This window comes from Halomonas sp. A3H3, assembly GCF_000982975.1.
GTDB classification, from domain to species: Bacteria; Pseudomonadota; Gammaproteobacteria; order Pseudomonadales; family Halomonadaceae; genus Vreelandella; species Vreelandella titanicae.
The window spans coordinates 4,746,468-4,802,616 of the sequence record NZ_HG423343.1; the positions used below are offsets into that span (position 1 = coordinate 4,746,468).

Annotated in this window: 53 protein-coding genes, 1 tRNA gene and 1 pseudogene; 40 read left to right on the forward strand and 15 right to left on the reverse strand. The window is 54.2% G+C overall.

Annotation, left to right across the window (positions count from 1 at the left end; translation table 11 throughout):
* Nucleotides 1-471 (reverse strand): DNA gyrase subunit A (locus HALA3H3_RS26380; protein WP_272946854.1); only part of this gene is annotated, 471 nt, incomplete at its 3' end.
* Between the two features lie 152 nt (nt 472-623).
* Nucleotides 624-1,073, reverse strand: a complete 450-nt coding sequence (locus HALA3H3_RS21585) for an acyl-CoA thioesterase (protein ID WP_022523637.1) — start codon at nt 1,071-1,073, stop codon at nt 624-626.
* 141 nt (nt 1,074-1,214) lie between these two features.
* Between HALA3H3_RS21585 and HALA3H3_RS21590 the strand changes: the two genes are divergently transcribed.
* The 11 genes from HALA3H3_RS21590 to nth all read left to right on the forward strand — a co-directional run bounded on the left by HALA3H3_RS21590 (nt 1,215) and on the right by nth (nt 12,094).
* A complete protein-coding gene (locus HALA3H3_RS21590) occupies nt 1,215-2,144 on the forward strand; it encodes a recombination-associated protein RdgC (RefSeq protein ID WP_022523638.1) in 930 nt (309 codons plus the stop codon).
* A 93-nt stretch (nt 2,145-2,237) separates the two neighbouring features.
* On the forward strand, nt 2,238-3,419 hold the full coding sequence (locus HALA3H3_RS21595) for a 1-acyl-sn-glycerol-3-phosphate acyltransferase (RefSeq protein ID WP_009286584.1): 1,182 nt from the start codon (nt 2,238-2,240) through the stop codon (nt 3,417-3,419).
* 127 nt (nt 3,420-3,546) lie between these two features.
* Nucleotides 3,547-3,828: a hypothetical protein gene (locus HALA3H3_RS21600; protein WP_022523639.1), complete on the forward strand. Its 282-nt coding sequence runs from the start codon at nt 3,547-3,549 to the stop codon at nt 3,826-3,828.
* Between the two features lie 104 nt (nt 3,829-3,932).
* Nucleotides 3,933-5,969, forward strand: a complete 2,037-nt coding sequence (metG, locus tag HALA3H3_RS21605) for a methionine--tRNA ligase (RefSeq protein ID WP_022523640.1) — start codon at nt 3,933-3,935, stop codon at nt 5,967-5,969.
* Between the two features lie 176 nt (nt 5,970-6,145).
* Entirely contained in the window at nt 6,146-6,727 is a 582-nt protein-coding gene (gene rsxA / locus HALA3H3_RS21610; RefSeq protein ID WP_022523641.1) for an electron transport complex subunit RsxA, read from the forward strand.
* Nucleotides 6,728-6,739: 12 nt separating this feature from the next.
* Entirely contained in the window at nt 6,740-7,327 is a 588-nt protein-coding gene (gene rsxB, locus HALA3H3_RS21615) for an electron transport complex subunit RsxB (RefSeq protein WP_022523642.1), read from the forward strand.
* A complete protein-coding gene (gene rsxC, locus HALA3H3_RS21620; RefSeq protein WP_053857062.1) occupies nt 7,327-8,982 on the forward strand; it encodes an electron transport complex subunit RsxC in 1,656 nt (551 codons plus the stop codon). The genes rsxB and rsxC overlap by 1 nt, the downstream gene beginning before the upstream one ends.
* Nucleotides 8,979-10,028 (forward strand): RnfABCDGE type electron transport complex subunit D, encoded by a 1,050-nt coding sequence (locus HALA3H3_RS21625; protein ID WP_009286581.1) that lies wholly within the window; start codon nt 8,979-8,981, stop codon nt 10,026-10,028. The genes rsxC and HALA3H3_RS21625 overlap by 4 nt, the downstream gene beginning before the upstream one ends.
* On the forward strand, nt 10,025-10,684 hold the full coding sequence (gene rsxG / locus HALA3H3_RS21630) for an electron transport complex subunit RsxG (RefSeq protein WP_009286580.1): 660 nt from the start codon (nt 10,025-10,027) through the stop codon (nt 10,682-10,684). The genes HALA3H3_RS21625 and rsxG overlap by 4 nt, the downstream gene beginning before the upstream one ends.
* Nucleotides 10,681-11,382 carry an electron transport complex subunit E gene (locus HALA3H3_RS21635; protein ID WP_009286579.1) on the forward strand — a complete coding sequence of 234 codons (702 nt, stop codon included), beginning with the start codon at nt 10,681-10,683 and terminating at the stop codon, nt 11,380-11,382. The genes rsxG and HALA3H3_RS21635 overlap by 4 nt, the downstream gene beginning before the upstream one ends.
* Nucleotides 11,383-11,455: 73 nt before the next feature.
* The gene (gene nth / locus HALA3H3_RS21640) at nt 11,456-12,094 is read left to right on the forward strand and encodes an endonuclease III (RefSeq protein WP_009286578.1); all 639 of its coding nucleotides are present in this window, start codon (nt 11,456-11,458) and stop codon (nt 12,092-12,094) included.
* Between the two features lie 175 nt (nt 12,095-12,269).
* On the opposite strand, the gene HALA3H3_RS28020 is transcribed toward nth, so the two are convergent.
* Nucleotides 12,270-13,418, reverse strand: coding sequence for a tRNA-queuosine alpha-mannosyltransferase domain-containing protein (locus HALA3H3_RS28020; RefSeq protein WP_022523644.1), 1,149 nt, complete (start codon nt 13,416-13,418; stop codon nt 12,270-12,272).
* Between the two features lie 384 nt (nt 13,419-13,802).
* Between HALA3H3_RS28020 and HALA3H3_RS21650 the strand changes: the two genes are divergently transcribed.
* The 5 genes from HALA3H3_RS21650 to HALA3H3_RS21670 all read left to right on the forward strand — a co-directional run bounded on the left by HALA3H3_RS21650 (nt 13,803) and on the right by HALA3H3_RS21670 (nt 20,514).
* Entirely contained in the window at nt 13,803-14,177 is a 375-nt protein-coding gene (locus HALA3H3_RS21650; RefSeq protein WP_022523646.1) for a response regulator transcription factor, read from the forward strand.
* Complete coding sequence (locus HALA3H3_RS21655; protein WP_022523647.1) at nt 14,174-16,234, forward strand: 3'-5' exonuclease; 2,061 nt, start codon at nt 14,174-14,176, stop codon at nt 16,232-16,234. The genes HALA3H3_RS21650 and HALA3H3_RS21655 overlap by 4 nt, the downstream gene beginning before the upstream one ends.
* Nucleotides 16,234-16,443, forward strand: coding sequence for a hypothetical protein (locus HALA3H3_RS21660; RefSeq protein ID WP_022523648.1), 210 nt, complete (start codon nt 16,234-16,236; stop codon nt 16,441-16,443). Before HALA3H3_RS21655 ends, HALA3H3_RS21660 begins: the two co-directional genes overlap by 1 nt.
* A gap of 2 nt (nt 16,444-16,445) precedes the next feature.
* Nucleotides 16,446-19,190 (forward strand): ATP-binding protein, encoded by a 2,745-nt coding sequence (locus HALA3H3_RS21665; protein WP_022523649.1) that lies wholly within the window; start codon nt 16,446-16,448, stop codon nt 19,188-19,190.
* 97 nt (nt 19,191-19,287) lie between these two features.
* Complete coding sequence (locus HALA3H3_RS21670; protein ID WP_238326100.1) at nt 19,288-20,514, forward strand: EAL and HDOD domain-containing protein; 1,227 nt, start codon at nt 19,288-19,290, stop codon at nt 20,512-20,514.
* Nucleotides 20,515-20,520: 6 nt separating this feature from the next.
* Here the strand turns inward: HALA3H3_RS21670 and HALA3H3_RS21675 are convergent, their stop codons facing one another.
* From HALA3H3_RS21675 to HALA3H3_RS21685, 3 genes are all read right to left on the reverse strand, one after another.
* Nucleotides 20,521-21,663: a DUF294 nucleotidyltransferase-like domain-containing protein gene (locus HALA3H3_RS21675; protein ID WP_022523651.1), complete on the reverse strand. Its 1,143-nt coding sequence runs from the start codon at nt 21,661-21,663 to the stop codon at nt 20,521-20,523.
* A gap of 39 nt (nt 21,664-21,702) precedes the next feature.
* Nucleotides 21,703-22,032, reverse strand: a complete 330-nt coding sequence (locus tag HALA3H3_RS21680; protein WP_022523652.1) for an HlyU family transcriptional regulator — start codon at nt 22,030-22,032, stop codon at nt 21,703-21,705.
* A gap of 75 nt (nt 22,033-22,107) precedes the next feature.
* Nucleotides 22,108-23,328: an argininosuccinate synthase gene (locus HALA3H3_RS21685; protein WP_022523653.1), complete on the reverse strand. Its 1,221-nt coding sequence runs from the start codon at nt 23,326-23,328 to the stop codon at nt 22,108-22,110.
* A gap of 271 nt (nt 23,329-23,599) precedes the next feature.
* Between HALA3H3_RS21685 and rnt the strand changes: the two genes are divergently transcribed.
* Both rnt and HALA3H3_RS21695 read left to right on the forward strand, forming a co-directional pair.
* The gene (gene rnt, locus HALA3H3_RS21690; protein ID WP_009286574.1) at nt 23,600-24,268 is read left to right on the forward strand and encodes a ribonuclease T; all 669 of its coding nucleotides are present in this window, start codon (nt 23,600-23,602) and stop codon (nt 24,266-24,268) included.
* 184 nt (nt 24,269-24,452) lie between these two features.
* Nucleotides 24,453-25,712, forward strand: coding sequence for a 6-phosphofructokinase (locus HALA3H3_RS21695; RefSeq protein WP_022523654.1), 1,260 nt, complete (start codon nt 24,453-24,455; stop codon nt 25,710-25,712).
* A 186-nt stretch (nt 25,713-25,898) separates the two neighbouring features.
* On the opposite strand, the gene HALA3H3_RS21700 is transcribed toward HALA3H3_RS21695, so the two are convergent.
* Entirely contained in the window at nt 25,899-27,614 is a 1,716-nt protein-coding gene (locus HALA3H3_RS21700) for a bifunctional protein-serine/threonine kinase/phosphatase (protein WP_009286572.1), read from the reverse strand.
* Nucleotides 27,615-27,897: 283 nt separating this feature from the next.
* Here HALA3H3_RS21700 and ppa point away from each other — a divergent pair, with 283 nt between their 5' ends.
* From ppa to purH, 8 genes are all read left to right on the forward strand, one after another.
* Entirely contained in the window at nt 27,898-28,428 is a 531-nt protein-coding gene (gene ppa / locus HALA3H3_RS21705) for an inorganic diphosphatase (RefSeq protein WP_022523655.1), read from the forward strand.
* A 189-nt stretch (nt 28,429-28,617) separates the two neighbouring features.
* Nucleotides 28,618-30,492 carry a protein-disulfide reductase DsbD gene (gene dsbD / locus HALA3H3_RS21710; RefSeq protein WP_022523656.1) on the forward strand — a complete coding sequence of 625 codons (1,875 nt, stop codon included), beginning with the start codon at nt 28,618-28,620 and terminating at the stop codon, nt 30,490-30,492.
* Nucleotides 30,493-30,826: 334 nt separating this feature from the next.
* Nucleotides 30,827-31,303, forward strand: coding sequence for an acetyl-CoA carboxylase biotin carboxyl carrier protein (accB, locus tag HALA3H3_RS21715; protein ID WP_022523657.1), 477 nt, complete (start codon nt 30,827-30,829; stop codon nt 31,301-31,303).
* Between the two features lie 31 nt (nt 31,304-31,334).
* Nucleotides 31,335-32,675 carry an acetyl-CoA carboxylase biotin carboxylase subunit gene (accC, locus tag HALA3H3_RS21720; protein ID WP_022523658.1) on the forward strand — a complete coding sequence of 447 codons (1,341 nt, stop codon included), beginning with the start codon at nt 31,335-31,337 and terminating at the stop codon, nt 32,673-32,675.
* A gap of 128 nt (nt 32,676-32,803) precedes the next feature.
* The gene (prmA, locus tag HALA3H3_RS21725) at nt 32,804-33,718 is read left to right on the forward strand and encodes a 50S ribosomal protein L11 methyltransferase (protein WP_022523659.1); all 915 of its coding nucleotides are present in this window, start codon (nt 32,804-32,806) and stop codon (nt 33,716-33,718) included.
* 113 nt (nt 33,719-33,831) lie between these two features.
* Nucleotides 33,832-34,869 (forward strand): tRNA dihydrouridine synthase DusB, encoded by a 1,038-nt coding sequence (dusB, locus tag HALA3H3_RS21730; RefSeq protein WP_022523660.1) that lies wholly within the window; start codon nt 33,832-33,834, stop codon nt 34,867-34,869.
* Complete coding sequence (fis, locus tag HALA3H3_RS21735) at nt 34,866-35,234, forward strand: DNA-binding transcriptional regulator Fis (RefSeq protein WP_022523661.1); 369 nt, start codon at nt 34,866-34,868, stop codon at nt 35,232-35,234. The genes dusB and fis overlap by 4 nt, the downstream gene beginning before the upstream one ends.
* A 50-nt stretch (nt 35,235-35,284) precedes the next feature.
* Nucleotides 35,285-36,901 carry a bifunctional phosphoribosylaminoimidazolecarboxamide formyltransferase/IMP cyclohydrolase gene (gene purH / locus HALA3H3_RS21740; protein WP_022523662.1) on the forward strand — a complete coding sequence of 539 codons (1,617 nt, stop codon included), beginning with the start codon at nt 35,285-35,287 and terminating at the stop codon, nt 36,899-36,901.
* Nucleotides 36,902-37,053: 152 nt separating this feature from the next.
* Here purH and HALA3H3_RS21745 read toward each other — a convergent pair whose 3' ends face one another.
* A complete protein-coding gene (locus HALA3H3_RS21745) occupies nt 37,054-38,511 on the reverse strand; it encodes an NAD-dependent succinate-semialdehyde dehydrogenase (protein WP_022523663.1) in 1,458 nt (485 codons plus the stop codon).
* A gap of 120 nt (nt 38,512-38,631) precedes the next feature.
* Nucleotides 38,632-39,183 carry a GTP cyclohydrolase I FolE gene (folE, locus tag HALA3H3_RS21750; protein WP_022523664.1) on the reverse strand — a complete coding sequence of 184 codons (552 nt, stop codon included), beginning with the start codon at nt 39,181-39,183 and terminating at the stop codon, nt 38,632-38,634.
* 392 nt (nt 39,184-39,575) lie between these two features.
* Between folE and HALA3H3_RS21755 the strand changes: the two genes are divergently transcribed.
* Nucleotides 39,576-40,136, forward strand: coding sequence for a hypothetical protein (locus HALA3H3_RS21755; protein WP_009286567.1), 561 nt, complete (start codon nt 39,576-39,578; stop codon nt 40,134-40,136).
* A 49-nt stretch (nt 40,137-40,185) separates the two neighbouring features.
* On the opposite strand, the gene HALA3H3_RS21760 is transcribed toward HALA3H3_RS21755, so the two are convergent.
* Both HALA3H3_RS21760 and HALA3H3_RS21765 read right to left on the reverse strand, forming a co-directional pair.
* Nucleotides 40,186-41,160, reverse strand: a complete 975-nt coding sequence (locus tag HALA3H3_RS21760) for a serine/threonine protein kinase (RefSeq protein ID WP_009286566.1) — start codon at nt 41,158-41,160, stop codon at nt 40,186-40,188.
* A gap of 54 nt (nt 41,161-41,214) precedes the next feature.
* On the reverse strand, nt 41,215-41,919 hold the full coding sequence (locus tag HALA3H3_RS21765) for a ComF family protein (RefSeq protein WP_022523665.1): 705 nt from the start codon (nt 41,917-41,919) through the stop codon (nt 41,215-41,217).
* Nucleotides 41,920-42,002: 83 nt separating this feature from the next.
* Here HALA3H3_RS21765 and HALA3H3_RS21770 point away from each other — a divergent pair.
* The 3 genes from HALA3H3_RS21770 to HALA3H3_RS21780 all read left to right on the forward strand — a co-directional run bounded on the left by HALA3H3_RS21770 (nt 42,003) and on the right by HALA3H3_RS21780 (nt 44,093).
* A tRNA-Leu gene (locus tag HALA3H3_RS21770) sits at nt 42,003-42,087 on the forward strand.
* A 310-nt stretch (nt 42,088-42,397) separates the two neighbouring features.
* Complete coding sequence (locus tag HALA3H3_RS21775) at nt 42,398-43,057, forward strand: hypothetical protein (protein WP_022523667.1); 660 nt, start codon at nt 42,398-42,400, stop codon at nt 43,055-43,057.
* A gap of 49 nt (nt 43,058-43,106) precedes the next feature.
* Entirely contained in the window at nt 43,107-44,093 is a 987-nt protein-coding gene (locus HALA3H3_RS21780) for a hypothetical protein (protein WP_022523668.1), read from the forward strand.
* Between the two features lie 111 nt (nt 44,094-44,204).
* Here HALA3H3_RS21780 and HALA3H3_RS21785 read toward each other — a convergent pair whose 3' ends face one another.
* Nucleotides 44,205-44,966: an SDR family oxidoreductase gene (locus HALA3H3_RS21785; RefSeq protein WP_022523669.1), complete on the reverse strand. Its 762-nt coding sequence runs from the start codon at nt 44,964-44,966 to the stop codon at nt 44,205-44,207.
* A gap of 182 nt (nt 44,967-45,148) precedes the next feature.
* Here HALA3H3_RS21785 and HALA3H3_RS21790 point away from each other — a divergent pair, with 182 nt between their 5' ends.
* The 4 genes from HALA3H3_RS21790 (at nt 45,149) to HALA3H3_RS21805 (ending at nt 48,824) form a co-directional block, all read left to right on the forward strand.
* Entirely contained in the window at nt 45,149-45,634 is a 486-nt protein-coding gene (locus HALA3H3_RS21790; RefSeq protein ID WP_022523670.1) for an FxsA family protein, read from the forward strand.
* Between the two features lie 235 nt (nt 45,635-45,869).
* Complete coding sequence (locus HALA3H3_RS21795) at nt 45,870-46,163, forward strand: co-chaperone GroES (RefSeq protein ID WP_022523671.1); 294 nt, start codon at nt 45,870-45,872, stop codon at nt 46,161-46,163.
* Between the two features lie 85 nt (nt 46,164-46,248).
* The gene (gene groL, locus HALA3H3_RS21800; RefSeq protein ID WP_022523672.1) at nt 46,249-47,892 is read left to right on the forward strand and encodes a chaperonin GroEL; all 1,644 of its coding nucleotides are present in this window, start codon (nt 46,249-46,251) and stop codon (nt 47,890-47,892) included.
* Nucleotides 47,893-48,092: 200 nt separating this feature from the next.
* Nucleotides 48,093-48,824: an RNA methyltransferase gene (locus HALA3H3_RS21805; protein WP_022523673.1), complete on the forward strand. Its 732-nt coding sequence runs from the start codon at nt 48,093-48,095 to the stop codon at nt 48,822-48,824.
* Nucleotides 48,825-48,890: 66 nt separating this feature from the next.
* Here HALA3H3_RS21805 and HALA3H3_RS21810 read toward each other — a convergent pair whose 3' ends face one another.
* Entirely contained in the window at nt 48,891-50,240 is a 1,350-nt protein-coding gene (locus HALA3H3_RS21810; RefSeq protein ID WP_022523674.1) for a Na+/H+ antiporter family protein, read from the reverse strand.
* A gap of 166 nt (nt 50,241-50,406) precedes the next feature.
* Here HALA3H3_RS21810 and HALA3H3_RS21815 point away from each other — a divergent pair, with 166 nt between their 5' ends.
* The 5 genes and pseudogenes from HALA3H3_RS21815 to HALA3H3_RS27915 all read left to right on the forward strand — a co-directional run bounded on the left by HALA3H3_RS21815 (nt 50,407) and on the right by HALA3H3_RS27915 (nt 53,786).
* Nucleotides 50,407-51,615 (forward strand): MFS transporter, encoded by a 1,209-nt coding sequence (locus HALA3H3_RS21815; RefSeq protein WP_022523675.1) that lies wholly within the window; start codon nt 50,407-50,409, stop codon nt 51,613-51,615.
* On the forward strand, nt 51,612-51,737 hold the full coding sequence (locus tag HALA3H3_RS27715; protein ID WP_258955957.1) for a hypothetical protein: 126 nt from the start codon (nt 51,612-51,614) through the stop codon (nt 51,735-51,737). Before HALA3H3_RS21815 ends, HALA3H3_RS27715 begins: the two co-directional genes overlap by 4 nt.
* A 59-nt stretch (nt 51,738-51,796) precedes the next feature.
* Complete coding sequence (locus HALA3H3_RS21820) at nt 51,797-52,213, forward strand: ion channel (RefSeq protein WP_238326101.1); 417 nt, start codon at nt 51,797-51,799, stop codon at nt 52,211-52,213.
* A gap of 31 nt (nt 52,214-52,244) precedes the next feature.
* Nucleotides 52,245-53,252 (forward strand): annotated as a pseudogene (locus HALA3H3_RS21825) (cation:proton antiporter domain-containing protein); the annotation flags it as partial.
* Between the two features lie 138 nt (nt 53,253-53,390).
* Entirely contained in the window at nt 53,391-53,786 is a 396-nt protein-coding gene (locus HALA3H3_RS27915) for an NAD-binding protein (protein ID WP_370657682.1), read from the forward strand.
* A gap of 174 nt (nt 53,787-53,960) precedes the next feature.
* On the opposite strand, the gene HALA3H3_RS27760 is transcribed toward HALA3H3_RS27915, so the two are convergent.
* On the reverse strand, nt 53,961-54,167 hold the full coding sequence (locus tag HALA3H3_RS27760) for a metal ABC transporter permease (protein ID WP_022523678.1): 207 nt from the start codon (nt 54,165-54,167) through the stop codon (nt 53,961-53,963).
* A 201-nt stretch (nt 54,168-54,368) separates the two neighbouring features.
* Between HALA3H3_RS27760 and mntR the strand changes: the two genes are divergently transcribed.
* Nucleotides 54,369-54,848 (forward strand): manganese-binding transcriptional regulator MntR, encoded by a 480-nt coding sequence (mntR, locus tag HALA3H3_RS21835; protein WP_022523680.1) that lies wholly within the window; start codon nt 54,369-54,371, stop codon nt 54,846-54,848.
* Between the two features lie 180 nt (nt 54,849-55,028).
* On the opposite strand, the gene HALA3H3_RS21840 is transcribed toward mntR, so the two are convergent.
* A complete protein-coding gene (locus tag HALA3H3_RS21840; RefSeq protein WP_022523682.1) occupies nt 55,029-55,787 on the reverse strand; it encodes a DUF3750 domain-containing protein in 759 nt (252 codons plus the stop codon).
* Nucleotides 55,788-56,149: the final 362 nt, after the last annotated feature.

The window sequence follows — 56,149 nt, forward strand, 5'->3', positions numbered from 1 at the left end:
GGCGGGGATACGCTCGGTACCGTCGTAGTTATCCACCCAATCGACGGTATCTTTCTCAAGGTCAGCAAGCAGTTCGTGGGCAAGGCGCGACATACGCACCTCGGTATAACGCATGGCGGCCGCGTTATCCCCATCAATAGAACCGAAGTTGCCCTGACCGTCGACCAGGACATGGCGCATCGAGAAGTGCTGCGCCATACGTACGATAGTGTCGTATACCGCGCTATCACCGTGCGGATGGTATTTACCGATGACATCGCCGACGACACGCGCCGACTTCTTGTACGGTTTATTCCAATCATTACCCAGTTCATGCATGGCAAACAGCACACGCCGGTGAACCGGTTTAAGGCCATCCCGCACATCTGGAAGCGCGCGGCCGATAATGACGCTCATCGCATAGTCGAGATACGACTGTTTAAGCTCGTCTTCAATATTGACGGGCAAGATTTCTCTGGCGATGTCACCCATGAAAGTCAGATCCTTTGCACTGCATTGGCACTGCGAGAGTTGAAAGCGCTGGTAAACACCGCTCTGAAATTACCATAGAGCGGCGCGCAAATACTGCGACATCATACCACCGCAAAAGCAGCAAGGGCAGCCAGGGAGCTCACCAAAGCCGTTTAGACGCTAAATGCCTCTTTCCCCAAGGTTAATGCAGCCAACGCTTCACGCACCTCGCCCTCGATTGCAGCGGCCTTATTGGCGCGCATATCGAGTAGCACGAAGGTTAAATCCGCACGGGCGATGACGGTGCCATCCTTACGCCCACCGTTTTTACGAACAATACGATGGTGGCAAAGCCCGCTGCGCTCACCAACGTCGATGATCCCGGTCATCACTTCCAAATCATCCCCTTGGCGGGCAGCGGCCAGATAATCAATGTTCAAATTGACGACGACGAATGCCCGCCCGGCCTGATGGAGCTCTTTGATCATCTCTGGGTGTTGATCAAAGAAGTCCCAGCGCCCTTCTTCCATAAACTCAAGATAGCGAGCGTTATTGACATGCCCATAGCCATCCAGATGATAGCCTCTAACGCGTAAATGAACTCGCGACAGCGATGCACTCATATCGACTCCTCTATAGTGATTGGCAACGATTCAATCAAACACAAGTTTGAAACACGTGCAACAGAGACGATTGGTGACAGCCGCTGGTAGGAATGCCCCGCTTTCGCCATAATGTGCCACCTTTTAAACAGGATTGGCTCCATGTGGTTTAAGCACTTGCATTTATACCGCCTGCACGACGCGCCCGAATTATCCAGCGATGAGCTCGCTAGCGCTTTACAAGAGCATGCCGCCAAACCACTCGGCAACGCCGACGCACGCCGCCTGGGCTGGACTGCACCTGCTGGACGTTTGGGCGCAGGGCAGCTTGTTCACGAAATTCAATCACATCGGCTGCTTTCAGCGCTGCGTCAAGAGCGCCTACTGCCCGCCTCTGTTGTAAAAGAGGAAGTCGATGAGCAGGTGGCGGATATTGAGGCCAGCGAAGGCCGCAAAGTGACCCGCAAAGAGAAGACCGCGTTAAAAGAGCAGGTAACCGAGAATTTATTGCCCCGCGCTTTTGTGCGTAGTCAGAAAATTGATCTTTGGTGGGACATTCGCGGCCAGATGATAGGCATCAATGCCAGTTCACGCACCCGCGCCGAAGATATTCTGGATTTGCTTCGCGAAACCCTGGGCAGCCTAAAAGTCACCCCACTGAGTTCACAGACGCTGCCTATTCGCGCCATGACCACTTGGCTAGGTGACGCGGCCAGTCGCCCGGCCGATCTTCAGCTTGGTGACCAGGTTGAACTCAAAGCTAAAGGTGATGACGGTGTACTGCGCGCTCGTCAGGTCGATTTAGACAGCGATGAAATTCAGCAACTGCTTGAGACCGGCCGCCAAGCCAGTAAACTCGCGATTAGCCTGGAAGGACGGCTAAGTTGTGTGTTACACGATGATTTGGCGCTGAAATCGTTGCGCTTTGGCGATGCCTTGATTGAAGAAGCCGATCACGCTGACGACGGAGACGACGCGCTTGCCCGTCTGGAAACAGACTTTATTCTAATGGCGCAGGCGCTATCTACCGATATTCCACGCTTGATAGAGTGGCTTGGCGGCGAGACACAGCGGGAACCCGCGACGCAGTAAGGGCTCTATAGTCATTCAAGACTGTTATCCGAAGTCGTCTTTTCGCCTCGATGTTATTAATCGATATTTACTATTTATCATCCAACGGTTCGCATGACTCATCACAACAACGCTACCAACGCCTCTACCGAGACAGACCCGTGGGCCGATATTCGGCCCTTTATGGATCATGAAGTGGCCGATGTGCTGGCCAGACTCTCACGGGACAACGAGCTGCTGGATGCACTGACCCGCTTTCGGCTGCCGCGCATGGCGCGCTGGGCACCATCCCTGGCGCGTGTTTTTGCCAGCCGTGCCGTACGTCGTGAAGTCAAAGACGTAACGACGGTTTATGAGTTTCAAATGCGTATTGCCCATTACATGGAGCGCATGATTCGCACCACCACGGATGCCTTTGAAGTTACCGGCCTCGACAAACTCGACGCCAACGGCGCTTACCTGTTCATAGGTAACCACCGCGATATCTCGCTGGATCCCGCGTTCGTCAACTATGCGCTGTATCAAGCAAACCGCGACACCGTGCGTATCGCGATCGGTGACAATCTGCTTAAAAAGCCCTATGTCACAGATCTAATGCGGCTTAATAAAAGCTTTATCGTGCCACGCAGCGCCCGAGGTAAGCGGGCTATGCTGGCAGCATACCAGCAACTTTCCGCTTATATTCGCCATACCATTACCGAAGACCAGCACTCAATCTGGATGGCACAGCGGGAAGGGCGGGCCAAGAACGGCATCGATCACACTGAGCCCGCCATTATCAAAATGTTGATCATGGCCAGGCGAGCCGCAGAACGAGACATGGTATTTGGCGAGGCAATTGCTGAGTTAAAGCTGGTGCCGGTATCGATTAGCTATGAATACGACCCCTGCGATGTCCAAAAAGCCCAGGAGCTGCACGATATCGACACACTGGGTAGCTACGCTAAAAGTGAGTTTGAAGATATTCGCTCCATTGTAGCCGGCATTACCGGCTCCAAAGGGCGTGTACGGCTGCACTTTGGCACACCGGTAGGTTCTGATATGGCCACGCCCGACGAAGTCGCTGCTGAGATTGACCGCCAGGTGATTGGTGGCTATCGACTGTTCCCCAGTCACTATTTGGCTTTAGAGGCGCTGGGCGAAGCACCGGAGCTGGTGGCACGCAAAGCCATCACTCGACAAGACCGTGAACGCTTTAATGCCCGGCTTGCCGAAGTGCCGGAGCCTCTGCGCCCCTACTGGCTTGCCCAGTACGCGAACCCTGTTAAACACAAGGCAGGGCGACTGACGCTCTAAATCAGCGTTTTAAGCTGCCATTTTAATAACGGGCAATTCATGCCCGTTGGCGGAAAAAATGCTATGGTCGATGCATTGATTGGTTTCGCATGGCGCTGTCGTCAATTGCGATCCTAAGGAGACCCCCATGTCCGGTTCAGAAATTCAGAAAACACGTATCATCAACGAGCTACGTGGCTTTATTCGTAAGCTGCTGCAAGACCCAAAGATCCTTGAGCAATCACTGGCGATTGCCAGAGAACAACTGACCGAAGGCAATAGCCCTGCGGTGATGGCGCGGATTGCCAACGAAATTTCCGATACCACCAGCGTGCATATACCGGAAGATCCGGCTGAACACTCTGAGGCTGATAAGCTCTTTTTAGAACTGCTGCGTGAAGTCGTTCAAGAAGAGCAAGCGCTTTATTAATCGTTGCTAGGACGTAACGGTATCGGCGAAGCGTTTAGCGACTTCGCCGTCTTTTTTACCATCGCCTGACCGGCACCCTTATTCACTCGGAATTAACCTTCACCATGTCTACTACCGCCACGCGCAACATTTTGGTGACTAGCGCGCTCCCTTACGCCAACGGAGCCATTCACCTCGGTCACTTACTTGAGTATATCCAGACTGATATCTGGGTACGTTTCCAGAAAAGCCGTGGCCAGCAGTGCTACTACGTATGTGCCGATGACGCCCATGGCACCGCCATTATGCTGCGTGCCGAGCAGGAAGGTATTACCTCTGAAGCCCTGATTGAGCGGGTTTCCAACGATCACCAAACAGACTTTGCCCGTTTTGGCGTTGGGTTCGACAATTACCACTCGACCCACTCCGCTGAAAACCGCCACTTCAGCGAAATGATTTATAAGCGCTTACGGGATAAAGGCCATATTGCCACCCGTGATATCGAGCAGATGTTTGACCCCCAGAAAGGCCTGTTTCTGGCTGACCGTTTTATTAAAGGCACCTGCCCTAAATGTGGCGCTGAAGACCAGTATGGCGATAACTGCGAAAAGTGCGGCGCTACCTATACTCCCGCCGACTTGATCAACCCCGTTTCAGCCATTTCAGGCGCAACGCCCGAAGTACGTACATCGACCCACTACTTCTTTAAACTGCCTGACTTTGCCGACTTCCTGCAGGGCTGGATTGACGACGGCCATGTGCAGCCGCAAATCCGCAATAAGCTGATGGAGTGGTTTGAGTCTGGCTTTAACGAGTGGGATATTTCCCGGGATGCGCCCTACTTCGGCTTCGAAATTCCCGATGCCCCGGGCAAATACTTTTATGTCTGGCTGGATGCGCCAATTGGCTATTTGGCCAGCTTCAAGAACTTGTGTGACCGCGAAGGTATCGACTTCGACAGCTACTGGAACAAAGGCTCTGATGCCGAGGTATATCACTTTATCGGCAAAGATATCGTCTACTTCCACGCGCTCTTCTGGCCCGCCATGCTGCATGGCGCGGATCTGCGCACCCCCACCGCCGTCAACTGCCACGGTTTCCTGACGGTAGACGGCGCCAAGATGTCGAAATCCCGCGGCACCTTTATTAAAGCCGCCACCTACGCCGACCATCTCAACCCGGAATACCTGCGCTACTACTTTGCCGCCAAGCTTACTTCCAAAGTTGATGACCTGGATCTGAATTTGGACGATTTTGCCGCGCGGGTAAATTCAGATTTAGTCGGCAAGGTGGTCAACATTGCCAGCCGCTGCGCCGGTTTTGTTAAAAAGCTCGGCAGTGGCAGCCTCTCAAGCCACTGCGCTGAGCCACAGATGGTCGCCCGCTTTATTGCCGCCGGTGATGATATTGCCGAAGACTTTGAAGCCCGGGAATTTAGCCGGGCAATGCGCAAAATTATGGAACTGGCGGATGAAGCCAACACCTATATTGCTGATAAAGAACCCTGGGCGCTGGCCAAGCAGGATGGCCGTGACACAGAGGTGCTTGAGATATGCTCGGTAGGCATTAATCTGTTCCGCCAGTTGATGGTTTATTTGGCTCCTGTGGTACCCGCCATGGCTGAAGAGGCCCGTGTTTTTCTTAACGTTGAGTCGCTGGACTGGCACACTCGTCAAAGCGTACTCACTGATCACCCAATCAATAAATTCAAACCGCTGATGACACGCGTTGAACGCGATAAAATCGATGCCATGATTGAAGCGTCGAAGGAAGATCTCGTGGAAGAGCAAAAATTGAAAGAAGCGCCCAAAGGCCCGCTGGCGGAAGAGCCTATCGCCGAGGAAATCGACTTTGCCGCCTTTGCTAAAGTCGACCTGCGCATTGCGCGTATTGCCAAAGCCGAATACGTAGAAGGCGCCGACAAACTGCTGCAATTGACCCTCGACCTGGGTGGCGAAACCCGCAACGTCTTCTCCGGCATTCGCTCCGCCTACGCCCCGGAAGCCCTGGAAGGCCGCTTAACGGTCATGGTCGCCAACCTGGCTCCGCGCAAAATGCGCTTCGGCGTATCGGAAGGCATGGTGCTGGCCTCTGCTAACGAAGATGGCATCTACCTGCTCTCTCCCGATGCAGGTGCCGAGCCGGGTCAGCGGGTAACCTAACCCGTCGCATAAGCGGTAAGCAGGTTAAAGGGCAGAGACTCAAAAGCGCTCTGCCCTTTGCATTTTTATTATAGCGGCAATTTTATTCAAACTTCCTCCTGCATAGGTTTTTCACACATCAAACTTCCTTGCCTCCCACTAGCCAGCGCCGCCTTTTCTTCGCACAATACGCTGTCATGAGTGAGTTATTTATCATTTTGATCAGCACTGCCCTGGTCAACAACTTCGTACTGGTTCAGTTCTTGGGCCTATGCCCGTTTATGGGCGTCTCCAATAAACTGGAGTCGGCCATGGGCATGTCCCTGGCCACTACCTTTGTGCTGACTCTGGCATCGGCCGCTAGCTTCGTGGTTTATCACGGCCTGCTTGTGCCGCTGGATGTAACCTACCTGCGTACCATTAGTTTTATCGTGGTGATCGCCGCCGTGGTGCAGTTTACCGAAATCATGGTGCGCCAACTGAGTCCGCTGCTGCACCAGGTGCTGGGCATTTTCCTGCCGCTGATCACCACCAACTGCGCGGTATTGGGTGTAGCCCTGCTGTCGTTAAACCGTGAATTAAGCTTTTTCCACACCATCCTTTATGGATTGGGCGCAGCACTGGGCTTCTCGCTTATTTTGGTGCTGTTTGCCGCGATGCGCGAACGTTTAGCGGGGGCGGATATTCCCAAACCCTTCCAAGGCGCCGCGATTGCTATGGTCACCGCCAGCCTTATGTCGTTAGCATTTTTAGGGTTTTCAGGGTTGGTGCAGGGATGAAGGCAGCGCGCAATGAATAGCATCATTGGAATCCTCAGCGCCGTCGCGGTATTAACCGGCTTGGGTATCGGTTTTGGCGCCCTGCTGGGCTTGGTGAGCGAGCGCTTTAAGCGCGAAGATAACCCGCTAGTTGAGCAAATTGATGCGCTACTGCCGCAAACCCAGTGCGGCCAGTGCGGCTACCCAGGCTGCCGCCCTTACGCTGAAGCCATTAACCAGGGTGATGCGCTGAATAAATGCCCTCCGGGTGGCGAAGCGACGATTCACGCCCTTGCCGATCTTCTCGGGCGCGACCCCGAGCCCCTGGATGGCGAAGCGCAAAGCGAAGCCAAGGTGGCATTTATTCGCGAAGCGGAGTGCATTGGCTGCACCAAGTGCATCCAGGCCTGCCCGGTCGATGCGATTATCGGCGCGGCTAAATTAATGCATACCGTGATTGAAGACGAGTGCACCGGCTGCGATCTCTGCCTTGACCCCTGCCCCGTGGACTGTATCGATATGCTGCCACGCTCAGCCCCGCTCACCCAGTGGCAGCCGGTAGTGGCGCACTCATCAAACATGATTGCCAGCGACCGCCAACCCGCTTCAGGGGTGTCTTGATGTCGAACGCCTTTGACTTCCCGGGAGGGATTTACCCCCCCGAACGCAAACAGCGTTCAAACCAATCCGCGCTGATTGAAGCGCCACTGCCCCGCCGGGTCACTCTCCCCCTTCAGCAGCACAGCGGTCAGCCAGCGAAGCCCTGTGTGGCGCAAGGAAATGCGGTAAAAGTGGGCAGCGTGATTGCCAAACGTGAAGGTATGGTCTCTAGTGCCCTGCACGCCAGTATTAGCGGTACGGTGAGCGAGGTTAGCACTACCCAAATCAGCATTGAGGGTGACGGGCAAGATGAGTGGCTTAGACTGCCACCATTGGTGTGGCAAAATGTCGAACCCCACGCGCTGCTTGAGCGTTTAAACGAGAGCGGCATCGTCGGCTTAGGTGGCGCCGGGTTTCCCACCCATATTAAAGCGCGGGTGGTCGAACAACATACGATTCACACCCTGGTGATTAACGCCGCCGAGTGCGAGCCCTATATCACCGCCGATGATCTTACCCTGCGCCACTACGCTAACGAGGTGCTTGAAGGCGCACAGATAATCGCCAAACTGTGTGGCGCGCAGCATATCGTTATTGGCATCGAGGATAACAAACCCGAGGCCATTGACGCGCTGAAGCAAGCCCTAACCAATAGTCAGCCAGTCCCCGTCGAGCTGGCCGTGATCGCCACCCGCTACCCCAGCGGCGGCGAACGACAACTGATTAAAAAACTGCTAGACCTCAACGTACCCAGTGGCGGGCTGCCTGCTGATGTTGGCGTGCTGTGCCACAACCCAGGCACGCTACTGGCGATACTACACGCAGTGCGCGATGGTCAGCCGCTGGTTTCCAGGGTGGTCACGCTGACTGGAGAGGCCATCACCCAGCCCGGCAATCGCTGGGTGCGTCTGGGCACATCGGTTAGAGAGCTGCTGGAGCAGGCAGGGTTAAATACCCCAGAGTTACACCAAGTGATTCAAGGTGGCCCCATGATGGGCGCGCCACTGCTAACGCTCGATACGCCGGTCACTAAGCTTACCAACTGCTTAATCGCGGCCACGCTTGAAGAGTTACCGCCGCCCCCAGCAGAATCGCCCTGCATTCGCTGCGGTGAGTGTGAAAGCGTTTGCCCGGTAGCACTGCTGCCCCAACAGCTGCACTGGTACGCCCGCGCTCAGGATGATGCCAAGCTTGAGCGCTACCACCTATTTGATTGCATTGAGTGCGGTGCCTGCAGCTACGTCTGCCCCAGCCATATTCCGCTCGTGGTGGATTACCGGGAAGCTAAAAGCCGGTTACGCCTGCAGCGAATTGAGACAGCAAAAGCGGAGCACGCCAAGCACCGTTTTGAGTTTCGCCAAGCGCGGCTTGCTCGGGAGGAGGCTGAGAAACAGGCACGCAAGCAAGCCCGCCAGGCGCAGCAGCGGCGCCCTTCTAACACTGCCGCAACCAACAGCGAAAAGGTCGACTTACGCGGTCTGCGCATCGCCCATGCCGCCGCCAAAGCATCGGTCAAAAAGGCTGAAAAAACCCTGGCGCGCGTCGCTCAGGAAGATCCTAAACAATCCCTGGATGACTTAGAAATGCAGCTTGCCACCGCCCAGGAGAACTTGAAAGCAGCCGAGTTGCAGCTTGCCCAGGCGCGCGAACAGCAGTCTAGCGAGGAGTCGCCATGAGCATGATGCACGCCTCAGGCGTTAAAGATGCCATGACGGCAACCGCGGTGCCACCAACGGCAAGCTTAATGCGCTGGGTAATTGCAGCAACCCTGCCAGGCATCGCCACCATGAGCTACTTCTTTGGCCTTGGAGTTATCAGCAATGTACTGTTAGCCGCCGCTTTTGGTATTGCGCTTGAAGCCGCCGTGCTACGGCTACGCAAGCGCCCCATTCGTGTGACGCTGAATGACTCAAGTGCCCTGCTTACCGGCGTTTTGCTGGGCACGTCACTGCCACCCGCTAGCCCCTGGTGGCTTGTCGGCGTGGGTATGATCGCGGCAATTGTAGTCGCCAAGCAGCTATACGGCGGCTTGGGGCATAACCCGTTTAACCCCGCCATGGTGGGCTATGCGCTGCTATTGGTGTCGTTTCCTACCTACATGACGCTATGGGCACCGCCCCAGGAAATGCTACCTAATGATTTATGGGCGCAAATCACCGGAACTCTACCGACCGCCCAACTAGATAGTTTGAGCGGCGCAACACCGCTAGATGCTTTTAAGCACAAAGGGGACGCCGTGCTTGCCAGCGAGTTTTGGGCGGCTAACCCACTGCCGAATGGAACCCTAACTGCCTGGCGATGGGTAGCACTTGCTTGGCTAGTAGGTGGTGTGGTGTTGTTAGCGAAGCGGATTATTAGTTGGCATATTCCGATCGCGATGCTTGGCAGCCTAGTACTACTGGACACGCTGTTTTATCTCAGCGACCCCAGCCACTTTGCTTCACCGCTGTTTCACCTGCTCACCGGGGCAACGCTATTCGGGGCGTTCTTTATTGCCACCGACCCGGTCTCCGCTGCCACCAGCCAACGCGGCAAACTTATTTATGGCGCGGGGATCGGTGCGCTGGTTATCATTATTCGCACCTTTGGCGGCTACCCCGATGCTGTGGCGTTTGCGGTCTTACTGATGAACCTGTGCGTACCATTACTGGATATATATAGCGTGCCGCGGCCCACTGGCCAGCAAAAAGCTTCACCGGGTAAGCCAGGAGAACAGCCATGACGCTGCTCCAGGCCATGCGGCGTGGCGCCTTCGCGCTGGGCACCTTTGCACTGATTACCGCCGGCAGTGTCGCGCTTACCCGCGCGCTAACCGCCGAACGTATAGAGACACATCAGTTGGCTTACCAACACCGCCAGTTGCAGGAAGTACTGCCCCAAGCGCTGGCGAATACCCCCGTCACCCAGGTACTGGAGAGCACCTTTACCCTTCCCAACCCACAAGCGCTAGGGCTGGCGAGTGATAGCCAAGGCTGGTGGGTAAGTGGCAGCGAGAACAATAACCCGAGCCGAAACGGAAGCAGCGCAGTGATCTTGCCGGTGGTAACCCGCCAGGGATATAACGGCAAAATCCACCTACTGATTGGCATTGATGAGCACCAGCGTATCAGCGGCGTGCGCGTTACCCAGCACCAGGAAACGCCTGGGCTAGGCGATGACATTGAGCGCAGCCGCAGCGACTGGATCACCCGGTTTAATGGTTTAAGGTTAGATAGCTTGCCACCAGAAGGCTGGGCGGTAGCTAAAGATGGCGGTCACTTTGATGCGTTCACCGGTGCAACGATTACGCCCCGAGCCGTGGTCAACGCTGTCCATAAAGCGCTTCAGTACGCCGCCGATACACCGCTACCGATGTCATTTGAGGAGCCCACCTTATGAGCCAGTGGCGCGAACTAGCCCAAAGCGGCCTTTGGTCGAATAACCCCGCGCTGGTGCAACTGCTGGGACTTTGCCCGCTGCTAGCCGTGAGTGGAAATGTCGTCAATGCGCTGGGGCTGGCGCTGGCTACGCTACTGGTAATGGTAGGCGCCAGCACGGCGATTTCGCTGATTCGTCACCAGGTGCCCAGCGCGGTGCGCTTGCCCGCTTTCGTAATGGTAATTGCAGCTTTTGTTACCTGCGCTGAACTGCTCATGGCCGCCTACGCCTACCCGCTCTATCAGGTATTGGGGATTTTTATTCCGCTGATCGTGACCAACTGCGCCATTCTTGGCCGAGCCGATGCATTTGCTTCCCGCCAGCCGGTGCTTCCAGCGGCCATTGATGGCTTTATGATGGGGTTGGGTTTTGCTGCGGTACTGGTGTTACTTGGCGCTCTGCGCGAGTTGCTGGGCCAAGGCACGCTGTTTAGCGATATGGCGCTACTGTTTGGGCCGCAAGCGGCCAGTTGGCAGCTGACGATTGCCGACGACTACCAGTTCCTGTTTTTCGTGCTGCCGCCCGGCGCGTTCTTTGTGGCGGGCCTGTTAATCGCGCTGAAAAACGTTATCGATCAACGCAATGCTGCCCGTGCCAAGCCAGTCGCGGCAGCACCCCGAACTGAGCGCCGCGTACGGGTTACCGGCACGATTAAATAGTTGGCAAGATGCCGAAAGTACACATGTAAGCAACTGCTTGTATTTATAACGCGTATTTATTAAGAGACCCGCCATGAATGCCCAAAAGCGTCATGAAATCTTTGCTCGCCTTCAGGCAGAGAACCCGCACCCCACCACCGAGCTTAATTGGAACACGCCCTTTGAGCTGCTGGCTGCCGTACTGCTTTCTGCTCAAGCCACCGATGTAGGCGTCAACAAAGCCACGGCGCGGCTCTACCCGGTCGCTAACACACCCCAAGCGATCATTGATTTAGGTATCGATGAGCTTAAAGCGCATATCAAAACCATCGGCCTGTACAACACCAAAGCCGAAAACCTGATGAAAACCTGCCATATCCTCGTTAATCAGCACGGTGGCGAAGTGCCCGACACCCGCCAAGCGTTGGAAGCCTTACCCGGCGTAGGCCGTAAAACTGCCAATGTGATTCTCAACACGGCATTTGGTCAGCCCACCATGGCGGTGGATACGCATATTTTCCGGGTATCCAATCGCACCGGCATCGCTAAAGGCAAAGATGTCGTTGAGGTGGAGCAAAAACTGCTGCGCCATGTGCCAAAAGGGTTTCTGCACGATGCTCACCACTGGCTAATTCTGCACGGCCGCTACACCTGTATCGCGCGCAAACCCCGCTGTGGTAGCTGCATTATCGAGGATCTGTGCGACTATAAAGACAAAACCGAACTTGCTTAACGGCTAGCAGCCTGTCGGGCTTGACCGATCGTCGCGAGAAGCACGGATTTTGAGCCAAATTTATCGATCGATTGAGGCGAATAGCGCGCTATTTAACGAAATCGATCGAATAAAGTTGGCCAAAATACCGGGATTCGCAGTAGATCAGTGTTAAGTCCGACAGGCTGCTAGGCCATCAAGTCGAACTCATCAGCAACTGGCGGTAAGCCTCACGCCAAGCGGGCCACTCCCAAGCGGTAGTATCAAGTAGTTCAGGGCGAGTCGCTGGATCGTTAAGCCAAGCACTGAGCCGGTCGTAAAGCCCTTCCCGGGTACCGTCATAGCGATAGGCAGGCGGATAAAGCGCCGGGAAGCAGAGCCGATCAGGCACCAGCGGCAACGCCCCGCGCTGGGCCGCCTCCATGATCGCCAACCCCTGAAATTCATGCCAAGTGGTCGAAACCACAATATCCGCGCTATCCAACAACTCACGGTAGGCCTCCTCCGGCTGTGGCTCCCAAGCCACAATATGCTTGGCTAAGCGCTGCTCGGCCTCGGCAAAAATAGCGGGGACTTGGCGGAAACGCTGACCAAGCACCGCCAGTTCAAACGCTACACCGGCTTCGCTTAACGCAAACAACACGGTGAAGAAGTCGTCGGGATTTTTGTCATACTCCCAGCGGTGATTCCAGATAATTCGCTGTGGCACCATTTTTTGAAAAGCCGTTTGCTGGCAAGGTGCTAAGTTTTTAGATGCTAAGTTTTCAAGCTCTACGTTTTCAGGTGCTAAGTTTTCAGGGGCTAAGTTTTCAGGGGCTGTGCTATCAGGAATGGGCACCGGCAATACCATAGCCCGCTCGCGTATCGCTTCTAATGGCTTAGCTGCCGGAAGGTTTTCCGGCATTTTTTTCAAAAAAGCTCGCGCGCCATCAATAAAGGAGTCACGGTTATAGGCGCTGTTAAACACCACGCTATCCGCCGCCAGCGCCGTATAGAGATTGACCATTTTGGCCTCTACTTGTGGCATTTGATCGCTCGACTCAGGATAGGCGAACTGGTTTTCATGAAAGTAGACAACCTTTTTTGCTCGACCCAGATGCGGGAACAGCCCTACCAGCGTTGCCAGATCAACCATCGAAGTGGCTAGCACTACATCAAACGACTGGCTGAGAGTATCGTGCTCTTTGAGCATCCAGCTCAGCGGATTGCCACGAATACGCCAAGCAAAATGTCGTGGCGGCAGGCTCAACTGCGTCCACGACACCTCCTCAAGCTGCGCCATTAAACTTTGTGCCCAGTAGCGATGGCTCACCGCCTCGTAGGCAGATAACAGGAGAACGCGCATTTACAGCCCTAACAGCCAGATCAGTGGAACGCCATAACATGTTAAGCAATGGCACAGAGGTGTGCAGTGTAACAAAGCGCGCTTACTAGGCTTTGTACGAAAACTGCCTGCGCTCGACAATACTGCGTTAAAAATCGCCTCGTGCGCGAGTCCGATCGAAATGCTCATTTACACCCCGTAAACTCCGCTTTCTCGTTGATTTTTGCCTTGTCTAGTCTTCGCTCGCCGACTTTTCGTGCAAACCCTAGCTCTTTTGCAATAGCACCCTGAACTTGCATGCATTCGGCCAAGGTCGTCTTGGCTGACCGGCTAGATATATCTAGACTGCAGCCATACCGCTTTAAAACAGATAAACGTTAAAACAAATAAAAGCAGGAGAGCTCAATGGCCAAAGTGCTCGTCGTCGATGACGAACCCAACATTGTTTTATCGCTAGAGTTCTTGATGGAGCAAGCAGGGTTTGAGGTCGTCACTGCCGAAGATGGTGAACAGGCCCTGGCAAGAGTGAATGATAGCCAGCCTGATCTACTGCTACTTGATATTAGCCTGCCGGGGATTAGCGGTTTTGACGTTTTAGAGCGACTGCGGAGCGAAGCGGCTACCGCCCAGCTCCCCATTATTATGTTGACCGCTCACGGGCGTGACGTTGAGCGGGAAAAAGGCATGGCGCTGGGCGCCGATGATTACATCACCAAGCCCTTCTCTACTCAGTCGCTGGTCGAAAAAGTCAAAGCGCTACTGATTGAGGAGCAGCCATGACCCGAGGCGGGCTGCCCAAGCGTCAGCGCCTGATTGGCCTCTGGTTGCTACTTAGCGGCATCAGCCTGCTGGGTGGAGCCATTTTCGCCGCTTGGCTGGATGCCAAGCTTGCTCCCACAGGCGTAACGCGCATCGCTCTCTGGCTAGGCAGTTTCTCCGGTGGCGCGACGATTTTTTTAGTCGGTTTACTGCTTGAGCGCATGCTGTTTACCCCGCTGCGCCATTTACAGGTGCAGCTGGCACGCCTGGTCGCCAACCCGGACGCCCGAGACGAGCACCCACCCGAAGGTTGGCTAAAAGGGCTGGGGCCCGACCTACGTCGAGTACGCGAAAGTTGGCGATCAGATCGCAGTCGCCTTGCCACCGCTCACGCTGACGGCGCCCGCAGCGCTGCACGTATTCGTCAGGAGCTGGAAACGCTGCTGCAAGTGCTCGAAACACCGCTGCTACTGTGTGATCACCACCGCCGGCTCATGCTGTTCAATCAGGCAGCCGAGGACTTCTTTGAGGGTAATACCGGGTTAGGGCTGGGTAAACGCCTGGAGGCGCTGCTGCCAGTAGCAAGCTTACAACAAATGCTCGGTCAACTGCCTAATGACGGCTCCCCGCGCGAGTTACTCGCTCCCTGTGATGACCGCTGGCTCAAAGTCATTTTACGCCGCGTACCGGGTAGCGATGGCGAAACACTGCTGACTTTTAGTGACGCCACCGCCTCTTGGTCGAGCGAAATGGGCGTTAGAGCGGAACTGGCGGCCATGCTGACCCCGCTTCGCCAGCATACCGCCAGCCTGACCAGCGCTGCTGATGCGCTGATACAGCTGCGCGATCAAAATGACGCCAGTACATCCTCTTTACGCCAGCGTTTTGAGCGGGTAATCCACGAGGAAGGCGTTACGCTTGGCGACAACGTGGCTAAAATCGGCCAGCTACTCGACGACATGCAACACCAGGGCGAGCGCTTGACGCCCATGTGGTCAAACGATTTCTGGCAAGCGTTGGATGAGCGTCTTGATCCGGAGCACCGCCTAATCACCCCGGTGGGCATGCCAGCCTGGTTTAAAGGCGACGCTCCGGCACTCATTGCGCTGTTCGACTCTTTAGTCAAATACCTCAATACCCATCTGCCTGACAGTGGCTTTGAGGGTGAGATGTGCCTGGGCAATAAGCGCGTCTATCTCGACCTTATTTGGCGCGGCAAAGCAATCCCTGAACACGAACTGGCGGAGTGGCGCCAGCAGCCGCTAAACTCCCTGCCATTGACGCCAAGCGTCGCGGATGTGCTGCGCCAACACGCCAGCGACATCTGGAGCCTTGCCGACGATGACGGCGTTCATTCACGTCTGCGACTCCCCCTGCCCGCCATGGAGCGCGTCGGCGCCCCACGAGAAACCGCCCCGCCGCGCCCTGAATTCCATGACTTTGGCATTGCCGACCTGCCTCCACCAGATGAAGCGCTGGCCAGCCGAACACTGCGCAGCCTGGAAATAGTCGCCTTTGATACGGAAACCACCGGGCTTGAGCTACGCCGAGGCGACACCGTCATCAGTCTTGGCGCCTGCCGCGTGGTCAACGCCCGTTTATTGGCAAGCGAGGTCTTCGATCAAAAAGTTGATCCGCAGCGGCCGATCCCGCCGGCTAGCACCGCGATTCACGGCCTTACCGATGCCGATGTGATCGGTGCGCCACCGCTGGATATTGTGCTTACCCGCTTTCGTGATTATGTCGGCGAAGCCGTCTTGCTGGCCCATAATGCCGCCTTTGATCTGCTTGCCATTAGCCACAAAGGGGTCGTTTTTGATATCCCTGTGATCGATACCCTACTGATTTCACGGGCACTGGACGAAGCACTCGATGGGCATGATCTGGATAGCCTTGCCCAGCGCTATGATCTGGCTTTTCCGCCGGGCACCCGCCACACTGCATTAGGCGATGCTCGTGTTACCGCCGAGCTATGGCTAGCTTTGCTGCCACGCCTAGAAGCCCGCGGCGTCGATACCCTTGAGCAGTTGTTAGCGCTGCAAGCCAACGCCTTCGACCGACAGGATGCCAGTGCCTAATGAAACCGTTCGGTGTTAAATCACGCCAAACAGAGCGCCTAATGGCTCTGGTGGCGATTGCCCTGCTACTGTTCTGCCCGCCGCTGATTATCGTGGTGGATCGCCTTCCCGCGTTTAGCGTGGGCTGGCTACCGCTCTATCTATTTATCGCCTGGGCTGGGGTGATCGGCTTAACCGCCTGGCTGATGGAACAGCGTGCAGGCCGCTAACCATGCGTAGTGAGGCGATTATCCTCGGCACCGCTTTTGGCTACTTGGCGCTGCTGTTTGTGGTCGCCGCCTGGGGCGACCGGCGGGCAGAGCAGGGTCGTTCCATCATTGGCTCGCCAACGGTATATGCCCTTTCTATTGCTGTTTACTGCACGGCCTGGACGTTCTACGGCAGCGTAGGGCGCGCCACTGAGTATGGCCCCAGTTTTATGCTCATCTATCTGGGGCCGACGCTGGCGATGCTGTTGGCCCCTTTTGTTATACGCAAGATGGTGCGCATTGCAGCGCGGCAACGGATCACCTCAATTGCCGACTTTATCAGTGCCCGCTACGGCAAAAGCACCAGTTTAGGCGCACTGGTTGCCCTAATGGCGCTGATTAGCATCACCCCCTATATTGCCCTGCAGTTAAAAGCCATCACTGTTAGCCATGCGGTACTGATCAATTATCCCCGCGCGGCCGACACTACGTTGGTGGATGAACACTTCTGGATGGATAAGTCCCTCTGGGTCGCCCTGGTGTTGGCGGTGTTTATTATTCTGTTTGGCACACGCCACCTGGATGCCAGCGAGCGCCATGAAGGCATGGTGGCAGCGATCGCCGTGGAATCTATCGTTAAGCTGGTAGCCTTTATGGCCGTTGGCGTGTTCGTGGTGTTTGTGATGTTTGAAGGCCCCGCCGCGCTGTTTGCCCAGGTAGCGGCCACGCCGGCCCTTGTCGATAGCATGCGGTTGAATAGTGTTCCTGGTGGGGTCACCGGCTGGGTGGGCATGCTGGTGCTGGCCTTTTTGGCCTTCTTAACCTTGCCTCGCCAATTCCAGGTATTGGTGGTGGAGAATGTCGATGAGCAGCACTTAGCCAGAGCAAGCTGGCTATTCCCCCTCTACATGCTGCTGATTAATCTGTTCGTTATTCCCATTGCGCTGGCTGGCCTGCTGTTAGGCGTAAGCGCAGGTGATCCAGACAGCTTCGTACTCACGCTGCCGCTCTCAGCTGGTTTAGAAGGGCTGCCGCTACTGGTCTTTATTGGTGGTCTGTCTGCGGCGACAGGCATGGTGATTGTGGAGACAATCGCGCTTTCCACTATGGTTAGCAATCAGTTGGTGATGCCACTGCTGCTTCGCTCACGGCGCCTGCACCTGAGTACCAAAGGGGAGCTTGCCGGCTGGCTGTTGGGTATTCGGCGCATCGCTATCGTGCTGATTCTACTGCTTGGCTATCTCTATCATGCTCTGATTGGTGACTCCTATAGCCTTGTCACTATTGGCTTGGTCTCCTTCGCTGGGGCCGCGCAGTTTGCTCCAGCGCTTTTGATTGGACTCTATTGGCGTGGCGCTACTCGCCAAGGCGCCACCGTTGGTTTAATCGCCGGGTTCTTAATCTGGTGCTATACCCTGCTGCTACCCGGGTTTGCTCAATCCGGTTGGTTGGATACAGCACTGCTCACCAAGGGGCCATGGGGTATCGGTTGGCTAGTGCCCTACAGCTTATTCGGGCTCGAAAATTGGGATATTTATACCCATTCGCTGCTCTGGAGCATGTTGGCCAACGTGGGGCTATTGGTGGGGGTATCGCTGTTTACCCGCCCTACACCCCTTGAGCAAACTCAGGCGGCACTGTTCACCGAAGCGATGCACCCCAATTTGCAAACCACCTCACTGTCTACATCACTATGGCGCGGGCAAACTACCCAGGGTGCACTCAAAGAACTACTCGTTCGCTATCTTGGCACCCCGACCACCCGCCGCGTATTCAGCCATAGCGGAACCAAAAGCGCTTATGCAGCGGACGAGCCAGCCACCGCGGAGCTGATTACTCGCGCCGAACAGGCACTGGCGGGGGCGTTGGGTAGCTCCTCAGCGCGAGTATTGATCAACTCGGTGGTACGCGGCGAAGCACTGGATATTGAGTCGATTCTGAGCATTCTGGACACGACCTCACAAACTCTGGAGTACAACCGCCGTTTGGAGCAGAAGTCTCAGGAGCTGGTGCAAATTGGCGAAGAACTGCGTAGTGCCAATGAGCGCCTGCGTGAGCTGGATCGCTTGAAAGATGAGTTTGTCGCCATGGTCAGCCACGAGCTACGCACGCCGCTCACCTCGATTCGCGCCTTTGCCGAAATATTGCGCGATAGCAGCCAACTGCCTGATGAAAAACGTCAGCATTTTCTTGGCGTGATCGTCCACGAGAGCCAGCGCCTGTCACGTTTAATTGAAGAAATTCTGGATCTTGCCCGTCTGGAGAGCGGCCGTTTAACGCTTAACCCCGTTCCTCTTGATCTTGCCGCCCTGACTCGGCATAGCATTGATGCTATTGCGCATCTGCATGAGGAGCGCGGCATAGTGCTAGACGTTAGCTTAGAAGCTGACCCTGCGATGGTGGTTGGCGATCATGACCGTTTAGAACAGGTGATTATTAACCTGCTTGATAACGCGGGTAAGTTTGCCGATCGGGAGCAGCCAAAAGTGCGCCTCACGCTTTATCGTCATCGCCGTCATTTCCGTCTGAGCGTAGAGGATAACGGTGCGGGTATTAGCGAAGATGAGCGTGAGCGGGTATTTGAAAAATTCCATCAAATTCAGCAAGGCGATGATATTCCCCGTGGTCGGCCAAGGGGCAGCGGCTTAGGACTACCGATTAGCCGGGGCATTATCGCCCACCTGGGGGGACGGCTTTGGGTCGAGGATGCTAAAACCTTAGGCGGTGCCTGCTTAACGCTAGAACTCCCCGCTGCGCCTCCAACATAAAGCGTTGATTCCTTATTGGTGACAACGGCTAGCCTTGCTCACTAAAACTAAGTTATTCTTTACTCCAGAGTTCTACTTTCGCCTGAAGAAGCATGTCGTGGATGAGCCGATGAAAAATGAGTGTCACCTTCCTCAAAAAGCGAATACAAATGAGTACACTATTGCGATCCAGCCAATAGTGGATGCTCAGCTACGTCATGTCGCCGATGAACTTCTTTATCGGGCTAATGAAACGAATCAGACTGCTAACGTTTTTGATAATGTCCAAGCCACCGCCAGAGCATGTGCTATTGCTGTCTATGAAATTGGCCTGGATAAACTTTGCGGCACACGCCAGCTGTTTATTAATGCTTCTGCAGACTGGCTCACCAATCCAGACCTGACTGGGCTACCTAGTCAACAAATAGTCATTGAGGTTCTCGAGGATACTTCACCTACTAAAGAAGTTATTGATGCCTTGCACTACATTAAAAGCCAAGGGTATAAATTAGCGTTAGATGATTTTATCCTAGATGAACATAACCATGCATTTCTGCCCTTCTGCGACATCGTCAAATTTGACATATCCAACGACTTACCTAAAAAACTAATAAAAAAGCTACACAAAGAAGGGATTACACTTCTGGCTGAACGAGTTGAGACACAGGAAGAGTTCAAGCAGTGTAAAGCGCTAGGTTTTACTCTTTTCCAGGGCTATTTTTATGAGCGCCCCAAAACCCAACTAACTCAAACAGCTCGTCTCTCAACGTCACGCGCCAATCAAATGCAGCTACTCTCCGCACTGTATAGTGACAATGTGCGTCTCTCTGAAATCAGTACGTTAGTGGCTAGGGATCCTTACTTACTGAGCGCAATATTCAAGCGCGCAAACTCCGCGGAGAAGGGCTCACGTCGTCCCACGACGAAACTGATTGATTGTTTACATATTATAGGGCTGAGGGAGCTACGTACCCTAGTTACTATTGTTATGCTCGCTGACAACAGCCCTGTGAGCAAACTTAACCTTATCAAAGGGTTAACCCGGGCATTTGCATGTAAAATGATGGCCGACCAACGTAGACTCGATGAACAGGAAAGCTTTATCGCGGGTTTATTCTCGCTAATGCCTACCATCCTGGGGATTAGTGCCGAACTCATGAAGAATGAAATCAGGCTTGGGCGCTTTATTGAAGATGCTATCAATCAGCGTATAGGCTCATTAGGTAAGTTACTTAATGATGTGGAGGCCGCAGAGAGTCAATTTTCTCCTCTAGATTTTCCATCCGACGTCATGCTCCAAGCGGCTTCTAAAGCGCGCTCGCTTGTTTATACCGACGCTAGCTGATTTATTTTATACGCTGCTTTGAGCGCTAGCACTCAAACGTTTAATCTGCTGTAGATCAAACTTCAGCAGTAATCGCTCGTCTTCGCGCAGGCGCCGCAGGTCAACCCAGCCATCTGCAGCCTGACCGCGAGCTTTGTTATACCGCTGCTGATCCAATAGGCGCTGCTGCAGTCGCTCAAAAGCGGCTACAAGCAACGCCGATTCAGCCGACGTTAGCGCATCCGTTGCATGGCTTAGCGCGATCAATCGCTCGCGGGTGGGTATATCGCGCAGCCCGTACCGCAAGCAGAGTAAGCGTGCAGCGCTAATCAACGGCAACAAGCCTTGATGCTTAAGATTAAGGGCTTGTTCGTGAGGGGCATCCAGGCCCGGGCTTGAGGCAAACCGCCCAAAGCGATCCAGCGCCACCGGCAGCTCATCCAGTAGCGCCGCCATTTCATCCATAAACAGTGGCGCTTTGGGAAGTGTCGAAGCGATGCTCTCACCCAACTGCTTAGCAAGCGCCGGATTACCAGCGACCGGGGCAAAATCGAGTAAGATATTAGTCTGTTGTACGCGCTTTACCCGGCGGTCAGCGCTCCAAATGTCTAGCTGCGCGTGCCACTCACTCAGCCGTTTGCGCCACATCGGCCATCGCGCCATGACATGGCCATTGCAGAGCGGAATACCGGCCTCATCCAGGCGCTGGGTAAACCGCTCGCCCAGCGCTTGAAAGTAGCCGTCGATCTCTACGTGGCGATGGTCAGGATAATCGTCAATAATCAGCGCATTATCCTGGTCGGGGCCTAGCAGGCTCTCAAAACGCGCCGCGGAACCTAGTAGCAGTATGCAGTAGTCGACTGGCGGAGCGCCCCACCCCTGCGCCTGCATTTCGTCCAGGGATTGCGCAATAGCCTGACGATAAAGTAAAGCATTGTGGTCGCTGATGATTTGGCTAATACGCCAGGCGGGTAAATCATAATGCACCAACGTTTCGACCAGCGGCAGTTGCCACGCATAGACGTCAGCTAATGAGGTTTGCGGCGAGGGGAATGTAGAGAAGAGTTTCGAGAAGAGATGATCTAACGGCGCATTAAGCGCCGAGGTATTAAGCGTTCCATCCTCATGGAACAGAGAGCGCCAGGGTGAGGCTTGGTGTACTAAACGCATACGCCTCTCCTTTACTAGAATGATATGATGGCGTTGTTGCTACTCGCCCTCGCCTGCCCTGCGCGGGTCTGGCTCGAACATCGCTTCACCTACTTCATCAATATAGCGCTGCGCTTTGGTGATCATCATGGCATCACAGGCCTCTCGCCCTGGGAGCATATCGGAACGCTCAAAGCGGTGCTCAAGAGTTTCACCACTGGCGTCGGCCTTGCGAATCCAGCCACTGACGCGGTACTGACCGCTCTGATTGTCTGGCTGAGAGACAATCTCGTAACCTTTGTATTCCACCGGCTCAGCAGCTTTGGTGGTAGCACCTGGCTCAGCCTGACGATCACTACCGAAGAGACCGGAAAATAATTTCTTAAGCATAATGGCTCCTTTGCTTGCAGGGCGGCAAGGAGATGGCCACCCTGCAAGATATAAGCTGCTTTTATCAGCGCTTCATTAGCTCTGCTTACGACCCTTGCCTGCGGCAATGCGCAAACGCAGCGCGTTTAACTTAATAAAGCCTTCGGCATCTTTCTGATTGTAAGCGCCAGCATCATCTTCAAAGGTAGCGATTGATTCATCAAACAGCGACTCATCGGATTTGCGTCCCACTACGGTAGCGCTGCCTTTGTAGAGCTTCATACGCACGACACCCGCTACATTCTTTTGGGTCTCGTCAATGGCCGCCTGCAGCATGCGACGCTCAGGGCTCCACCAGTAACCGTTGTAGATCACTTCTGCGTACTTCGGCATCAACTGATCTTTTAGGTGGGCTTCTTCGCGGTCTAGGGTGAGCGACTCAATGGCACGGTGAGCACGCAACATAATGGTGCCCCCTGGCGTTTCATAGCAGCCACGAGATTTCATGCCCACGTAGCGGTTTTCAACAATATCCAAACGACCGATACCGTTGTCGCCACCCAGCTTGTTGAGTTTTTCGAGCACTTCATGGGCTTTCAACAGCTCGCCGTCGATGGCCACGATATCGCCCTTTTCAAACGTCAGTTCAACATAGGTGGGCTGGTCGGGCGCGGCTTCAGGAGAGACACTCCAGCGCCACATATCGTCTTCAGCTTCGGCCCAGGGATCTTCCAAAATGCCGCCCTCATAGGAGATGTGCAGCAGGTTGGCATCCATTGAGTAGGGCGATTTTTTCTTTTTATTAGAAAAATCGACCGGAATTTTATGCTCTTCGCAATACGCCATTAGCTTTTCGCGGGAAGTTAAATCCCACTCCCGCCAAGGGGCGATCACTTTTACGCCGGGCTTCAGGGCATAGCCGCCAAGTTCGAAACGCACCTGGTCGTTGCCTTTACCCGTAGCACCATGGGAAATAGCGTCAGCACCCGTTTCATTGGCAATTTCGATCAACCGCTTGGCAATCAGCGGACGAGCGATAGAGGTACCCAGCAGGTACTCGCCCTCATAGATAGTATTGGCGCGGAACATCGGGTAGACGTAGTCACGCACGAACTCTTCACGCAAGTCTTCGATGTAAATCTCTTTCACGCCAAGCGCTTGCGCTTTAGTTCGCGCCGGTTCGACTTCTTCACCCTGACCGATGTCGGCAGTAAAGGTCACTACCTCGCAGTTGTAGGTTTCTTGCAACCACTTAACGATAACGGATGTGTCCAGGCCGCCTGAATATGCCAGCACAACCTTTTTGACATCGGACATTCTTTGCTCCTCGTTGACCATAAGATGTTCATTCGTAAAAACTACACTTGCCACTAGTGCCTGGCGAATGTGATAGCTCGTATTTGATAGCTCGTTGGAGTAAACCGTTGAGACTAACGTTGAGTATAGCGTTCTCAATGCCCAGCGAATACCGTCAACGACGCCTGGGGGCTAAAGCTGCTAGAATCTCCCCATTCAAAGCGGTGGTTTGCCGCTGATGTTGACTGATGACTCGCTTTACTATTACTCGCTTTAAACCAAGGAGAGCTGCATGAGCGAGGCTATTGCCCGCGAATTAATGGCCCAACGTTTTCGCAGTTACCTGCCTGTGGTCGTTGATTTAGAAACCGGGGGATTTAATGCCCAAGGCGACGCTGTACTCGAGATAGCCGCCGTCACGCTGACCATGGATCCGGAGGGCAACCTGCTTCCTGATGCTACCTATGCCTACCACATTCAGCCCTTTGAAGGGGCGAATGTAGAGCAGTCTGCGCTCGATTTTACCGGTATCAACCTGGACGACCCCCTGCGTCGCCAGGTGGCGCTGAGCGAGTCTGAAGCGCTGGGCGAAATTTTCCGTCCGATTCGTAAATCGATCAAAGCCCACGACTGCACGCGCGCTATTTTAGTCGGCCATAATGCGGCGTTCGACCAGGGCTTCTTGAACGCGGCGGTCAATCGCTGCGGCATTAAGCGCAATCCTTTTCACCCGTTCTCAAGCTTTGATACCGCCACCCTTGCAGGCCTGGTCTATGGTCAAACGGTACTTGCCCGGGCCTGTCGTGCCGCAGGCATTGAGTTTGACAACAAAGCCGCTCACTCCGCTCGTTATGACACCGAGCGCACTGCCGAACTGTTTTGCGCGATGGTTAATCGCTATAAAGACCTGGGTGGCTGGCAACTTGCCCAGCGCGAGCAAGAGATGGATGGTGCGGATTAACACCTCGCCGTCAACAACGTAGCCGCTGATGCAGAGAGCCATTGATGCAGAGAACTGGGCTTTACGCTAAACTTCGCCCCATTACAGCAATCTGGTTTAGCACCGACAATGCCGGGTAGCGGGTATTTGGCGGTGATAAATATATCGATTAAAACTATCCGTTTTTAGGAGATGAGACGTTTCCATGGCCCAGCATAATGCCTTTTACGCCCAATCAGGTGGCGTCACCGCCGTGATCAACGCCAGCGCCTGCGGCGTTATCGAAGCCTGCCGTCAAGCCCCCGATCAAATTGGCAAGGTTTACGCCGGTCATAACGGCATTATCGGTGCCTTAACGGAAGACCTTATCGACGTTACCCAGGAGAGCGATGAGGCAATTGCAGCGCTGCGCCATACGCCGGGCGGCGCTTTTGGCTCCTGCCGCTATAAGCTCAAAGATATTGACACCCACCGTGCCCAGTACGAGCGCTTGATCGAAGTCTTCAAAGCCCACGATATTCGCTATTTTTTCTATAACGGCGGCGGCGATAGCGCCGACACCTGCTTAAAGGTCTCTCAACTTTCCGAGAAGCTGGGCTATCCGCTGACCGCTATCCACGTGCCTAAAACCGTCGATAACGACCTGCCGATTACCGATAACAGCCCGGGCTTTGGCAGCGTGGCCAAGTATATTGCCACCTCAACGCTGGAAGCATCGCTGGATATCGCCTCCATGTGCGCTACCTCCACCAAGGTATTTGTGCTCGAAGTGATGGGCCGCCACGCGGGCTGGATTGCCGCTGCAGGTGGTTTAGCCGGCGAAGCCGAAGGCGAGCCGCCGCATATGATTATCTTCCCGGAAATCCCCTTTAACCGTAAAGCGGCCATGGCACGGGTTGAAGAAAGCGTTAAACAGTATGGCTACTGCGTTATTGTGGTTTCTGAAGGCGCTCGCTACGAAGATGGCACTTTCCTGGCCGATGCAGGTAACACCGATGCGTTCGGCCACCGCCAGCTTGGCGGCGTGGCACCAACACTTGCCGGTATGATCAAGCAGGATTTGGGCTACAAGTATCACTGGGCAGTGGCCGACTATCTGCAGCGCGCGGCGCGTCATCTGGCATCTAAAACCGACGTTGAACAAGCCTATGCGGTGGGTCGCGAAGCAGTAACCTTGGCGCTGGCGGGTAAAAACGCCATGATGCCCGCCATTCGTCGCATCTCTCAGGCGCCCTACCAGTGGGATGTGATCTCTGCCCCGCTCTCCCAGGTGGCCAACCAAGAGAAGTTTATGCCCCGTGACTTTATTAGCGAAAACGGTTTTGCCATTACCCAGGCCTGCCGGGACTACCTCTCACCGCTGATTCAGGGCGAAGACTTCCCACCGTTCGAGAATGGCCTACCCAAAGTCGCCAAACTGAAACTGGCCAAAGCAGAACGCAAGTTGCCCATTTTTACGCTGTAAACGGATCACCGGTCATTGCGAACTGAGATTGCTTCGTCGCTTCACTCCTCGCAATGACCTACCCTTATGTCATTGCGAACGCAGTGAAGCAATCTCGGGGTTGGCTGCCACAATACACTTAGATTCCCGCGTCGCTTCGCTCCTCGCAATGACATAATCTTATTTATCCACCTTTACTACTTGGAGTTAGCGTAGCAACCAGGAAAGCACTAGCAGCAATAACAGAATTCCCGCTACACCCTGCCAGAAACGCCGCGGCTCCTGGCGGCTCTCTTCCCGATTGGGCAGCCGCCCGAGCGGCACCCTAAGCGCATGCAAAAACTCGGACATACGCCTAAACCGCAACGCCCTTTGTGGATCCAAGGCGCGGCGTAGTGCATCGTCTAATTCCTGAGAGATTTCAGGATTGGTGGTTCGCGCGCTGCGATAGGTCAACTCTTCGAGGTCGGTATGGCTGCGCAGCCTGTTGGGAGTCAGTGTATAAGGTAACGCACCGGTCAATAGCCAGTAAGTAGTGGAGGCTAGCGAGTACTGATCACTACGCCGACCGATGCTGTCGCCCAAGGCATACTCAGGTGCGCTGTGTTCGTTAAAGCCAATCTGCCTGAGCAACTCACCTGAGTGGCGATGCCCTTCCCCATCACGCATATGGCAGGCACTAAAATCGGTGAGCACGAGCTTGCCGTGAGGGTCGATCAAAATATTATCGGGATTGATCTGCTGATGAATAATGTCCCGATGATGCAGCGCTTGCACCGCTTTACCCAACTGATTGGCAATGTCCAGGCGCTGGGTCAGGCTGGCTTGAGGATGGCGCTCTGCCCACTGCCGCAGCGTCTCGCCTTCAATATGCTGCATCAGATAATAGAGGTAGCGTCGTGGCCGAGATGGTTCCATCACCTTAACCACAAAGGGGGAGTTAACCCGCTCCACTACCCACTGCTGGAGCAGAAAGTGCTCAAGATAGGCATTGCGCAACGAGAGCTCGGGGCTGGGCGCTTTCATGACCATTTCCCGTTCGCTATGCACATCACGGACACGGTACACCCGCGACTGCGCCGTTCGCGATAGCACGGCGAGAACCTCCAGGCCATCTAAACGCTCACCCGGCGCCAGCTCAGGGGGAATGGGTAGATCACCGTAGAGCTGCCCCGGGTGCTCGGCGACCTCATCGGGTAATTCATCGATACGTACCAGCTGAAAGCAGAACTGATCACCGCCATAGCCACGCTCCTGGGCGCGCTGCTTCGCCTCATCAGCTAGCCGCTCGCAGGCGGCATCCAGATCACTGGCATCCTGGCGAATCAAGCGCACATAGTCGGAAGGTAGCAGCGTGCCGCGCACGCCCTGGGTAGTGAACAGAAACAGATCGCCCTGCTTAAGCGCAATGTGGGTGTAATCGATATCGACGCTGCCATCCAGACCCAGTGCCCGTGAAGGATAACGATAGCCACCTAAATCAGTCACATGGTCGCGGCTTAGCTGTTCAAACTCGGCACCCCGTAAGCGAAAGACCAGCGTATCGCCCATATGGAACAGGTGGGCTTCACGGCCACGAAACACCATCGCCGACATGGATGAAACAAAACTACCCTCTTTCACATGCTGGCTTTGGCTGTAGCACCAGCTATTAAGCGCGCGCAGTACGCGGGTGGCAGAGGTTTTTACGTCCCAGTGATCGGGGGTGGAGAAGTAGTCGGCCAGGAAGCCGCGTACGCTGATATCACCGGCCTGTTTGGCCATGGTATTGCGTGAAATGGAGTCGCTGATCACCGCACAGCCGCCTTTGGCGCGAAGCAGCGGTGCTTCAGGAAAGCGAACTGACATTGAACTGCGATGCAGGCGCCGATCGGGCGCGACAAACGCTTGACCATAACTAATGAGCAACTGGGCGTGCGACAAGTCATCCTCCTAGGCTGCCGACTCGATCGAGGGACATCACTGCCAACCAACACTATTGATAAACTCTGGCTATGATACACGCAGCGGAACAGAAACGATGCCCACCAAACGTCTCTATCGTATTCGTCCAAATGGCAGGACATATGAATGATCACCCACGAGCAACCTATGTCGCATTGGTAATCGTGCAGTCATGTTCGTATAATTCTCCGCCATAAACGACTCTGACACGTTTGCCTAACCACGGCACGACTCTAGCCACAGCACTACCAAGGAATCAACGATGAACTTCGATAATATCCCTGCTGGAAAGGATCTCCCCAACGACGTTTACGTGGTGATCGAAATTCCAGCCAACCACGACCCGATCAAATATGAAATTGATAAGGACATGGGCGCGCTACTCGTTGACCGCTTTATGGCCACTCCCATGTTCTACCCCGCCAATTACGGCTTTATCCCGCATACCCTCGCCGACGATGGCGATGCGCTGGACGCCTTGGTGGTTACCCCGCACCCGGTTCAACCTGGCAGCATTATTCGCGCGCGCCCGGTAGGCATTCTGAACATGACCGACGAAGCCGGTGAAGATGCGAAGTTGATCTGCGTACCCCATGCCAAGCTAAGCTCGCTCTACGACGATGTCCACGAAGTTACCGACCTGCCTGAGCTACTGCGCCAGCAAATTGCTCACTTCTTTGAGAACTACAAAGATCTCGAGAAAGGCAAATGGGTAAAGGTTGAGTCATGGGAAGGTGCTGACGCTGCGCGTAAGGCGATTGAAAAGTCCGTAACCGCCTATCAAAAAGCGTAACAATCTCCTTGCGGTGTATTTTTCTGCCGCCAATGGGATAAAAGGCCGCCTTCAGGCGGTCTTTTTATATGCGTAGGATTAAGGCACTGTTAGGGGCCGCGTCACGTCACCGCAGCGTATACGCCAGGGACTTAAGGTTGCGGTATGCTGTTCGCCTTTCATTGCGATGCCATTGATTAAGGACGCACCGTGTTATCTCTTAAACGCCTGAGCCTGTTTACATTATTGATTTTCTTTCTTGGCTTGCTACCGCTAAGTGCAAACGCCCAATGGTTTTCATCGTCTAGCAACCAAGATGAATTTTTGCCGGTTATGGAAGCCTTTCAGCCGACTGCTTGGCATGATGGCGATACGCTCTATATCGGCATGGATATCGCAGATGAGTACTACCTATATCGCCACCAGTTCGCGGTAGTCAGCCAAACGGAGGATGTCAGTCTCGGCGACCCCATTATCCCCCAAGGCATCTTTACCAACGATGAGTTTATGGGCGATGTGTATGTGTTCCGCGATCAGGTAGTGTTTGAAGTACCGCTGAAAGCACCCTACTCAGGCCCGCTCAATATTGCCCTGACCTTTCAAGGCTGCGCAGATGCCGGGCTCTGCTACCCTCCAGAGCAAACAACCCTAGAGGCCAGCGAAACCCAACCCCCCAGCCAGTTTTCCGATTGGCAAGCCGATAGTACGGCATCCAGTCCAGCAGCCAACACTTCAGCCGCTAACACCTCTGAACAGAATGGTTTCGCCGCCCCCAAAAGCGAAGATAGCCGCTTTAGCGCTTTGATTAGCGATGCTAGCCTACCACTGGCGCTGGGGCTGTTTTTTATTGCTGGCCTGGGGCTTACCTTTACCCCCTGCGTGTTGCCGATGATTCCAATTTTGTCATCGATCGTGGTTGGCCAGAATCCCACACGCCCCCGCGCCTTTGCCCTTTCGTTAAGCTATGTGCTCGGCATGGCGCTGACCTACGCCCTGGTCGGGGTGTTAATGGGACTGTTTGGCGCCGGGCTTAATCTTCAGGCGCGACTGCAGTCAGCACCGGTATTGATCATCTTTGCAGTGCTCTTCACGCTATTTGCCCTGGCCATGTTTGGGGCATTTAACCTCAATCTATCGCCTCGTTTAGCCAACCGTGTTGACGCTTGGCAGGCACGCGCTCAGCGCAGTGGCCCGGGCGGCCTAGCGCTGGCTGGTGCCCTCTCGGTCTTGGTGGTATCGCCCTGTGTAACGGCGCCTTTGGCCGGTACGCTGGTGTTTATCTCTTCAACAGGGGATGCCGCGATGGGCGGCGCGGTGCTGTTTGCGCTGGGCATGGGCATGGGCGTGCCACTGCTTTTGGTCGGTACCTTTGGCGCCACGCTGCTGCCCCGTTCCGGCGCCTGGATGAACGGCGTAAAAATTGCCTTTGGCCTTTTGCTGCTGGGCGTAGCGATTTGGATGATCGAGCGTTTAGTGTCCGCGCCTATTGCGCTGCTGCTATGGGCAGCCCTTGCTATCGGCACGGCACTGGCACTTGGGGCGCTGAATTTCAATCAGCCGCAGGGGTGGCCGCGGGCACGCCAAACGCTGGGGCTTATGCTGCTAGCTTGGGGGATAGTGTTGGTGATTGGCGCCGCTCAGGGGGGCAGTAACCCCTTGCGCCCCCTGGCGGCAACCTCCAGCATTTCCGGCGAACCTCAGGCAGAAGCACTCGACTTCATCGAGGTCAACAGCTTAACTGAGCTTGAAGCGGCTATTGCACAAGCTGAAGACGCCAACCAGCCCGTCTTTGTCCACTTTACCGCCGACTGGTGTATTTCATGCAAGCTGCTGGAGCGGGATGTTTACCCCGACCCGCAGGTCGTCGCAGCGCTTAATGATTACACCTTGATCGCCGCCGACGTCACCCGCACGGACTCTCAAAGCCGTGAGTTGCTCAACCAATATAATCTTTTCGGCCCACCCAGCCTGCTCTTTTTCAGCCAGGGTGAGGAGATTCGCGACGCACGCATTCAAGGCGAAGTGACCGCCGATCAGTTGCGCGAACATCTGGAGTCAGTAAGCCAGTGGCTAGCAAATAGCTAAGCTCAAACCCTATGCTGGCTACTCATTGAGGCACTAAAGCCGCTTTCTGACGCGAACATCGTCAAACAGTTGTTTAATTCTTAACTACATGATGGCTTGGACGTTGGCGTAGGCAGTTGCTGGACATCCTGGCACTTTTTCGGCAAACTCCGCTCCCATATTAGCTAAAAACTTGCTTTTTTAACGGTGAGAACGGGGTAACGTTCGCTAACATGCAGCGTTCTCTTCATTTTTAAATTTGGTTTACTGCGCAACGTACGCGCCATAAAGAGCTTCCTGCACTTATGCTCGCGCGCTTTGTGACTACCTTTTATGACATTGATGGGGCTATGCCATGGATATCCGCAAAGTTAAGAAACTGATTGAGCTACTCGAAGAATCCAATATTAGCGAGATTGAAATTCAGGAAGGCGAAGAGTCAGTCCGCATCAGTCGTCACCCTAATGGCGCTTCGTGGCAGCCACAGCCGATGCCGCAGTATGCGCAGCAACCTGGCTATGCGCCGGCTCCCCCCGCAGCGGGCGCTCCAGCATCAGCACCGGCTGCTGAAGCAGAGCCTCAGGGCGCAAGCTACCGTGGCGAGGCAGTCAACTCTCCCATGGTAGGCACCTTCTACCGCAGCCCAGCGCCGGGCGCCAAATCGTTTGTGGAAGTCGGCGATAGCGTCAAACAAGGTGACACTGTATGCATCATTGAAGCCATGAAAATGATGAACCAGATTGAAGCTGACCGTGACGGTGTAGTGGAAGCCATCCTGGTGGAAGATGGCGAGCCTGTAGAATTCGATCAACCCATGATCGTTATCGCTTAATCTTTCATTTTCAACACGGGTGGACTCTCCCATGCTGGACAAGGTACTTATCGCCAACCGCGGCGAGATTGCCCTCCGTATCCTACGGGCCTGTAAAGAACTCGGCATCAAAACCGTAGCGGTACACTCCAAAGCTGATCGTGAACTGATGCACGTTCGCCTGGCGGATGAAGCCGTGTGTATTGGCCCGGCATCGTCAGCGCAGTCTTACTTAAACATTCCGGCCCTAATCAGTGCAGCCGAAGTCACCGACTCGACCGCCATTCACCCCGGCTATGGCTTTTTGTCTGAAAACGCCAACTTTGCTGAACAGGTTGAGCGCTCAGGCTTTACCTTTATTGGCCCCCGCGCCGAGACGATTCGTCTGATGGGCGACAAAGTCAGCGCCATCCAGTCGATGAAGGAAGCGGGCGTTCCCACGGTGCCAGGCTCAGACGGTCCCTTGGGTGATGATGACGCAACGAATCTCGCCACGGCACGTCGCATTGGCTACCCGGTGATCATTAAGGCTGCCTCTGGCGGTGGCGGTCGTGGTATGCGCGTGGTGCACACTGAAGGCCATCTGCTTTCAGCGATTACCGTTACTCGCACTGAAGCCCACGCCGCCTTCGGTGACGGCACGGTCTACATGGAAAAATTCCTTGAGAAGCCGCGCCACGTGGAAGTACAAGTATTAGCCGACGGCCAGGGTAACGCGATCCATCTTTATGACCGCGACTGCTCGCTGCAACGTCGTCACCAGAAAGTGCTTGAAGAAGCCCCGGCACCAGGCCTTGACCCAGACGCCCGTGCTCAGGTGCTTGAAGCGTGCCGCCAGGCATGTATCAAGATCAACTACCGTGGTGCGGGCACCTTTGAATTCTTGTATGAAGATGGCGAATACTTCTTCATCGAGATGAATACCCGCGTTCAGGTCGAGCACCCGGTCACCGAAATGGTCACTGGCGTGGATATCGTCAAAGAGCAGTTGCGTATTGCCTCAGGCCTGCCGCTGTCGATTCGCCAGGAAGATGTGCAACTCAACGGCCACTCCTTCGAGTGCCGTATTAACGCCGAAGACTCGCGTACCTTTATGCCGTCTCCCGGCAAGGTAACGCTGTTTCACGCACCGGGTGGCCTCGGCGTGCGGATGGATTCCCATCTCTATACCGGCTACACCGTGCCGCCGCACTATGACTCTCTGATCGGCAAACTGATCACCTGGGGCGCGGATCGTGAAATAGCCCTGACACGGATGCGTAACGCCCTCGACGAGCTACTGGTGGAAGGCATTAAAACCAATATCGACTTGCAAAAGGATTTGGTTCGCGACAGCTACTTCCGTCAAGGCGGTGTCAACATTCACTACCTGGAAAAGAAACTCGGCAGCTAATGCAGCAGCCAAGCGCTTTCCAGCGCACTGTGTGATACCCAGCGGGGTGGCCATGTCCACCCCGTCCTTGTCTTTACTCCATGTGTCTGTACTGTATTTATCTTTAATTCGCCTTGCGGAGAACCTCCATGCCCTGGCTTCAACTCAAAGCCCACGTCGCCCCCGAACAGGCAGAGTTCCTAGAAGAACTACTGCTTGACGAAGGCGCAACGGCTATTGGTCTTCAGGATGCCCACGATGATCCGGTATTTGAGCCAGAGCGTGGCACCACACCGCTGTGGGAAGATACCATCCTTACCGGCTTATACGATGACCTGGAGGGGGTCGAGAGCATGCTGGAGCGTATCGAGGCCGCCTGGTCAGAGCAGATGCCTGGTGAGCCCTGCCCGACCATCGAGTATGAGCTGCTAGCTGATCGAGATTGGGAGCGCGAGTGGATGGATGACTTCACGCCGCTGCGCATGGGTCAACGCCTGTGGATTGTACCCAGCTGGCACGAACCACCCGAGGCCGACGCCGTTAACCTGATACTCGACCCGGGCCTCGCCTTTGGTACCGGTACGCACCCCACCACAGCGCTGTGCCTGGAGTGGCTGGACGAGCTCGCCGTGGCTGGCCACTTGGCCCAGCAAACCGTACTGGATGTGGGTTGCGGTTCTGGCATTCTCGCTATCGCCGCGCTCAAACTGGGCGCTAGCCACGCCGACGCCACCGACATTGATCCCCAGGCGCTGCAGGCCAGCCGAGACAACGCCGAACGGAATGGTATTGCCGAGCCGGACCTAAACCTCTACTACCCTGAGCAGTTAAGCGACGGCGGTGACTATCCTATCGTAACCGCCAATATTTTAGCGGGGCCGCTGGTCGAACTAGCGCCAATGATTGCCGGGCACGTGGCGCCAGGTGGGCGCATTGCGCTATCGGGGGTGTTGGCAAACCAGGCCAATGAGGTTTACGAGGCCTATGCAGCGCAAGGCATTGCTATGGATGAACCGGTGATTCGCGAAGGCTGGGTGCGGCTTAGTGGCTTGCGTCCACGTTAAAGCGGCAATTGGCCTTCACCCCACCACCGAGTAGGCGTATCATACGCCTCCTTGAAACGCCTACTCGCCGTTAGCACTGCACCCATAGCTTAAAACCAACAAAGTCTGACGCCATGACGTTAACCACACTACCTGCCAGCATTGGCCCGTTTGCATTACCTAATCGAGTAATGCTTGCGCCCATGGCTGGCGTCACTGACCGACCTTTTCGCCAGCTATGCCGGCGGCTTGGGGCTGGCTGGGTAGTGGGCGAAATGGTCACTTCAGACCCTAGTTTGTGGCATACTCGTAAATCGCAGCTGCGCATGGATCACCGCGGTGAACCTGACCCGCGAGTGGTGCAAATTGCCGGAGGCGACGCTGAAATGCTCGCCCAGGCGGCGCGCTTGAATGCCGAGCTGGGCGCCCAGATTATCGATATCAATATGGGCTGCCCGGCTAAAAAAGTATGTAACAAGGCGGCAGGGTCGGCGCTCCTTCGAGATGAAGCCTTGGTGGCCGAAATTCTCGATGAAGTAGTGGCAGCAGTTGATATACCCGTGACGCTAAAAATACGCACGGGCTGGTGTGCCGAATCCAACAACGCCCTGCGCATTGCCCGGCTCGCCGAGTCAGCCGGCATTCAATCGTTAGCGATACATGGCCGTCATCGCCAGCAGCGCTATACTGGAAAAGCAGAGTACGACACAATTGCCGAGATTAAGTCTCACCTATCGATCCCGGTGATTGCCAACGGCGACATAACAAGTCCGGAAAAAGCCGCCGAGGTACTCGCTTATACCGGCGCTGATGCCGTGATGGTAGGCCGCGCTGCGCAGGGCAACCCATGGATATTTCAACAGATCAGCCACTACCTCCAGCATGGAGAGCGGATGGCACTGCCAAGTCTTTCGGAGCGTCACCAAGTGCTCCACGGGCACGTTGAAGCGCTGCATGAGTTTTATGGCACCACCATGGGTGTACGTATCGCGCGCAAGCATGTCGGCTGGTACCTCAGCGATGACCAACGCTTTACGCCGCCCCAACAGCGCGCGCTTAAGCAGCAGTTCAATGCGTTAGCGTCACCTGAAACGCAATTTGATTGGATCAACGACGCGATGGCCCCCGGCGCCGCCTCGCGTTTGCTAGCCAAAGGAAACCATGCTGCATGACCGAACGCGATCTTCTCTCTAGCGACACCTATTCAAGCGATAGCTATTCCAATGATGTCGGCTCCAGCGATAGTTACTCCCATTTAGCAGGCACGCTAGCGGATCCTGCAGCCAACTCACCGCCGCAGCCGCTTCGGGAGGCAGTGGAAACGGCCATGCGACGCTACTTTGAACATTTAGATGGCAGCCAGGCGACCGATCTATACGCCATGGTGATGGCCGAAGTTGAGGCGCCTTTACTTGCCTGCGTCTTGGAGCACACCGACGGCAATCAGACCCGTGCCGCCGATGCGCTAGGGCTAAACCGTGGCACCCTGCGCAAAAAACTCAAGCTATACGGACTTATCGAAGGTGACGCCCCATAACCAGGGGCGTTGTTGTTTTTAATTCTCGACTCTGCACACGAGCACTCTAAATGGCTGATACCCCTCTCATGGCTGATAATCCTTCCCTGACTGACAGCAACGCCACTCCCGTCCGCCGCGCCCTGCTGAGCGTTTCTGATAAAACCGGCATTGTGGAATTTGCTCGGGGCCTCACTGAGCACGGTGTTGAACTCCTCTCCACTGGTGGCACCTTCCGTCTACTGCAAGAAAATGCTATTGCCGTGAAAGAAGTGTCTGAGCACACAGGCTTCCCCGAAATCATGGATGGCCGCGTTAAAACGCTGCACCCGAAAATTCACGGCGGCATCTTGGCTCGTCGCGGCCAGGATGATGCGGTCATGGCTGAGAACGATATTACGCCGATCGACATGGTGGTGGTCAATCTCTACCCCTTTGCCGCCACGGTAGCCAAGCCCGACTGCACACTTGAAGATGCTATCGAGAATATCGATATCGGCGGCCCCACCATGGTTCGCGCCTGCGCCAAAAATCACGCCTACACCACTATCGTCGTCAATAGCAGTGACTACGCGCGAGTGCTGGGCGAGCTGGCCGCCCAAGATGGTCAGGTCAGTAGCGCTACGCGCTTTGACTTAGCGGTTAAAGCCTTTGAGCACACCGCCGGTTATGACGGCGCGATTGCTGACTACCTAGGCCGTAAGGTCAATGCCGCTGATGAAGCGTTCCCACGCACCTTTAACCTGCAGCTCGAGAAAAAGCAGGATATGCGGTACGGCGAAAACCCGCACCAAAAGGCAGCTTTCTACGTTGACCCCCAGGCAAGCGAACCCAGCGTTGCCACAGCAAAAATGCTTCAGGGCAAACCCCTCTCGTATAACAACGTCGCCGATACCGACGCTGCATTTGAATGCGTAAAAGCGTTTAGCGAGACGGCCTGCGTGATTGTTAAGCATGCCAACCCTTGCGGCGTCGCCATTGGTGCAACCGCCTTAACAGCTTACGACAAAGCCTTTGCCACCGACCCTACCAGCGCGTTTGGCGGCATTATCGCCTTCAATACGCCGCTGGAAGCCGAAACCGCCCAGGCGATTATTGACCGCCAGTTTGTTGAGGTGATTATTGCCCCGGGCGTCAGCGATGAAGCTGCCGCAATCGTGGCTAATAAGCAAAACGTACGCTTACTGGACGTCAGCGCTCACTGGCCCGGCGAGCAACAGCCTGCACTAGACTTTAAGCGCGTCAACGGCGGCTTGCTGGTGCAAGAACGTGACGACGGAATGGTCACCCGCGACGAATTGACCGTGGTCAGTCAGCGCGCTCCCAGCGAGCAGGAACTGCGTGACCTTGCTTTTGCTTGGCGGGTAGCTAAATTCGTTAAGTCCAACGCCATTGTGTATGCCAAAGAGGGCCAAACGGTGGGCGTTGGCGCGGGTCAAATGAGCCGTGTTTATTCGGCTAAAATTGCAGGCATCAAGGCCGCAGACGAAGGCCTTTCGGTTCCCGGCTCGGTGATGGCGTCTGATGCTTTCTTCCCTTTCCGTGACGGCATCGATGCTGCCGCAGCGGCAGGTATTACCGCGGTTATTCAGCCCGGTGGTTCCATGCGTGATCAGGAAGTGATCGACGCCGCCAACGAAGCAGGCATTGCCATGGTATTTACCGGTATGCGCCACTTCCGCCACTAAGTCCGCTAAATAACCCAGATTAGAAACACAAAGCCCCTTAGGCGCTCTTTTGATAGGAGCATGCCTAAGGGGCTTTCTTACTATCATCAATAAACGCTAATCAATCACTGCCTATCGACTCAATATCGAGTTTCTAGCCAATATTGAGCCTTTCAGCCCAGATCAATACACAGATACTTGGTTTCCAGATACTCTTCCAAGCCCTGATGACCACCTTCGCGGCCTAGGCCCGAGGCTTTTACCCCCCCAAAGGGCGCAGCAGCGTTAGAAATGGCGCCAGTATTAATACCCACCATACCGTACTCCAGCGCCTCGGCGACACGCCATACGCGCGCAAGATCACGGGAGTAGAAATAAGACGCCAGGCCATACTGGGTATCGTTGGCCATCTCAATAGCGGTCTCTTCATCATCAAACGGGAAGACAGCAGCTAGCGGGCCAAAGGTCTCTTCGTGGGCCACCTTCATCTTGTCAGTGGCAAAACTGATCAGCGTAGGCGTGAAGAAATTACCGCCCAGCGGGTGCGGATGCCCACCTAACAGCAGCTCAGCGCCATTATCAATGGCGTCCTGCACATGCTCACTGACTTTCTTAACAGCATTTTCATCGATAAGCGGCCCAATATTAATATTGGGCTTGGTGCCATCACCCACATGCAGCTCGCTGTTCATGGCAACAGCCAGCTTTTCACAAAAGGCGTTAATTACACTGGACTGAACCAGGAAGCGATTAGTGCAGACACAGGTTTGCCCGGCGTTACGGAATTTAGCGGCCATGGCGCCTTCCACAGCGGCGTCTAAATCGGCATCCTCAAACACGATAAAGGGCGCATTGCCGCCTAGCTCTAGCGATATTTTTTGGATATGTTCCGCCGCTTGAGCCATCAGCTTGCGCCCCACTTCAGTCGAACCCGTAAAGGTGATCTTGCGCACTTTGGGAGATTGGGTCATCGCTTGGGCAATATCGCTAGCGCTACCTGGCACCACATTAAAGACGCCGCGTGGGATGCCTGCCCGCTCAGCCAACAGCGCCAAGGCTGTTGCGGAAAACGGCGTTTGGCTAGCGGGCTTCACCACTATCGTGCAGCCAGCAGCCAATGCAGCCCCGGCTTTACGGGTAATCATCGCCGCAGGGAAATTCCAGGGCGTGATCGCACCAACAACACCGACTGGCTGCTTGGCAACCACAATGCGTTGATTGGCGTTAGCCGCGGGAATCGTTTCGCCATAAACGCGCCGCGCCTCCTCGGCAAACCAGCGTAAGAAGCTGGCTGCATAGGCAATTTCGCCCGCGGCTTCTTTAAGTGGCTTGCCCTGCTCAAATGTCATCAGCATGGCTAAATCCTGCTGATGCTCCAACATCAGGTCGTGCCACTTCATCAGCAAGTCAGCGCGTTCTTGAGCAGTCAACGCCCGCCAAGCCGGTAGCGCAGCGTCCGCCGCATCAATGGCCCGCTCGGTTTCGGCTTTACCCAAGCGAGGTATATCGCCAATCGCTTCACCGGTGGCCGGATTCAATACCGTGATCTGCTCACCGCTATCTGCCGCGACCCAACTGCCGTCAATATAGGCAAAGGGGCAATATAGCTGTGTTTCTTTAAGCGCTTCCATGACAGGCTCCTGACCAAAAATGATGGCCTTGTAGGCTCATTAACGTCTTCATGCTAAGACGAAACACCCCTTTAAACCAAATTTACGGCGTGCATAATCGGTCAATGACAACCGTACACGTTAGCTAATGAGCATTAAAAATTCTTGCCGGGTTGCTTGGTTTTGACGAAATCCACCCAGCATGACAGACGATGTCATGCTGGAGTTTTGCTTCTCCACGCCACGCATCATCATGCAGAGGTGCCGCGCTTCAATAACCACAGCAACACCCTTTGCCTCGGTCACTTCCTGCACCGCCTCTGCAATCTCGCGGGTTAGGTTCTCCTGAATCTGCATACGGCGAGCATACATATCGACGATTCTGGCAAATTTAGATAGCCCCAACACTTTGCCGTTAGGCAAATAGGCGATATGGCATTTGCCTATGAACGGTAACAGGTGGTGCTCGCACATTGAGTAGAGCTCAATGTCTTTTACCAACACCATCTCATCCGTTTGCGACTCAAACACCGCCCCATTGATAATGTCGTCCAATGACTGAGTGTAGCCCGCATTGAGAAACTGCATGGCCTTGGCCGCACGTTTAGGCGTATCTCGCAGACCTTCCCGGGCGGGGTCTTCGCCAAGTGCTGAGATTATCTGGCGGTAGTGCTCGGCGATATCATCGGACATATTTAGCCTCATCAATAGCTATCTCAAAAACGATGCGCAATCGCTTCCAGGTGGTCACCAAGGTCATCCCCTTTTGCGCATGAAAAAGTAACATCATTATTAGGAGGACATTAATCAGCGTCATCCACCACCTTCATTGTACAAAAGGTATACTTTAAAAAAGCACTGCACAACGAGTATTAAGCAAAGAGTGTATTTTACCGCATCTAGGCTGCCTGTGGCTCCCCAGGCTTTGTACGAAAACTGCTGGCCCTCACTCAGGGGCTTTTTTGCGCAGCCTTGAACTGCGTCAGAGCGCCGCGCCACGCAATTTGTCCCCCCAATGCCTGTGATATAATAAAGCGTTTTTATTTAACTGCCTTTATTGCAGGCGCCAACATTGAGAGCTCGCCATGTCATTCAAGCCAACGCCTTTGTGGTTAACCGCCCTTGCAGCCCCCTTTCTTGCTACACCGCTCTTGGCTACCGCTGCAGACGCTACGCTTTCGCTGCCCAATGAAGCAACCGTCGGCGTAGAGGTTGTGGAAGAGCTTGCGTTTGAATCAAACCAAACGCGCCTTAACGATATTTTGCTACACCCTACTCAGGCTGCTAGCGCCTCACACTCTTTACCGGAATACTGCGTTATCGTAGGCAGGGCGCAACGGGTTGATGAGCGCATTCGCGTTACCACCCAAGAGGCGACCTGTATTGAAACACACGACGCTGACAGCGATATTTTCACTGGCGAATTTAGCGCCAGCGCTTATGGCGAAGATGGCCAATATGGTATCGCCTGCGAAGGTTCACAGTGCGCACTCTCCCCTGGTCAGACATTCCTTCTCACACTGGATCAACCCGTAGAGATTGAAGAACTGGACAATCCGTCTGCAGAGCTTAACGAACAGCGTCGCCAAGCAGACGGAGAAGGTATCGCCAACCCTGTGCCGCGCGACGAAGCCGTGCCTGATTGACCTTGTTCTAATATCGCCATAACAAAGTCAGTGGTGAGCTGAAAGCTCATTACGCCAGCCAGCGTGGGTTCTCTAACTGCAGGCACTGCTGCTCTAATTGGCGGATATGCTGATCCCAGTAGCCACTATCCGCCAGCCAGGGGAACGCCCGAGGAAAAGCGGGATCCTCCCAACGTGATACCAGCCACGCTGAGTGCCTGATCAGCCGATAACTCCTAAGCGGCTCGATAAGCGCCATCTGCTCGCTAGGAAACGGGCACGTCTCTTCATACCCTTCGGTAATTTCACTTAACTGCGATCGCCATCCCTGCGGGTCATCGGTGGGCAGTAGCATCCAAATATCCTGCATGGCGGGCGCCATGGTGCAGTCGTCAAAATCGACCAGGGTAAACTGCTCGTCACGCCCCAGCACATTCCCCAAATGGCAGTCGCCATGGCAGCGAATCATGCTGCTGGCGGGCACATTATGTTTTAGGAGCTGCTGGTGAACCTTTTCGATCACACGGTCATAGGCCCGGCGCTGATGACGGCTCATCCAATTGCTGGCCAGCACGCGCTGCTGAGCATCAAGAATACCGCTCGCCATTTCTAAACGCGGGCGATGCTGAAAGGTTTTTTTAGCTGACACTTGGTGCAACCGCCCCAGCAACTCCCCCATGGCAAATAGGTGCGATGGATTATCAAGCTCTGGCGCCTGGCCGGGGCAATGGGGGAACAGCGTAAACCGAAAGCCCTTAAAATAGTGTAAAGACGCCCCCGCCTTATCACGCCAAGGGGCAACGACCGACACCTGTTGATCTACCAGCTCCTGCAGAAAATCATGCTCTTCCTGAATCGCACTGTCTGACCAACGATCAGGCCGATAAAACTTAACAATCCAGTTCTTGCCATCGTCATCGCGAAATAGCAGTACACGGTTTTCATAGCTATTTAGCGCAAAAGGCTCGCCTGCAGGCCAAATATCCAGCGACTCCACTGCAGACATCACTAAATCAGGCGAAAGAGAGCTAAACGGGTGTGACATAGGCCACTCCTGGGTTGGCGAAAGAGCTAATGAATAAGCGAAAAGACTATTCTATCAATCCTTACCTAACGGTGTCCGTGCGGCCGCCCAAATATCAACACGTTTGGCACCTGCCTCCAGCGCAGCGCGCCCTAATGCGTTGCCTGTGGATCCGGTGGTGACCACATCATCGATTATTAACAAATGCGCCGGGGGCGGTGATTCAAAGACAAAGGCACCCGCCAGGTTGGCAGCCCGTTGGCGGCGGTTCAACGTGCGCTGGGAGGGGGAATCCTTTATCCGTTTGGCCGACACCATGGGAATTCCAAGCTGGCGGCTGAGATGTTCGGCCAACCAGTGCGACTGGTTAAATCCTCGGGTGCACGCATGCGTGGTAGTCATAGGCACTGATAGAAGTGCGTTTCCCAGGTCTATCGGCGGGGTTAAGAGCATCAATTCAGCCAATAGTGTGCCCGCCCGCGGAGAAGCATGAAATTTAAAATCATGCACCAACTGTTTGATCAACCCTTGATACAACAGCCCCGCTTGGGTGGTCGAAAATGCCGGTGGGTCAACTAAGCAGTGCCCACACAAGCTCGTACCATGAGCAACGGGGTCACCGCATTGGCGGCAGGCATGTAGGTTCCACGGCAGCTCGTACAAACAGGTCGCGCACCACCCTTGCCCTGCGGATGCCGGCGCCAAACAAAATGCGCAGTAGCCGGGCATGGCCTGCTTTACCCAATTACTACCCCACTGTAGCCACCTCTTTAATGCCATGCCCTCTCCTGACTGCCATATGCATTAATATCAAATCATTGATTGACTTCCATCACAAAGTTGATAATATACGCCTCGTCTTAGCGGATGTGGTGGAATTGGTAGACACGCTAGATTTAGGTTCTAGTGCCGTAAGGTGTGGGAGTTCGAGTCTCCCCATCCGCACCAATTACTTGTTAGTTTTCAAGAAGTTAGCACAACCCCCTTGTATTTTGAATAGCTTCCAAACAGCTTTTTGGTCAGTATTCTTCGCAAAATACCTTCTCTTCGTTTGAAAAATACCAATGGCTTAATGCCATTTTTTTGGTGTCTGTTATTTGCTCAATACTACCTCTATCAAAGGCCGGTTTGGCTGACTTACCCCCACTTTTCCGCTAGTCTCTATTCCTAAATAATGCTACCCAACCTCCCTCAATGGCTATCATCAAAAGCCCGCGTCAGGGATTAACACCAATAACAATGAGAAGGATCTCATATAATGGAATGGCTCAACGATAATGCTCAGGCAATCTCGGCTGTAGCGAGCATTTGCACACTCTTTGTATGGGTATTTTACGCCCAGCTACTTTATAACGGCTATGTGCGACAGCGTCGCCCCCGCGTGATCATTAATCGCGGCAAGGGTATCGGCGCGGACTCCATCTGCTTAATCAGCAATATGAGCAGCGAAGCGATCTATGTTCAACACCTGGTAGCGGTACTGCATACCCAAAAGGGCAGTTACTCCCTTGACGTAGTGGAGTACCAGCAGCACGGTGGTGAACAGCAAACGGGTAGCCAACAGAAAGGTGAGCAACAAGAACCCAGCTACCGCACTCATCAAGGCCCGCTAGCTTCCGGGGATTATCTGAACATTCAATCGTTTGGTGATATTGTGAATCAGGTTAAAGATTATTGGGAAATCGATGATAATCTACTGCAAGAGCAGAATATTCAGCTTGAAATTCGCGTTATCGCTATTTATGGCTCCGAGGATATGCCGACAGGCGCGTCACGAACCTTTAACCTCGACCTTAACGCGCCACCCAATCACCAGCTTATCCCGGCGAGCGTCGATACGGATCGACTCAATAGCCGCGGCCAACGCAAGCGTGTGCTGGAGTGGGCAAAAGAGATTGAGACCCATAAAGCACGCTAAATAAACGCTATTGTTAAGCGGCGACGCCCCATTACCGAGACTATCGACGATGCATAAACTGTTAACCCTCTGCTGGCTTGGCCTACTCACTACGGTCTCGACGAATGTGTATGCCGAAGAGGAAGATAGTGACTTACCCGAGTGGGCGGAAGAGCGCATTGAGCCGTTTCGTGAAAGCGTAGGCAACTGGGTTGATAACACGTCGCGCCGCATCGATGGATTCTTTGGCACTGACGACCATATGCAGGTCAACAACGAGTCCTATCTGCGTTTCGGCCAAGAGATTGATTGGATGGAGGGAGATGGCACCCGCGGCGACACCACCCTTCGTTACCGTATTGACCTACCTACCTCAGAAGATCGCCTGCGACTGGTCATCGAGAGTGACCCGGAAGAGTCGCAAGGCACCCTAGAAGAGCAGGGCTCTGGACGCCTTGCCAATGACCAGCGTGACCGTCGCAGCTCTACGCTCGGCCTGGATTGGCTAGAAAGCCGCGATAAACGCGAAAACTGGAGCAATCGAGTAGGTGCCGGTGTTCGCCTACGCCTCCCTCTTGACCCCTACGTGCGTTTTACCAGCGAGCGCCTGTGGCAACTGGGTGAAGGGCCGTGGCAGCTTGAGTCAAATAACCGCGTTTCATGGTTCAACAATGAAGGCTACTCAGCACGCACACGCTGGGATGTCGGCCGACCGTTGAGCAAACGCCGCCATTTACGTTTTATCTCTACCGTCCAGTGGCGTGAGGAAGAAGACAAACTCGAGTACAGTGAGGTTGCCGAAATCAATCACCGCATCAACCGCCGCAGTGCACTGCGCTACTCGGCTATCGCCATCGGTGAAAGTGTGTCCAATCCTCGCATGACCAATTACTATCTTCAGACGCGCTACCGCCGCGATCTTCATAAAGGTATTTTATTCGCCGATGTGATTCCGGAGCTACACTTCCAGCGCGATGCCAGCTACGACCCACGCTGGGCGATGACCCTGCGCCTTGAGATGTACTTTCAGCGCAAAATTAACCGCGACTACTTTTAAGCGTTATGTACAGATGAGTGAGTTCACGCGCTCATCTACACACACAACGCGGGCGGCCTTTTAGAGCCGCCCATCTATGCAACACGCCTTTGTCTTACCACGGCCAAGAAACTACAGCCGTAAACCGCCGTCACACTCAATGATGCGCCCAGTGAAGTAGTCGTTCTCCATAATAAAGGCAACGCTTTGGGCAATATTATCGGGCTCACCCAAACGCTTTAACGGCACGCTTGACGAGATACGCTCCAACATATCAGGACGCATCGCAGCGGTCATTTCGGTAGCCACAAACCCAGGCGCTACGGTGCCGGTACGAATACCATAGCGTGCCAACTCCTGGCTCCAAGTGACGGTCAACGCATGTACGCCCGCTTTTGCGGCAGCGTAATTGCTTTGCCCCATATTGCCTGCCCGGGAAATACTGGAGATATTGACGATCACGCCTTCATGTCCGGCTTCAATCATCTGAGTGGCGGCTTCGCGACCACATAGGAAAACGCCAGTTAAATTGACATTAATAACGTTTTGCCAAGCCTCTAAGGACATGCGCTTTTCCACTTGCCCCTCTTTGGCTTTTACCAGCAGCGCATCCTGGGTAATGCCCGCATTATTGACACAACCGCTGACAGGCTCCATGCGTTGCGCAATATCGGCAAACGTCTGAGTCACGGAGGCTTCTTCGGCGACATTCACCACAAACGCCTGGGCATCGATACCTTCCGCGGCAAGTTGCGATACTGCCTGATCAAGCGCTTCAGCGCTCATATCCAATAGCGCCATGCGTGCACCTTGCCTGCCCAAGCGCAGCGCCATGGCATAACCCAACCCTCGCGCCCCACCCGTGACTGCAATGACTTTATCGGTAAGTACCATTCGAGACTCCTTACAAAAGATTAAACCAGCTTCATTGTGCATCGCAGCATAGAAGAATTATGGACATAAATCGAGCTACATCATCGCTGGAATACGCCATGTCAGCTGCTTGCTATTTATATTTATGTCACCATATTACGCAATTACGACGGTTTTCGAGTCGCTTTTGCTAGGAGTTAGCCATGCCAATCCTTATTTTCATATCACTCTTCACTCTACTTGATTTTGTGGTTCTGTTTTCGATTGGCAGCCAGATTGGCCTGCTCACGACGCTACTTTTGGTGCTCGGCACCGGCTTTGTCGGGCTACACCTGATTCGTAAAGAGGGTGTATCCACCTTTGCGCGGGCACGCCAGCGCATGGAGGCTGGTGAGCTCCCCTCCAGCGAGCTATTAACTGGCGCTGCACTTATCTTCGGCGGTGCCTTATTAATGGCCCCAGGCTTTTTGTCTGATGCAGTAGGCTTGGCATGCTTAATTCCCAGCGCACGCCAGTTGATGTTCAAGGCCCTAACTTGGCTGGGGCTTAAAAAAGTTGCTGGGCAACAGCAAGGCCCAAGTGATTCATCGGCCCAGACTAATCAAAATCAAAATCGCCAATCGTCACAACAGGATGGCCCCATTGAGGGAGATTTTATCAGTCGCGATGAGCCCCGACGCCGTCGTTAAGGTTTCCCTCGGTAGAAAATCAACGAAAAAGCAATTTTTTTATTACCCGCCCCCTTGAAAGGTCATCCGCAGCCCCCATTTTTCATTCAGCACACAAATTCGGCGGCGATCTATACGGTAGCTGCCATTAACAAAGAAGACCGTGAGGTCTTCACTTCTCGCGGGTTACTCCCTCGAGAACACTTTTAGGCTAACCGCCCTCACCAGGGCTTCAACCATACTCAGGAGAACGTGAATGAATATCCGTCCTTTGCACGATCGTGTCATCGTCCGTCGCGTTGAAGAAGAGCAGAAAACTGCAGGCGGCATCGTGCTTCCGGGCAATGCACAAGAAAAACCGACACGCGGTGAAATCCTCGCCGTCGGTAACGGTCGCATTCTGGAAAATGGTGATGTCCGCCCGTTAGACGTCAAGGTTGGCGATAACGTGATCTTTAAAGATGGCTACGGCGTCGAGAAGCAAAAAATCGACGGCGAAGAAGTCTTGATCATGAGCGAAGCCGATATTCTTGCCGTTGTTGAAGGCTAAGCATCGTTGCAGCTGGTACTTATTTAACCAGTGCTTCGACTATTTACTTTCACGTTTTTGCATTCAATATTAGGAAGTAGCAGATATGTCAGCTAAACAAGTTAAGTTCTCCGATGATGCTCGTAAACGCATGGCCCGTGGTGTCGACGTTCTCGCCAACGCGGTAAAAGTTACCCTCGGCCCGAAAGGCCGTAACGTAGTACTGGAAAAATCTTTCGGCTCCCCCACCGTTACTAAAGACGGTGTTTCTGTTGCCAAAGAGATCGAACTGAAAGACAAGTTCGAAAACATGGGCGCGCAAATGGTGAAAGAAGTCGCTTCACAGACTTCTGACGCTGCAGGCGATGGCACGACTACCGCTACTGTTCTGGCCCAGGCCATTATCGCTGAAGGCCTGAAAGGCGTGACGGCGGGCATGAACCCGATGGATCTTAAGCGCGGCATCGACCAAGCGGTCAACGCAGCGGTGAAAGAAATCAAAGCAATGTCTGTCCCCTGCACCGACACCAAGTCAATTGCCCAGGTTGGCACCATCTCTGCAAACGGCGACAAGCGCATCGGTGAAATCATCGCCGAAGCGATGGAAAAAGTCGGCAAAGAAGGCGTCATCACTGTTGATGAAGGCCGTGGCTTTGAAGACGAGCTGGAAGTCGTTGAAGGTATGCAGTTTGACCGCGGCTACCTCTCGCCCTACTTCGTTACCAACCAGGACACCATGACGGTTGAACTGGAAGATCCCTACATCCTGCTAGTGGATAAAAAGATCTCCAACATCCGTGAGCTGCTGCCAGTGCTAGAAGCCGTTGCCAAGCAAGGCAAGCCACTGGCCATCATCGCTGAAGATATCGAAGGCGAAGCCCTGGCAACGTTGGTTGTGAACAACATGCGCGGTATCGTTAAAGTAGCCGCTGCTAAAGCACCGGGCTTCGGCGACCGTCGTAAGTCCATGCTGCAGGATATCGCTATTCTGACTAACGGCACGGTCATTTCTGAAGAAGTCGGCCTGACGCTTGAGCAAGCCAACCTGGATCACCTGGGTACTGCTAAGCGCATGACGATGTCTAAAGAAAACACCACTATCATTGATGGTGCTGGTGCAGAAGGCGATATCGAAGCACGCGTTAGCCAGATCCGCGCGCAAATCGAAGACACCTCTTCTGACTACGACAAAGAGAAACTGCAAGAGCGCGTTGCCAAACTGGCAGGCGGTGTTGCCGTTATCCGCGTCGGTGCTGCCACCGAAGTGGAAATGAAAGAGAAGAAAGCCCGTGTTGAAGACGCTCTGCACTCTACTCGTGCAGCAGTTGAAGAAGGCGTGGTGCCTGGTGGTGGTACAGCACTGGTTCGCGTAATGGCCAAAGTACAGGGCCTTACTGGCGATAACGAAGACCAGAATCACGGTATCAACATGGCGCTACGCGCTATGCAGTCACCGCTGCGTCAAATCGTTTCCAACGCTGGTGAAGAGCCTGCCGTTGTGATTAACCGTGTGAAAGATGGCGAAGGAAACTTCGGCTACAACGCACAAACCGGCGAGTACGGCGATCTGTTCGAAATGGGCGTCCTGGATCCAGCGAAAGTAACCCGTACTGCACTGCAGTCCGCTGGTTCTGTTGCTGGCCTGATGATCACCACTGAGTGCATGATCGCAGAAGATCCGGAAGAGAAAGACTCTGCACCTGATATGGGTGGCATGGGCGGAATGGGTGGCATGGGCGGCATGATGTAATGCAACCCTGAGCCCTTCGCTCTATCGACGGCTAGCATTTAGCTGTCAACAAGAACCCCGCCTTGTGCGGGGTTCTTGCGTTTTGAGGCGCCTACAGGCGTGAGGTTGTCGATAGCGTTTTGTCAGCCATTTCCAGGGCCGAACGTGCTACTATCTGGGCGATTTTTTTAAGCTACATTTTCACTACTGGGCACCAGCGCATGTTGCAGCATATCCGTATCGTACTCGTTCAGACCTTCCACCCCGGCAATATCGGCGCGGCGGCACGGGCCATGAAAACCATGGGTTTAACCGAGCTGGTGCTGGTTAATCCACGTCTGTTTCCCGATGAAGAAGCAACTCGACTAGCGGCAGGTGCCACTGATGTCCTGGAGAGTGCGCGGGTGGTTAGCTCGCTGGAAGAAGCCGTTAACGACTGCGTGCAGGTCGTGGGTGCCAGTGCACGCTTGCGCAGCCTGCCCCTTCCCCACTTTGACGAACCGGATGAGATGGCAACAGACGTCATCCAGAACGCTCAAACGGCGCCGGTGGCACTCGTATTTGGGCGTGAACGTTCGGGGCTGACTAACGATGAGATTCGCTGCTGCACGCATCAGGTCAGCATTCCTGCCAACCCTGATTACGGTATTCTGAATCTATCCCAGGCAGTACAGATACTCGCTTATGAAGTACATCGCGCCTGGCGTAAAGGTGATGGGAGCGGTTTTACTTATCAGCGCCCGCTGGAGGCAACGCCACCCAGCCGCGAACAGTTCTTACACTTTCAAGCGCATCTGGGCCGCTTAATGCAGGAAAGTGGCTTTTTAACCCAGCCCCACGCCCGCACTGAAGAGCAACTTCAGGCGCTCTTCGCCCGTGCTCAACCCAGCCGCAAAGAGCTTTCGCTTCTGCGGGGGCTATTAAGCGCGTTTGAAAGCCATCTGCCTAAATAGTGATAGAGTTAAAGCGACTAAAAAGGGACAACCAAGTTGTCCCTTTTTAGTTTGAAGATAAGGCTTTTAGAACATCATTGCCGCTAGCCAGCCAAAGCCGACTAACGGAATGTTGTAGTGCAGAAACGTTGGCACCACGCTGTCCCACATATGATCGTGCTGACGGTCAACGTTAAGGCCTGAAGTGGGGCCCAGGGTAGAGTCAGAGGCAGGCGAGCCTGCATCACCCAACGCCGCTGCCGTACCCACCAGCACCACCGTGGCCATGGGAGAGAAGCCAAACTGTACCGCCAAGGGCACAAAGATGGCAGCAATAATGGGAATGGTTGAGAACGACGAGCCGATACCCAGGGTAATGAATAGCCCTACCAGCAGCATCACCAGTGCCGCTAAGCCGCGGTTATCGCCAAAGAGTGAAAAAGCACCCGACACCAGCGCATCAATCTCTCCCGTGGTTTTCATGACCTCGGCAAAGCCCGCTGCGGAGATCATGATAAAACCGATCAGCGCCATCATGCGCATACCACTGGTAAATAGATCGTCTGCTTCGCGCCACTTAAAGATGCCCCCCATTGAAAGCAGGCCAATCCCTACCAAGCCACCCAGTATCATTGAGCCACTGTAAAGCTGGAGGCCGAGCGCTGCGACGATTGCCACCCCCGACATCACAAGCCCCAACCTATGAGGTTTGGCGGGCGTATGGCCTTCGGCAACGTTGGCGTTAGCGATATCTTCGGCCTGATACTCACGCGGGCGGCGGTAACTCCAAAATAGCGCAACGATTAGCCCCAGCGCCATCCCCCCTACCGGTACTGCCATGGCCAGCGGCACCATGCCACGGGTGATCTCTAAACCCAGCGGTTCCCCAGCGCTATTTAAGTTGGCCAAAAGAATATCGTTTAGAAAGATCGCCCCAAACCCTACCGGCAGCAGCATATAAGGGGCCGTTAAACCAAAGGTAAGCGCACAGGCCACCGCGCGTCGATCCAACTTTAAGCGGTTCATCACGGTTAATAGCGGCGGAATCAGCACCGGTATAAAGGCAATATGTACCGGGATAGCGTTCTGAGAAGAAATAGCCACCAACAACACAGCCGTTAGCAACAGCATTTTGACCCGCGTCTGCTGCGCAACGGTTGCCTCTTTTTTACCCAGCAGCGTAATCAAACGATTAGCCAGCATATCCGGTAGCCCAGAGCGAGAGATCGCCACAGCGAAGGCCCCCAAAGTGGCGTAGGCCAGCGCCACCTGGGCCCCGCCGCCCACGCCTGTATTAAAGGCTTCCAGAGTTTGTTCTAGTGACAACCCGCCCACTAACCCGCCGACTAAAGCGCCCACCACTAACGCAAATACCACTGAGACACGCGCCAGCGATAGCGCCACCATCACCAGCACCGCAAGAATTACTGCATTCATGAAAATCCTTAGAGCTATTGAGAGGTCATTAACGGCGAAGGGGGCGGATTTTAGCAGATTAATAGCATAAAACTAATACTGCCTTACTTACCTATTCCTAGCTTCTAAAAGCGCACAACGCATGCGATAGTGAGCTAACTGTTAGCCTGCCAACAAAGAGAACATCATGGCCTTCGTTCTTCGCCACTCGCTGCTGCTGATTATATTGGGAAGCTTGGTTATTTCCACGGCCATGGGCTTACGCCATGGTTTCGGACTCTTTATGGAGCCCCTCAGCAGCGAGCTCGGCTGGGGGCGTGGCGTATTTGCTTTTGCATTAGCCTTACAAAACCTGGTTTGGGGCTTATCACAACCCTTTACCGGGGCGCTCGCGGACCGCTTCGGTGCGGCCAGGATTATCGTTGTTGGCGGCTTGCTGTATGCCTTGGGGCTGCTGTTTATGAGCCTCTCTACGTCAGAACTAGGCATGACGGTCAGCGCTGGGCTGTTGATTGGCCTTGGCCTCTCCGGTACCACATTCTCGGTTATTTTAGGTGCTGTGGGGCGCGCAGTGGCGCCTGAAAAACGCAGTATGGCCATGGGGATCGTTAGCGCAGCGGGCTCGTTTGGGCAATTTGCCATGCTGCCTGGCACTCTGGGTTTGCTCGAGTGGCTCGGCTGGGCCGCAGCGCTGATGGCGATGGCAGCTATCGCGACCATCATTATTCCCCTGGGGGCAATGCTGCGCGACAAGCCCTCCGCCAAAACGGCATCCGATTTAAGCCTCAAAGATGCGCTCAACGAAGCAGCAGGCCAAAAAGGCTTCTGGCTACTCTGTTTAGGCTTTTTTGTCTGTGGCTTTCAGGTGGTGTTCATTGCCGTGCACCTCCCCGGCTACTTATTCGATAACGGCCTGGCGGTAAAGGTGGGCACGACGGTACTGGCCTTAGTGGGACTGTTTAATATTGTTGGCACTTATACCGCGGGTTGGATGGGCGGCATCTGGTCAAAACCCAAGCTGCTAACCTGGCTCTATTTGATTCGCGGCGTGGTGATTACGGCGTTTGTTTATTTGCCGTTAAGCCCAGTTAGCGCCTATCTATTTGGTATCGTCATGGGGCTTCTATGGCTCTCTACCGTGCCGTTAACCAACGGCATTGTGGCTTCCGTGTTTGGTGTTCACCACCTCTCCATGCTGGGCGGCATCGTATTTCTGTTTCACCAGTTAGGCTCTTTTATGGGCGTATGGCTGGGTGGCTATTTTTATGACCTTACTGGCAACTATAATACGGTCTGGCAAATTGCTATTGTGCTCTCGGTCGTCGCTGCTGCACTGCATTGGTTTATCAATGAAAAGCCGCTCGAGCGCTCGCAGTCAACAACGGTGATCCCATGACACGCAATAATTTACTCAAGGCCATGGTGGCAACTCTGCTGTTTAGCTGTTTAATGCTTGCATGGTGGGGCTGGCAGCATATGGATGCTGCCTTGCTACTGATGGGAACCCGGTTATGCTAACGAGCAAAGGTTGACTACTTGCTAAGATGACTATTCCTTACCCTGAGCATGTCACCGTGGTGGTAACCACTTTTATTACCGTGGTCATTGCGGTGCTGCTTCACTATGAAGCCCTGTGGCTTATCTCGCACCAAATAGAAAAATCTCGAAGACCACATCGGCAACGCATCCTGGCGATGGCGTTTGGGGTATTGATGACCCACGTTGTCGAAATTTGGCTATTTGGCATCACTGGCTGGTGGCTTACCGAGCAATTAAGCATTGGTGCTTTACATGGGTATGACAACTTCAACATCCTTGATTATATCTTCTTCACTGCGGTGACCTATACCACCGTGGGCTATGGCGATATATATGCCATTGGGCCGGTACGTTTTCTGTACGGCACGCTGGCTTTAACAGGCTTTGTATTGATCACTTGGTCAGCATCATTCACTTTTATAGAAATGCAAAAGCACTGGCGAGTTGGAAGATAATCAGCTTCGTTACGCGCTCTAGGGATCCGGCATGTTTGAAGTGGTTATTCTATCGGTAGCGTTTATCTTTGGTATCGCAGCACGACAGCTAAGTTTACCGCCACTCGTGGGGTTCTTATCAGCAGGGTTTGCACTCAATGCCTTTGGGCCCAGTATTGGCCTCCCAAGTGATGCGGGCCCAATGCTTGAACACCTTGCCCATCTAGGGGTTCTGCTACTGCTGTTCACCATTGGTCTTAAACTCAATATCCGCAGCCTGGCAGAACCCGTTGTGCTAGGAAGTTCCTTTATACACTTGGCAATTACCTGCCTGTTGTTTACATCTGGTTTTGTCATTTTTCTATCGCTGCCCCTGGACAAAGCAATTCTGCTGGCCACTGCGCTGTCTTTTTCAAGCACGGTATTAGCGGCCAAAGTCCTTGAAAGCAAACGCGAATTACGCGCCCTACATGGCCGAATTGCGATTGGCATTCTGATTATTCAAGACCTTGTGGCTTTAGCCGTTCTCAGCATCTACAGCGGCAACTCCCCTAGCCCCTGGGCCGTGCTGGTTTTTTTGGTGCCGCTATTAAGGCCAGTACTTTATTGGCTTATGAACGCGGCGCAGCACGATGAATTACTGGTGCTACTAGGCGCCGTATTAGCCATTGCCGTTGGCGGCATGGGCTTTGAAGCAGTGGGTTTAAGCTCAGAAGTAGGAGCCCTGGTCATGGGCCTACTGCTGGCCAAACACCCCCGTGCGCAAGAATTATCCAAGGCGCTCTGGGGGCTGAAAGAAGTGTTGTTAATCAGCTTCTTTCTGCAAATAGGCATGGCTGGCTTACCTGATCAAGACGCACTGCTATTTGCGGTTATCCTAGCAGTTCTGCTTCCGCTTAAAGGGATCCTGTTTTTTGCACTACTCATTGCCTTCCGAATCAGGGCACGCAACGCCTTTTTGGGAGGCTTAAGCTTGACGGCTTACAGTGAGTTTGGCCTGATCGTCGCTGCGAGCATTTTGCAAGAGTGGCTTGTTCCTTTGGCAATTACCGTTGCCTTGTCGTTTGTCATCGCCGCACCGCTGAATCGCATTGCCCATCAGCTTTTTGATCGCTGGGAGAAACACCTGCTCTGTTTTGAGCGGTACGCCCGACATCCTGACGAACAGCCTGTGGATTTAGGCAACGCCACCATCTTAGTGCTAGGCATGGGGCGAACCGGTAACGCCGCCTACGACTTTTTTACCGATAAAGGTTTGTCTGCCGTGGGCATCGATTCAGATCCCAATAAAATAAATACCCAACGGCATGTTTTTTATGGTGATATTGAAGATGTGGGATTTTGGCATCACCTGCATATTACGCAAATAACCGCAGTAACGCTGGCCACCCCAGAACTTGAGAGCAAGCTTATTGCCACCCGCGAACTGCGTAAAGCGGGCTTCACTGGCCACATTATTGCGGGCATCCACTTCCAAGATGAAGCCGAACCGCTGCATACCGCTGGAGTAGATCAAACGTATTTGCTGATGACCGGTGCTGGCATCGGTATTGCCGAGAAAACCTGGGAATGCCTGCAGTCGCCGCCGTTGTAAACGCTTAAGTAAATGGTGCTAACCAATTTGACGATGGCGCCAAAAACGCATCAGCCCCCCTGCTTGGGTGAGAAAAGCAGCGCCATAAAGAACCAGCAGGTAGCAACGAGCACGATCGCAACGCACGAGGCAATGCCCAACACCACCGAAAGCCATAGCCCGATGATCGTCGAGCTACCCTACACCCACGGAAATCAGCATCATGGTTTTAAAACGGTCGGTGAGCAGGTGTGCCGTTGCTCCTGGGGTGATCAGCATCGCCATCACTAAAATGATCCCCACCGTTTCCAAACTCGCCACGATGGTAGGGAAGGAGAAGTCGCATTCTCTTGCGCTTTGGCACTGGGCGCTTCGGTACAGGCTAGTGCAGCACTCAGCCATAGCGGTAGGCTCAAGGCCATACCCAGATTGCGCTTACTCATTGTCTCTCCTTTTTTGTACATGACCGATAAGTAGACTGCAGCTCAACAAGAAAGCATTGTGCAAATAGTTTAGCCTTGGCTAACAATATTGCACAAAAATACGTTACTATCCCAGCGACTATCCAATGATTGTTCCCACTGCTTCCGATATAATTTACCAATGACTGATTCTAATCCGAACGCCTCATTGACTGCCCCAAGCATCCCTGGAGATGCCCTGCCCCCTGTGGAGCAGCATGCCCAGCAGTATGCAACGGTGCGAAATGCCCACGAAACCGAACTGATTGAAGACTATGTTGAGCTAATTGGCGACCTGCTGGCACACCGCGGCGAAGCGCGCGCGGCGGACATTGCCAGCCGTATGGCGGTCAGCCAGGCGACGGTTTCAAAAATGATTCGGCGTTTAAATGAGCTGGAGTTGGTTACTAGCAAGCCTTATCGCTCGCTGTTTCTAACCGAAGCGGGTCAAAAAATGGCGGAAACGTCACGCGCCCGCCACGATATCGTGCTGCACTTTTTACGCGCCCTTGGGGTGAGAGATGCGACTGCGCGTATTGACGCTGAAGGCATGGAGCACCATGTGAGCGACGAAACCCTCGCTATCATGCAGCGCTTTACCGAACAGCAGCAAAACAGCTAACCCCACTACTCCTCATCAGTGGGAAAACGCAATTGATTCGCCTGGGTAATGGCGCCGTTCCAAATCATTTCCAAATAAGTGGTTTGGATAATGTCAGCAACGCAGCTTGGTGTCATCAGCGCCCAGTAGTTACTAGTTTAATAAAAAGTATCTGCAAACACAGTTTTTTACTCTTATTGATCAACCTTCTGTTACCTTGACGGGCATCCCCAACCGCCCGATGCCCGGCAATTTCAAAGCGGGTCGCATGACATCGATACCAAAGCTCAAGCCCAGGAGGTTAAGTTCAATGCCCTCCTCAAGCGCCAACATAATGCCAACCACCCCACCCAAAGACAGCTGGTAACCGCTGCCGCTGGGCGCAGCAGCAAAAACGCCATTGAAAATATAATCCTTACCAATAGCAGTTACCGGGAGCGTCACCTCAAAGCCTGGCACTTCGCGTATAACCCAGGCAATAAAGCTATTGCTGTTCGGGCCAGGCCATACTCGATAAAGCTCAGCTTGTGGGTAGTCAGCGGCGGCGGCCTCTATCTGCGGTATTATCTGTGCAGCCACCTCGCCGCGATAGTCAGCCAACAGTGTAGGAGGACTGCCAAACCAGGCTCGATCAGGCGTGTCGATTGAAGACACCACCGTGGGACGCCGCCAGCTCAACACCTGATGCAGTCGGTAACTATCGGCGTTTTCAGTCTTGGTCGCAATCCAGATATGCTCGCCAAACGCTCCGCGCCAGTTATAAGCCCGGGCTGAATATACCTGAACGACGGCTTCAGCGTTCACCGCTGGATCAGGCGCTATGCCAGCAGATGACCGATCCAGCGACGACCAATGCCCATCGGTCGCCACCTGATTACTCGCCAATAGCCAAACAGGCCCCGCTAACAGCAACGCTAACAGCGCCACTAGACTATGAAGCCAACGCAGTAGCATTTTCATCGCATTATCCGTAATTGGAGATTATCTGTTTATTACCGCGATAGCTCAATGGGTGCAAGTATAGATTCCAACGACGCCATGCGCTCTATAGAGTATGATCAATAGTACAGTAAGCTACTTTTCAAGCACCACTTGAAAAATTAAAGAAAAATTTAATCGAGTAGGAAGGGGAGTCGCCTCCCCTGTCCTCTCACACCACCGGGCATACGGTTCCGTACCACGGCGGTTCATGCAGAACGTTTAAGCCATCTTACCGTATCCAGTACCGAGATCAGTCCCTGGTCATAAAACCATTTCCTCGGCAGGGCCTGATTCATGTGCGAAGCCCCGGCATTCCACCAGGGGCCTCGACCGTTCCCCGC

Coding starts and splice junctions, on each gene's coding strand:
- HALA3H3_RS21585 (WP_022523637.1), bottom strand. CDS start 1,073: ATGAGTGCATCGCTGTCGCGAGTTCATTTACGCGTTAGAGGCTATCAT.
- HALA3H3_RS21590 (WP_022523638.1), top strand. CDS start 1,215: ATGTGGTTTAAGCACTTGCATTTATACCGCCTGCACGACGCGCCCGAA.
- HALA3H3_RS21595 (WP_009286584.1), top strand. CDS start 2,238: ATGACTCATCACAACAACGCTACCAACGCCTCTACCGAGACAGACCCG.
- HALA3H3_RS21600 (WP_022523639.1), top strand. CDS start 3,547: ATGTCCGGTTCAGAAATTCAGAAAACACGTATCATCAACGAGCTACGT.
- metG (WP_022523640.1), top strand. CDS start 3,933: ATGTCTACTACCGCCACGCGCAACATTTTGGTGACTAGCGCGCTCCCT.
- rsxA (WP_022523641.1), top strand. CDS start 6,146: ATGAGTGAGTTATTTATCATTTTGATCAGCACTGCCCTGGTCAACAAC.
- rsxB (WP_022523642.1), top strand. CDS start 6,740: ATGAATAGCATCATTGGAATCCTCAGCGCCGTCGCGGTATTAACCGGC.
- rsxC (WP_053857062.1), top strand. CDS start 7,327: ATGTCGAACGCCTTTGACTTCCCGGGAGGGATTTACCCCCCCGAACGC.
- HALA3H3_RS21625 (WP_009286581.1), top strand. CDS start 8,979: ATGAGCATGATGCACGCCTCAGGCGTTAAAGATGCCATGACGGCAACC.
- rsxG (WP_009286580.1), top strand. CDS start 10,025: ATGACGCTGCTCCAGGCCATGCGGCGTGGCGCCTTCGCGCTGGGCACC.
- HALA3H3_RS21635 (WP_009286579.1), top strand. CDS start 10,681: ATGAGCCAGTGGCGCGAACTAGCCCAAAGCGGCCTTTGGTCGAATAAC.
- nth (WP_009286578.1), top strand. CDS start 11,456: ATGAATGCCCAAAAGCGTCATGAAATCTTTGCTCGCCTTCAGGCAGAG.
- HALA3H3_RS28020 (WP_022523644.1), bottom strand. CDS start 13,418: ATGCGCGTTCTCCTGTTATCTGCCTACGAGGCGGTGAGCCATCGCTAC.
- HALA3H3_RS21650 (WP_022523646.1), top strand. CDS start 13,803: ATGGCCAAAGTGCTCGTCGTCGATGACGAACCCAACATTGTTTTATCG.
- HALA3H3_RS21655 (WP_022523647.1), top strand. CDS start 14,174: ATGACCCGAGGCGGGCTGCCCAAGCGTCAGCGCCTGATTGGCCTCTGG.
- HALA3H3_RS21660 (WP_022523648.1), top strand. CDS start 16,234: ATGAAACCGTTCGGTGTTAAATCACGCCAAACAGAGCGCCTAATGGCT.
- HALA3H3_RS21665 (WP_022523649.1), top strand. CDS start 16,446: ATGCGTAGTGAGGCGATTATCCTCGGCACCGCTTTTGGCTACTTGGCG.
- HALA3H3_RS21675 (WP_022523651.1), bottom strand. CDS start 21,663: ATGCGTTTAGTACACCAAGCCTCACCCTGGCGCTCTCTGTTCCATGAG.
- HALA3H3_RS21680 (WP_022523652.1), bottom strand. CDS start 22,032: ATGCTTAAGAAATTATTTTCCGGTCTCTTCGGTAGTGATCGTCAGGCT.
- HALA3H3_RS21685 (WP_022523653.1), bottom strand. CDS start 23,328: ATGTCCGATGTCAAAAAGGTTGTGCTGGCATATTCAGGCGGCCTGGAC.
- rnt (WP_009286574.1), top strand. CDS start 23,600: ATGAGCGAGGCTATTGCCCGCGAATTAATGGCCCAACGTTTTCGCAGT.
- HALA3H3_RS21695 (WP_022523654.1), top strand. CDS start 24,453: ATGGCCCAGCATAATGCCTTTTACGCCCAATCAGGTGGCGTCACCGCC.
- ppa (WP_022523655.1), top strand. CDS start 27,898: ATGAACTTCGATAATATCCCTGCTGGAAAGGATCTCCCCAACGACGTT.
- accB (WP_022523657.1), top strand. CDS start 30,827: ATGGATATCCGCAAAGTTAAGAAACTGATTGAGCTACTCGAAGAATCC.
- accC (WP_022523658.1), top strand. CDS start 31,335: ATGCTGGACAAGGTACTTATCGCCAACCGCGGCGAGATTGCCCTCCGT.
- prmA (WP_022523659.1), top strand. CDS start 32,804: ATGCCCTGGCTTCAACTCAAAGCCCACGTCGCCCCCGAACAGGCAGAG.
- dusB (WP_022523660.1), top strand. CDS start 33,832: ATGACGTTAACCACACTACCTGCCAGCATTGGCCCGTTTGCATTACCT.
- fis (WP_022523661.1), top strand. CDS start 34,866: ATGACCGAACGCGATCTTCTCTCTAGCGACACCTATTCAAGCGATAGC.
- purH (WP_022523662.1), top strand. CDS start 35,285: ATGGCTGATACCCCTCTCATGGCTGATAATCCTTCCCTGACTGACAGC.
- HALA3H3_RS21745 (WP_022523663.1), bottom strand. CDS start 38,511: ATGGAAGCGCTTAAAGAAACACAGCTATATTGCCCCTTTGCCTATATT.
- folE (WP_022523664.1), bottom strand. CDS start 39,183: ATGTCCGATGATATCGCCGAGCACTACCGCCAGATAATCTCAGCACTT.
- HALA3H3_RS21755 (WP_009286567.1), top strand. CDS start 39,576: ATGTCATTCAAGCCAACGCCTTTGTGGTTAACCGCCCTTGCAGCCCCC.
- HALA3H3_RS21760 (WP_009286566.1), bottom strand. CDS start 41,160: ATGTCACACCCGTTTAGCTCTCTTTCGCCTGATTTAGTGATGTCTGCA.
- HALA3H3_RS21765 (WP_022523665.1), bottom strand. CDS start 41,919: ATGGCATTAAAGAGGTGGCTACAGTGGGGTAGTAATTGGGTAAAGCAG.
- HALA3H3_RS21775 (WP_022523667.1), top strand. CDS start 42,398: ATGGAATGGCTCAACGATAATGCTCAGGCAATCTCGGCTGTAGCGAGC.
- HALA3H3_RS21780 (WP_022523668.1), top strand. CDS start 43,107: ATGCATAAACTGTTAACCCTCTGCTGGCTTGGCCTACTCACTACGGTC.
- HALA3H3_RS21785 (WP_022523669.1), bottom strand. CDS start 44,966: ATGGTACTTACCGATAAAGTCATTGCAGTCACGGGTGGGGCGCGAGGG.
- HALA3H3_RS21790 (WP_022523670.1), top strand. CDS start 45,149: ATGCCAATCCTTATTTTCATATCACTCTTCACTCTACTTGATTTTGTG.
- HALA3H3_RS21795 (WP_022523671.1), top strand. CDS start 45,870: ATGAATATCCGTCCTTTGCACGATCGTGTCATCGTCCGTCGCGTTGAA.
- groL (WP_022523672.1), top strand. CDS start 46,249: ATGTCAGCTAAACAAGTTAAGTTCTCCGATGATGCTCGTAAACGCATG.
- HALA3H3_RS21805 (WP_022523673.1), top strand. CDS start 48,093: ATGTTGCAGCATATCCGTATCGTACTCGTTCAGACCTTCCACCCCGGC.
- HALA3H3_RS21810 (WP_022523674.1), bottom strand. CDS start 50,240: ATGAATGCAGTAATTCTTGCGGTGCTGGTGATGGTGGCGCTATCGCTG.
- HALA3H3_RS21815 (WP_022523675.1), top strand. CDS start 50,407: ATGGCCTTCGTTCTTCGCCACTCGCTGCTGCTGATTATATTGGGAAGC.
- HALA3H3_RS27715 (WP_258955957.1), top strand. CDS start 51,612: ATGACACGCAATAATTTACTCAAGGCCATGGTGGCAACTCTGCTGTTT.
- HALA3H3_RS27760 (WP_022523678.1), bottom strand. CDS start 54,167: ATGGCTGAGTGCTGCACTAGCCTGTACCGAAGCGCCCAGTGCCAAAGC.
- mntR (WP_022523680.1), top strand. CDS start 54,369: ATGACTGATTCTAATCCGAACGCCTCATTGACTGCCCCAAGCATCCCT.
- HALA3H3_RS21840 (WP_022523682.1), bottom strand. CDS start 55,787: ATGAAAATGCTACTGCGTTGGCTTCATAGTCTAGTGGCGCTGTTAGCG.